We start from the raw sequence: 57,671 nt of genomic DNA, 5'->3' as shown, positions 1-57,671 counted from the left end.
CCATTTCAATGGCTTCTTCCGCCATCGCTTGAACTAACTCTTGGCGCTCCCGGTTCAACTCATCAAGTACTTCCGCTTGTTCCTTCGCTTCCTGTACATCCTCTGACACGAGCAATTTAACCGCTGCTTCTGCTGTTTCTAAACGACCGCCCGCATTAATCCGTGGTCCAATGGCAAAGCCTACATGTCCCGCAGTAATTTCTTTCTCCTGAAGCCCGCACACATCAAGTAAAGCTTGGATGCCTACATTGTGTGTTCGATTCAATCGTTGCAATCCTAAACTAGCTAATACCCTGTTTTCATCCACTAAAGGAACAAGGTCAGCAATCGTTCCTATCGCGGCCAAATCGATGAAATCCATCGGAGGCTCCTTTAACAGAGCTTGGGCCAGCTTAAAAGCAACGCCTACACCGGCCAGCATGTCAAACGGATAGGAACAGCCAGGTTTTTTAGGATTCATTACCGCAAACGCATCAGGTAGAAGCTCAGGTGGTTCATGGTGATCCGTCACGATGATATCAAGCCCCAACTGATTTCCATGCGCTACCTGCTCTACCGCGCTTATGCCAGTATCCACAGTCACGACAAGCCGAAAACCGCTGTCATAAATGTATGACAACGCTGTTTGGTTTAACCCGTATCCTTCTTTAAAACGATTCGGTATATAATAATCAAATGTGGCTCCCAATTTTCGTAACAAATGCACCATTAAAGCAGTGGAGCTAACTCCATCCGCATCATAGTCTCCATATATGCAAATCGGTTCATGGCGCTCAATCGCCTGTTGGATTCGATGCACGCTTTTGTCCATTCCATCCAATAAAAATGGATCATGTAGCTGTTCTGGACTCACATGCAAAAAGTCACGTGCCTTTTGTGACGTATCCATCCCTCTTTGAACGAGCAAACGTGCAAGCAAAGGCGATATCCCACACGCTTGGACAATCTCTGCACTTATTGCTTCGTCATATGGAGTGAGTTGCCATCGCGATTTCGCTTGTAGCATGAGGCAGCCCTCCAATCCTCATCCATTATATAAAGAAATAGAGGGCATGCCAAGCTTTCTTATTAAACGCAAAAAGCGTATGTTTTACGAACATCATGTCATAAATTAGCTTGAATTGTGAAAAAGTCCAATAATAACTGCATTATTCATGCGTCTTAGCAGGCTCCTCATCCCATGACTTTCCTTTTTCATCATATGGATTAATGTGAACAAACACATTTCGAATATCCTGATGTTTCTCCATTAAATTGCGTTTAACCTGTTTTCCGATTCGATGTCCATCCTCTACCGTTATATTCGGATCAACAGAAACCTTAATATCCACGATTTGATAGTGACCAGTTTCTCTGGCCCACAGCTCATCAATTCGCAAGACTCCCTCTACCTCCATAACTGTTTTACGCAAAGGCAAGGTATCTTCCTCGTGCAATACATGATCCATCGTGGAATGAATGGATTCCTTTAAAATATGGTAGGCTGTTTGTAATACAAGGAAGGATACAAAAATCCCTGCAATGGGATCAAGATAAACGGTCCAACTTACCCCTAGCTTCTCCCCAAGAATTGCCCCGCCAACACCAATTAACGCGGCGAAGGAAGAATATACATCAGAACGATGCTCCCAGGCATTCGCAATTAATGATTGGCTATTTAATTTTTTCCCTAGCTGATACTTATATCGAAACATCCATTCTTTTATAATCATGGAGCCTAACGCCGCCCATACAGCTAACATGCCAGGGGGCTCAAGGGGCTCATAGAGTGATTTATATGAGGAATACGCAATTTCAAAGCCCACAATAGCAAGTAGGATAGATACGATAATAGCTGAAATTGACTCTGCTTTTCCGTGCCCATACGGATGGTCTTGATCTGGGGGTGCCTCCGCTGCGCGAAGCCCTATTAAAACAGCTACTGACCCGATTACATCAGATGCAGAATGAACAGCATCAGCTACCATCGCTCGCGAATCAGCTACCCAGCCCACAAGTAATTTGACAAGCGCAAGCAACAGATTACCAACAATACCGACCCATGCAGCAAACTGAGCCTTTGCCAAACGATTTTCCACCTAGTTTCCTCCTCCTTGTATCAGTTGGATGAACCTATTGTATCATTTGCCCATCCACTACTTATTGTATTTTCTTGAGCATAAAAAAACCGCAGGGGATATCCCCCACGGTTTATTCTATCCAATTTAGTTCTCATTAGGAGTAGCTTTTAATCCTTTTTTCTTCATTTCACGTTCTTTCATAGATACCCAAATCTGTGCAGCGATAAAGATGGAAGAATACGTACCACTGATCAGACCAAAGATAAGAGCCAAGGAGAAGTTACGAATGCCTTCGCTACCAAAAATAGCAATCGCAGCAGCCGTAATGAACACGGTCAAAACTGTAAAGATAGAGCGGCGCATACTTTGCCATAAGCTCACGTTGACCATATGCTCTAAATCTTCAATGGTTTTTGTTTTCATTGTCCGCATATTCTCACGGATACGGTCAAAGATAACAATCGTATCATTGATAGAATAACCAACGATCGTTAAAATCGCTGCAATAAACGTTAAGTCAACTTCCAAACGGAACAAGGAGAACAAAGCAATCGGGATAAAAGCATCATGTAAGATGGAGATTACGCAAGCAATCCCGAATAAGAATTGGAATCGAATCGCAATATAGACAACAATCCCTGCAGAAGCAACTAAAACAGCGATAATGGCTTTATTCACTAGCTCATTAGCAATCACGGGGTCAACCGTAGATTCCTGTTTCGTTACCTGATCTCCATATTTTGCTTTAACAGCAGCCTCAATCTCTTTCAGCTTTTCTGGAGTGATCGTTTCTGTAAACGTTGTTGTTGCGAATTCCTTATTATTACCATATTTAGTTACATCTTTAAAGTGAACATCAGGCATTACTTTTGCAATAATTTGTTGAACATCTGCTTCATTAAACTGTTTGTTAATAAATAAATCCAAACGAGTACCTGCTGTAAAGTCAACGCCTTTATTTAGTCCAAACATTAGCATCGAGGCTAAACCTAGAACTAGTAGGATACCTGAAAACCAATAGAATTTGTGTCGGTTTTTAACAATATCAAATTTAACAATATCTTTTTCTTTAGAGTTCACCGATTTCACTCTCCTTTACACCAAACCAGCGCGGCTTCTTAAACGCATTGGAACGAAGAAGCAACCATAGCAAAAAGCGAGAGCCAAACACGTTGGTAATCAAGCTGACAATAAGAGTCATTGCTAGGATAATCGCGAAACCTTGAATGGAGCTCGTCCCAAAGTAGAAGAGCACGACGCACGCAATCAAAGTAGTAACATGTGAATCAATGATTGTAATCAACGAGCGACGTTCACCCGCACGGAAAGAAGACAGAATGGTCTTACCTGTCATGATTTCTTCTCGAATACGTTCATAGGTAATAATGTTAGCATCTACCGCCATACCTACAGCCAAAATAAAGCCGGCAATACCCGGTAGCGTAAGCGTAGCATGCATCCATTGCAACACTACTAAACATACATAAATAAACGCTGTTAACGTGATATTTGCAATTATACCAGGAACACGGTATACAAAAAGCATAAAGAGGAAAATTAGTGCTCCGCCGATATACCCTGCATAAATAGTCTTTTTCAAAGCAAGATCACCAAGGCTTGCTCCTACTGCCGTTACTTGCTTTTCAATTAATTTAGCTGGCAATGAACCTGCATTTAACGTTTCTGCTAATTCACGTGCCTCATCTTTTGTGTATTTACCTGTTATTTGTGCGCTACCACCTGTAATAACACTTTGAATCGTAGGATTTGTTAACAAGTTTTCATCTAAAAAGATAGCAACTGGTTTTCCTAAATTTTTACGTGTTACTTCTGCAAACTTTTCTGCATCGGCAAACTTCAGAGTAACAAGTGGCTCATTTAGCTCACCATAACCAATAGCAGCACCACCAGGCGCTAGGTCTGTTCCACGCATAACGACTTCACCTGTCATGTCACGGAACGTCAATACGGCTGGTTTCCCGATCAACGTACGCAGCTTCTCAGGATCAGTAACCCCTGCCAATTTAACGCGTACGCGGTTAGGATTTTCAATGGTTACCTCTGGCTCAGAAACTCCCCCGATATTAACACGTTTCTCAATCATCTGAGCTGTTGCTGCAAGTAGTTCAGTGTTTGTTTTGTGCTTTGCATCAAGTGGTTCTACTTCATACAAAATCTCAAATCCGCCTCTTAAGTCAAGACCAAGTACGATATTGCCCGCTACTTTTGTGGTAGTAGTGGCCATGAGCGTACCTAAGAGTCCGATCACCAGTAGGAAGAGAACAAATCTACTCCACTTTATCATCTAACATAATGCCCCTTTCCCAATGGATACCAAGCGTTCATACGCAAATATCCCAATTCAAAGAATCAATATGCCCATTATAGACTTGTAGAAAAATGCATGTCAAATTACGCCGTTATTTTTATACATATTAATCATCACATAGTTCATATATTTGCTAATTTTTAAGGAGAGGATATCGTTAACAAGACGATGTAGAGTGGGGCGTTCTTCTCCTTTATAGGCTGATATCACACACTCCCATATCTCTTCAGGAGTAATGTTATCGTAACCCAAAATCAAAAATTCCTCTGCCTTACTTTTGCATAAAATTAACATTTCCTGATATTTGTCAACCTCGATAAAGCTCATCATATTCTCTTTATTCTCCATTTTCTACACCTCTTTACGTGACCTTTGTTGTTATAAAATGTTTCTCCCACACATAAAATCTAGTCATGCCCTAGGTGGCACGTCCATATGGTAATAGTGTAGTAAATAAAGCTTAAGGTAAATGTTAAAGAGAAGGGGCTATCCCTATGAAAAAATCCTTTTTTTACGGTACCATGGTACTCATCGTAGCAGGCGCCATTACTAAGGTTTTTGGTTTCGCCCATCGTATTATTCTTTCCCGCTTAATTGGTTCAGAAGGTATGGGACTGTACCAAATGATCGTCCCACTTCTCTACTTTCTGATTACCATTACTACATTTGGGTTGCCTGTTGCCATCGCTAAACAGGTTGCAGAAGCGGAAGCAGCCAAAGATCGCCAGCAAACAAGAAGATTCCTCTATTTGGCCCTAGCTATTACAACTGGACTGAGTACCCTAGTCACCTTATTGTTAGCTGTTGGTGCTCGTTTTTTTACGGAATTGTTCTTTACGGACTCCCGCACCCATCTGTTATTGCTGACAGCTTTACCTATTCTACCAATCGCTAGTGTCTCGGCTGTCTTGCGCGGTTATTTTCAGGGAAAACAAAATATGGTGCCTACAGCCCTCTCTCAATTGATTGAGCAAATAGTCCGTATTTTGATAGTAATAGGTATGACCTTGACACTCGCCCCTTACGGAATTTTCATTGCTACCATTGGTGCAGTCTGTAGCATTTTATTAGGTGAGCTAGCCGGCCTATTATACATGATATGGAATTATAAAAAGAACAAACGCGAACTAGGCGATCTGTTTAAACGACCCGGCTCACGTCGGGCATTGTTTCAAAAAAGCTCCCCGGCTATCATGCAGCTCTTGCATGTATCGCTGCCTGTCACAATGAGCCGCGTAGTAGGTTCTATTGCTTATGTAATGGAACCAATGCTTGTCCCCTATGCGCTTATATTAGCAGGATATAAAACCATTCAGGCGACCTCCTTATATGGTCAATTTTCTGGAATGGCTGTCCCTCTGTTACTTTTCCCTACTTTTCTTACCTATTCGTTATCCATTTCAATGGTTCCTGCTGTTGCAGAAGCCGCTTTTGAGAAGAACAGCAGGATGGTTCATCGCCGCATTTATCAAGCCATGCGTATTACGCTGGTCATCGGGGCTCCCTGTGCTGTTTTATTATATGTATTTGCAGAGCCTCTCTGTCAACTATTATACAAGCAGGCTGAGGTCGGCCTATTATTAAAGCAATTGGCACCATTCTCTGTATTTTTGTTTTTCCAGGCTCCATTAGCCGCTGCTCTACAGGGTTTGGATCAAGCACATGTTGTATTCCGTAACACCCTGATTGGCACAATCGTCAAGATAGCATCCATGTTTATACTGACATCTCGCCCTGAATTTGGAATTAACGGGGCGATCATTGCGCTGAATTTAAACATTACGTTGGTAACAATGCTCCATTTTGCTAGCCTCGTCAAAGGGATTGGGTTTACTATTCAGGTTGGCGAATTTGTAAAAATTGGTTTTGCTATGCTGGCTATCGGCTATTGTAGCACGTATATGTCTGAGCACTGGTTCAAAGATACTAGCTTACTCCATATGCTAACAATATGCTCTTCTGCTTCTATGCTTCTCTACTTAGTATTACTTGTTAGTATGAAGGTACTGGGAAAACAGGATGTAGCCCGCATTCCTTGGATTGGTCAGCAATTGAGCATGTTCTTCCCCCGCAGATGATTATTTGCGGGGGTATTGTGTTTTATTTACAAACAGCTTCCCTTGCTCATCAATGCTACAAAACATAATCTCGTTCGTATGACGATAACCTTGTTTTTTTAATTCCTGCTTAAGCCAAAATATATTTTTACCGATTTTTTCTACAGCATCCGTCTGTACTTCCCCATCCATAATTAAGGGAATGGGAAAATTCACAGTAACACCTGTTAAGGATTTTTTAGGCTTCTTTTCTTGTAAACCTAAATCTTGCAAGGTAACAGGTGATTTTTCCGGTTTCGTAAATACGCTGACTTTGCCTGTCGTTTCCAATATAGCAAATTCAACATCTGCTAGGTTTTTTACATTTTCTTGTCGTAGGTGAATCAATAGGTCATCTAGGTTAAGTCGATTTTTTTTCAACGCTTCTTCCCTTATCTCACCATTTGCAATCAAAACATCTGCTTCTCCGTTAACGAAGTTCCTGATCTTTTTACTTTTCATAAACAAATAGGCCATTCCTATTTCCAACAGCATGATAAGGATCATGGGCGAAAACATGTGCAGAAGTGGTTTCTCCACCTGATCAATGGCAAGCACCGCCATTTCTGCAAGCATGATCGAAATGACTACATCAAACAAAGACATTTGACCCAGTTCTCTTTTGCCCATCAGCCTCATGATGAGTAGGAGGAAAAAATAACTAAAGAGGGTACGCATAAGTATGGTTAGTAGCTCCACGGTATAAGACCTCCCACATGTTCATCTACCTTATTTAGTAGTGTCCACGGGTCAATCCTACCTTATGCGTCCCTCTCTTTTCCTTTCTGTTATAGCCATTTTTTCTTTTTAAAGACATAGAGCATCCACGATGTCAATAAAATCATTGAACCGAATGCGATGACAAACATGACAGGCTCTGCTTTATCCCCCATCCATTCAAAGGTGTTCATTCCAAAGATCCCTGTGATAAAGGTTAGTGGCAGAATAACAGTAGAGATAATAGTCAGGATACGTACTGTTTCATTACTTCTGCCCGTAATAATCGTGTAATAAGTATCTAGTGCACCGTTTACTAAATCCCGAAATGTTTCTGTTGAGTCTACGATTCGCTCCAAGTGATCCGTTAAGTCCACATAGAAAGGAACATTTTCCTCTGAGATATCGAACGAATACCGACCGTTCACATTGGCAAAAATCCGCTTTTGTGGCAAAATCACGCGGCGTATTAAAATCAAAGTACGCTTTAACGCTAAGAATTCCTCTGTAATTTCTTCAGTTTGATGCTCGTAGATCTCATCCTCTAAATCATCAATACGGACACTTAAGCGATCCATAATTGGAAAGTACTCATCGGTAATCCCGTCAACAATGGCATACAACAAATAATCCGGACCACGATTTAAGAAGGAATTACTGCGATGACATTGAGCTGCAATGCGCCCAATCGTATTCATTGGTGATTTATGAATAGTAACAATGTAGTTCGGACCAAGGAAAACATTAAGCTCTACTGTAGTAATCTCGTTATCGCTTTCCTCATTATAACGCAGCGCGTGAAAAACGAAGAAATAGTAGTCATCATATTTATCCACTTTTGCACGCGGGCTGACGTGCAAACAGTCCTCAATGGCCAATGGGTGAAACTCAAAAATTTTCGCAATGTAATGCAGTTCCTGATTACCTACATCATACAGATCAATCCATAATAAATCCTCAGGAGATTTCAGCCATTGATCCTTGGTTGTTAAATCTACATCGTGGATCATCTTCTGTTCGGAATGATTATAAAAATAGGTTTTTATCATCGGTATCCTCACCCCCGTTTTTTTCCCTTATCCATCATACGAAAATTCGCGGCGATGTTCAATCAAGAGATGAATAAGCCTGTCAAGCCTCTCATATAGATGGTAATAAGAAAATGAATCATAAAGAGAGGATGGGATCGTGTTATGCGCAGTCATTCCGCCTCGGTGATGACGGGATTATTTCTAACGCTTGGACTTGTCTTGCTAGGTTCTATTTTTGCTGCATTACTTCTTTCCTTTACCAGTGTCAAGGAAAGCTCTCTACCTTACTTTAGCTATGTCATTAACATTTGCAGCTTGTTGATTGGCGGCTTTGTAACGGGGCGCAAATGCGGCGCACGCGGCTGGTATTATGGAGGTTTAACCGGTTTAGGCTATTTCTTTCTCGTCTTACTGATCGGTTTCCTAGGCTTTAATGCTCCGCTTAATTTTTCAACCTTATTGTACACTCTCTTTGCCTTTCTTATCGCAGGGATTGGCGGTGTTTTCGGTGTAAATACGACCAATCGGCGAAAATATTAGGCTTATAGATCAAAGGGCATGATCTGTTGACAAGGAAAAAAGCTGTTAGCATATCGCTAACAGCTTTTTTGTGTTTATGATTTATTTCGTATCTTCAGCAGGTGCTTCCAGTTCCTCTTTTTTCGTTTCCGCTACTTCTTTAGTAGGGCTAGAAACTGAAACAGCATTTACTGCACCGCGGTCGAACGTCATGTGTACATTGTGAGAAACCTTTAAAATAAGTGTATCGTCAGTAATGTCTTGGATAGTGCCATGCAGTCCTCCAATTGTTACAACGCGATCCCCTTTTTTCATAGCTGCCAACATTGCATTGCGTTCTTTATTACGTTTTTGTTGAGGGCGAATCAACAAAAAGTAAAAGATCACAAACATAATAATAATCGGCAACAATCCACCTAAACCTTGCATGGTTCATCCTCCTTAGTTCTTAGAAAGATCTATTTTCACCCAATCCATATTGGGCAAAAAACTGGTCTCTGAAATCTTTCAAACGATCTTCACGGATCGCTTGGCGCACTTTCTCCATCAATTTAATGAGGAAGTGCAGATTGTGGTGCGTAGTTAAACGAATGCCAAAGGTCTCTTCAGCTTTGATCAAATGACGAATGTAAGCACGCGTATAATTCTTGCACGTGTAGCAGTCGCAATTAGGGTCAAGTGGAGTAAAATCGCGCGCAAACTTTGCATTGCGTACGACTAACCTTCCTTGGCTCGTCATGCATGTCCCATTTCGAGCTATACGAGTTGGCAACACACAGTCAAACATATCAATTCCACGAAGCGCCCCTTCTATGAGGGCATCTGGAGAACCTACACCCATTAAATAACGAGGTTTGTTATCCGGAAGCAATGGAACTGTGTAATCTAGCACTTCATACATTAACGGGAATGGCTCACCTACACTAAGTCCGCCGATGGCATACCCCGGGAAGTCCATCTGTACAAGGTCACGCGCACTTTGTTCCCGTAAATCCTGATACATACCGCCTTGTACAATCCCGAATAAAGCTTGATCTTCCTTGCGCTCGTGCGCGCGTAAGCAACGCTCTGCCCAACGGGTTGTCCGCTCCATCGATTTTTTTACATAATCGTACTCGGCTGGATACGGGGCACATTCATCAAAAGCCATCATAATATCGGCACCAAGTGCATTTTGAATCTGCATCGCTTCCTCAGGTCCAATAAACAGCTTTTCCCCATTTAAGTGAGAGCGAAAAGATACACCCTCTTCTGTAATCTTACGTAAATTGCTTAAACTAAATACCTGAAATCCACCACTATCTGTTAAAATAGCTCCGTTCCAGTTCATAAATTTATGCAAGCCACCTGCTTCTTTAACGATCTGGTGACCCGGACGCAAGAATAGATGGTACGTATTACTTAAAATAATGTTAGCGCCCATCCCGCTGATTTCTTCAGGGGACATGGTTTTAACTGTGGCTTGAGTCCCAACCGGCATGAATGCTGGGGTTTCAAAAGTACCATGCGGGGTATGAACTCGTCCCAGTCGTGCGCCAGTCTGTTTGCACGTTTTAATTAATTCGTAGCGTACTGCCAAAGTCTCTGCACTCCTCAATAACCAGATGTGAACACCATCTGTTTTATTAGCATGTTTTTCCTACGTCTTATCTATTATAAAAGGTATGATCACGAATCACAAGAAAACGCATAAAAATTCTTTTATTTAATTAACATCGCATCTCCAAAACTAAAGAAACGATACTTGCGGGCAATCGCATCCTGATAAGCACGAAGAACATTTTCACGTCCAGCCAAAGCACTAATTAGCATGACCAGCGTTGATTTAGGTAAATGGAAGTTTGTTAAAAGCCCGTCAATAATCGCAAATTCATAGCCAGGATACATAAAAATATCCGTCCAGCCAGACTGAGCAACTAGCTTGCCACCATGTTCTTTTGCAATAGTCTCCAGTGTTCTACAAGATGTAGTGCCGACAGCAATGACTCGCTTACCTGCCTCTTTTGCACCATTGATCAGATCAGCCATTTCCTGTGTCAATTGATAATGCTCAGCATGCATAACATGCTCTTCAATTACATCTGCTTCCACCGGACGGAAAGTTCCCAATCCCACATGCAAAGTAACATAGGCTAGTTTAATCCCTTTTTGCTGAAGCTTATCCAAATATTCTTGTGTAAAATGCAAACCTGCTGTCGGTGCCGCTGCAGAGCCTAATTCCTTAGAGTAAACAGTCTGATAGCGTTCGCGATCATCTAGTTGTTCATGAATATAAGGCGGCAGGGGCATTGAGCCTAATCGATCTAAAATCTCATAGAAAATTCCCTCGTAGGAGAATCGAACAATTCGTCCTCCTGTTGGTGTAATCTCTTCGCAAACACAGCGAAGCATACCATCACCAAACTCTATCTCAGTTCCTACTTTAAATCGTTTCCCTGGACGTGCTAAGGTTTCCCAACGGTCATCCCCAAGCGACTTAAGTAACAGAATCTCAATTTTAGCCCCTGTCTCGCTTTTTACGCCAATCAAACGGGCGGGCAACACGCGACTGTCATTAACAACCAGCACGTCCCCCGCTTCTAAATACGTAAGTAAGTCCGTAAACTGCTGATGAGTTACTTCACCTGTTTGTTTATCAAGAACAAGCAAGCGAGACCCTGTGCGATCCTCAAGTGGATGCTGGGCAATCAACTCTTCAGGCAGGTCAAAATCAAATAAAGTTACATCCACGTCTCTCTAATCTCCTTTTTTGCAATTCATTGCTGTTGGACAAATCCTTCTAAGACTCAGAAGGCATTGGGAGTTGAAAATGCGTGTAGCATGCTGGTGTCGCAATACGTCCACGCGGTGTTCGCTGAATGAACCCAATTTGTAGCAAATAAGGCTCACAAACATCTTCAATCGTTTGTGATTCTTCCCCAATGGTAGCTGCAATCGTATCTAGTCCTACTGGTCCGCCTGCAAATTTTTCGATGATGGCAAGAAGTAATTTATGATCAATATGATCGAGTCCGCAAGCATCCACCTGAAGTCTGACTAAAGCTTCATGGGCAATTTCTTGGGTAATAATTCCTTCGCCCTGAACCTGAGCGAAATCCCGGACACGTTTTAATAAGCGATTGGCAATACGCGGTGTCCCTCGGGAGCGCCTGGCAATTTCTAGAGCCCCACCTTCTTGCATCCCAATTTGCAGGATGTCTGCTGCACGCGACACAATGAAAGCTAATTCTTCAATTGTATAAAATTCCAAACGATTAACGACCCCAAATCGATCGCGCAACGGAGACGAAAGTAAGCCCGCACGCGTCGTAGCCCCTATTAAGGTAAAGGGCGGCAGGTCAAGTCGGACATTGCGAGCACTCGGCCCTTTTCCTATGATGATGTCTAAAGCAAAATCCTCCATCGCTGGATACAAGACTTCTTCTACACTGCGATTTAGTCTATGTATCTCGTCAATAAACAGCACATCCCCCTCTTGAAGATTCGTAAGGATGGCAGCTAAATCACCTGGTCGTTCAATCGCGGGTCCAGAGGTTGTTTTTAGGTTCACACCTAGTTCATTAGCTATAATCTGGGATAAAGTTGTCTTTCCTAAACCTGGAGGTCCATATAATAATACATGGTCCAACGCCTCTTTTCGCATTTTAGCAGCTTCGATAAAGACCTTTAAATTCTCTTTTACCTGCTTTTGCCCGATGTATTCGGATAAGAAGCGAGGACGCAAACTAAATTCATTAGCATCTTCTTCCCACTGCATATGGGTGGTAATAATCCGATTATCGTCCATCTTCTTTATCCCCTCATAAAGAGCGCAAGCCCCTGTTTAATCAATTGTTCTACACTAGCCCCCGATTTAGCTGATTCCAGCAATGTAGGACGAATCCCTTGTGTTTCGTTGTCTGAATAGCCTAAAGCCATCAACGCCTGCATAGCTTCCTCTAAAGCAGCCATATCGGAATTTCCCTTCACCAATAAAGATTCTGGTGCAGTTGTAACCAGCATAGACGGTGTAAAGCCCTTCAACTTATCTTTCAAGTCTAAGATCATGCGCTGGGCCGTCTTCTTCCCAATCCCAGGAAACTTTGTTAAATAAGTCACATTCTCTTGTTGAACAGCAGAAACAATTTGGTCAGGTGTAGCCCCAGCCAAGATAGCTAATGCGCCTTTTGGTCCGATGCCATTCACATCAAGCAGTCGGCGATATAAATCACGTTCATCTCTGGTTGCAAATCCATATAAATGAATCGCATCCTCACGTACATGGTGATGCGTAAATAATCGGCAAGACTTCCCTTCATCTTTCACAAAATAATAAGGATTAGGACAAAAAATGCGGTAACCAAGCCCACCTGCTTGCACCACAACGTATTCCGTATCTATATATGAGACAATTCCTTCTACAAAATCAATCATTTCTTTGCACCTTCCGATATATCATAATACGTGCGGCTTTGAGCATGTGTAATCGCTACACCTAATGCGTCTGCTACGTCGTCTGGTTTTGGCACTTCTTTTAACTTCAATAACATCCGTACCATTTCTTGAATTTGCTTTTTCTCAGCTCCACCGTAGCCAGTCACTGCCTGCTTGATTTGCATTGGTGTGTATTCAAAAACCGGGATACCTTTTTGCTCCGCAGCCAAAATAATAACACCCCGAGCCTGTCCTACAGTAAAAGCCGTGGTCACATTTCGGTTAAAAAACAATTTTTCTATGCCCATTTCATCAGGCTTATACGTTTCCAAAAGCTCAATGGTAGCATCATACACTTGACGCAATCGTAGCGGCACAGGTGTATGAGCTTCTGTCTGTATGCTACCATACTGTACAGGCTTTAAGGAACTTCCTTCTTTATCGATAAAACCAAACCCGACAATTGCAATCCCCGGGTCAATTCCGACTATCCGCATTCCATTCTCTCCGCTTCTTCCTGTCTTCCTTTAACTGTAACACAAACCAGACAGATTGCGAACATGCATTTCCGTTGAAAGTTTGATAACCCCATCTATAAGCAATCAAGCCCTAGCTTTTTCTATCGTTCCACCCCTAAGCCCATTTCATTGATTCATGACAGAGCACGCAGAAAAAGCCTGCTGAGATATTCTCAACAGACTCCCCCTGCCTCGTTTCATAACGTGGGACGGCCAATTAGTGTTTGTTCATACCAAGCTCATCAGCTAAGTCATGCTGCATATGGGCGTAATCGTCTACTTCGTGCTGCATCTGATTCTCGATACTATTTATTTGTCGATAGTTCAATTTGTTATGACCTTGGTTGAGCTGAACATACAAGCGTTGATGGAACTGGTCTTTGTAGCTTCCTCTAGGCATTGAAGACATACAAGAACTCCTCCTTCACATGGCCGTCCCCTACAGTATGCGATGTTGATGATTGCGGTATGTATCCCGATTTTACCTATTAGCGTTCGATCAGTAATGGATAACAAGCTTAGAATGAAATGGATTTCTGGAAGCATCCTATAACTAAAGTCGATTTCATTTGTCATTTTAAAGGGGGACATGTTATGAAGAAGAAATCCTTTTCTAGTCTCTATTTTCTGCTAATCTGCTTTTGTTTACTATTTTCCCCCACCACTGTTTTCGGAAAACATCATGTGTACGTAAACGAAACAAATAAACTCGTTCCATTTTCCCCGGGTTCCCTGCCTCAAGGGGGCATTACCATCATTGTAAAAACCTCTGTACATGCTGCTTTTCAATCGAAGCTGACAATATCAGGTCAGGAAAAATGGGGACAGCTAATTGAAGCTAGCCCACGTATTTCAAGCTCTGAACCAGAATTTATTCGGGCTATCATCTATACGGAAAAAAATCGTTATCTATATAGTGATGAGCAGCGGTTATTTGAACAAGACTCCTATCGGGAAGTACTAGTAACAAATTCATTGCGTACACATCTTGAAAAATGGGTTTCTTTAACCGAACAAAAGCATTACGGTTTATTATCGCCGTGGAGCGAGGTACAACAAAACTTTAAACGTATGGCTTACGGAACTGTCACAGATATTGAATCAGGTGAACAATTCCGTGTACAGCGTCGAGCTGGTAGTGATCATGCTGACGTACAACCTTTAACCAAGCAGGATACTCTCATTATGAAAAGGATATATCAGGGGAAATGGAGCTGGAAAAGGCGCGCCATATTACTGACCATAAACGGAAAACATTATGCGGCTTCCATGCACGGTATGCCTCACGGTGGTGATGGAATTCCTGGAAATCAATTTAATGGGCATTTTTGTATTCACTTCTTAGGCAGCTCGACTCATAAGCGTCATGAGCCGGATGCTGGCCACCAATTTATGATTCAAAAAGCGGCTGGAACACTCTATTCAGCTCTGCGGGAGGCTAGCCCGCTTCAAATTATTGATTATTATCTCACCTGTCTGCGGGAAGAAGAGCCTCTTGCTTCCTTTTTAGTTGCGGGATCACCAAGCTCTCTGACATCCATGAATGATCCCGTGTATGTTCGTGAACGGTTGCACCCGCTTTTAGATAAGATGACAGCGGAGGAGGAAACTAGCGATATGTTTTCAGTCACCATCCCTGTCAAACTCTCCTATGCTAAGAAAGGGAAAACCTATCAAAGAATCTGTTATTTTACCTTAGTAAGAGGATCACAGTGGGATCGTTGGCGAATCGCCGAAATGGAGCTTGTTGGTGAATAACAAAAAACGGTGATGTAAAAAGGATGTTCCCTAAGCAATCTTGCTGTTCGGAACATCCTTTCTTACCTTTTAACCTGAAATTGTCGTTATACAGAGACCGTTTCTGAGGTCGTCTGAGAAGCGTTTTTAACCGCCTTATCTTTTCGAGCCAAACAAATATTTAATACAATCGCGGTTAACGAGCCTGTAACGATCCCATTTTGCATAATCATCTTTGCCATACCTGGTAGCTGATCAAACATTTGTGGAACCACTGCGGAGCCTAAGCCTACTGCAATACTGCAAGCTGCAATTAAAAGATTTTCATTTTTAGATAGATCGACACTCGATAAAATATTAATACCCGATGCAACTACCATCCCAAACATAGCAATCATAGCCCCGCCTAGTACAGCATCGGGAATAACGGTTGTAAGTGCAGCCAATTTTGGCAGCATTCCCAATGTAACAAGAATTACGCCTGCTCCCATAATGGCTTCTCGACCTTTGATCCCCGTCAATGAAAGAAGCCCTACATTTTGTGAGAAAGCTGTATAGGGGAACGCGTTAAAGACACCACCCATTGTAATAGCAAGGCCTTCTGCACGTAAGCCTTTTACTACTGTTTTGGAGTCAATCTTGGTGTCCGTCACTTTTCCAACTGCAAAATAAACACCGGTAGATTCCACCATACTGATTATATTGACGATTATCATCGTTAGAATTGCCATTATATCAAAGCGCGGCGTACCGAAATAGAATGGTTGTACAATGCTGATCCAGGAGGCAGTCCACACATGTGAGAAGTCAACCATGCCTAAGAAAAAGGCGATCATGGTACCCGTCACAAGTCCAATCAATACGGCAACCGATCGAATAAATCCAGTAAAAAAACGATTAAACAACAGGATTAAAAGCAAGGTTAAAAAAGCTAGAAGTAAATTAGTAGGAGAGCCAAAAGATGCACTGCCTTCCCCACCAGCCGCATTCTTCATCGCGACAGGAATTAAGGATAAACCAATGATGGTAACGACTGAGCCTGTAACCACTGTTGGAAAAAAGCGTAGTAATTTACCAAACAAAGGTGCAAATAAAAATACAAAAATACCAGATACGATAATAGCACCATATGCAGTTGTTAAGCTGTTCCCTGCTGAAAGGGACACGGCAATGATGGGCCCTACTGCTGTAAAAGTACATCCGAGCATTACGGGAAGTCCCGATCCAATGTACCTTCCGCCATAGACTTGAAGCAAGGTCGCAAGCCCGCTGGTGAAGAGGTCTGCCGCGATTAGATATGCCATCTGTTGTGGTGTTAATCCCAATTCTTTACCGATAATAAGCGGAACGATAACAGCCCCTGCATACATCGCTAGAACCTGTTGAAAGCCCAAAGTAAATATCTTTTGCTTGCTTAACATTGCGCTCTATCTCTCCCTTTTTGCCTTACGATTTGCAGGCACCGATTTCCTCGATAAACTCAATACCTGTTTCTGGGGACATCGATTTAATTCGAGCTAACGAATGAATAGCAATCCCTCTTTCCTCAAGCAAGCCTCGGCCTTCCTGAAAGCTTTTTTCGATAACAGCACCTACGCCAACCAATTCGGCACCAGCTTCTTTCACAATGTCGCACAATCCTACTAATGCAGCTCCAGTAGCTAGGAAATCATCTACGATTAGTACGCGCTCACCCGGCTTTAAATAGGCTTTAGCCACACTAATCTGGTATGTTTCTTTACGTGTGAAAGAATGCACAGATGCCGTATATACATCATCCGATTGCGTAATTGCTTTTTTCTTTTTTGCATAAACAAAAGGGACTTGTAGCGCAAAGCCTGTTGCCATTGCAAATTGAATTCCACTCGCCTCGATTGTTAAAACCTTCGTAATGTTTTCTTTAGCAAATCGCTTCGCAAATTCTTCCCCGATCAGCATGGCTAGCTTGGAGTCCACCTGATGATTTAAAAAAGCATCTACCTTTAAAACCGTATCGGACAATACGTTTCCGTCCTGACAAATTCTTTCCTGTAATACCTTCATGAGTAGCCAAAAGCCCCTTTCCACATTTGCAACAAAGTATTTTAAAAAAACAAAAAAACCCAAAAGGACAAGGCACTTGAATAACAATGTTCAAGTGAAACCTGTCCTTCTGGGTTTTTATCCCTTAGGTGTACTTTGTATATAACAAAGCTTGCATCGCTTGGACCAGCCCTCTTGTCAACAAACGGATAACAAAAGCGGAACCCTAGATGCACTTTCACTCGTAGTCAGATGAGATGATCGGTCATCTGGTAGAAACTTATGGGCCATATCCCCAAGAATTATACGAGTCATTTGAAATTGAATAGGTACACTGTATCATACCCACTATTTTTCGACAAGCAGGAAACACATCCCGCTCCCAAACAATATTTTCCCATTATAAATAGGAAGCGATTACATAGTAGAGAATATTTGATCTACCCTTTCTCCTCCTAACATTCAAACAAATCAGTCCAATAAAAAACAACCAGCTTTTCTCATCAATCGAAATGCAATAGAGAAGCTAATTGTTTTTTTATTACTCAATAAATGAGCGGACTTTTGATTACTGAGACTCAATCTGTCGTTGAAATTCGCTAAAAGTAGATAAAATACTGTTATATTCAGCGAGATCATGTACACGGATACCTTTATACAAATGTCCAAGCTCTTCTTTAGAAAGGCTCGCTTTCATACTATCCGTGTTAATTCGATAAAAGGTTTGAATCACTTTCTGATAATCTGGCAACCCTTCAAAGAAGGTTAAAAAACCATCAGGTGATAAACCAAAGTAACCCTTCTCTTTACAAATAGGAGCAAGGTCATTCTCTTCTTTATGTAGCACAATATAATCTGGATGAACCGAAACCAGCTCCCAGCCGGCATACGGTTTCAATATTTGCTCTAAGGTTTGTTCTCTTACTTCTTTTTTCTCCTCATCCGTTACACCGCATACGTATGTACGGGTTAAGACGACCTGTCTTGGCATGGAGAATACAGGGACACTTTCATTCCCTTCCATTTGCGATAACATCCTATTTTTATCTACTTGATTCGTCAGCTTCATTTCAAGACGAGAAACCCAGAATCCCAATACTAAGCCTATTGTTAACACAAGAAACAACATTAGCCATTTCCACTTCAGTTTTGCTGGGCGCAATGATTTGAGCATAGCAGAAAAACCCCTTTAGATGGCGTTTTTCTCCTATTATTCTCCATCTGCAACGAGTTTTATACAATAGTAGATCACCGGATAAATCACGAACGTTTTTAATATGAGTTATATTATATTTCGTTATTATTGTTAGTGTAAGCGTTTTTCATGTCAGTCATTTCCCGTTTTACTCGTAAAATCTTCGTAAATTTTGTGTTGCTCCTCCTGATTTATCTGTCGAAAATGAAAAACTTGTGATATGATCGAACTTGTCCAATTCTCATCATTTTATAATATTTTAAGGGGGCTTTTCACTTGAAAAAGACACATCTACACAGTGTGCTAGCTACCTCCATGGTGCTAAGTATGTTTGCTCTTCCTACAGCTCATGTAGGTGCAGAGGGAGAAAGCATTATTAAATTACGTTTAATGGAAACAACTGATATCCATACAAACGTAGTGAACTATGACTACTATAAGGATGCTCCGACTGACCAATTTGGTCTAGCTAAAACAGCTACCTTGATCAAGAAAGCACGTGCAGAGGTTACAAACAGCGTTTTGTTTGACAATGGTGACTTGATTCAAGGAAATCCGCTTGGCGATTTCATTCATGAAAAAGGATTGAAAGATGGAGATGTTCATCCAATTTACAAAGCGATGAATCTACTTGACTATGAAGTAGGCAACATCGGTAACCATGAATTCAACTTTGGCCTTGATTATCTTCAAGCTTCTCTTAAAGGCGCAAAATTTCCATACGTAAACGCTAACATCTATATCGACGACAAGGATAACAATCCTGACAACGATAAAAACTACTTCACACCTTACCACATCTTTGAAAAGAAAGTAAAAGATGAAACCGGAAAAGAAGTAACAATTAAAATCGGTGCAATCGGATTTGCTCCTCCACAAGTAACTGCTTGGGACAAAGGTCACTTAGAAGGGAAAGTAATCGCTAAGGATATCATTGAAACGGCGAATAAATTCGTTCCTCAAATGAAAAAAGAAGGGGCAGACATCATCGTAGCAATTCCTCATTCTGGATTTGAAAAAGCTCCAGCAAAAGGAAATGACGAAAATGCCGTTTACTATCTAAGTAAAGTAGAAGGCATTGATGCTATCCTGTTTGGTCATGCGCACAAGCTATTCCCAAGCAAAGATTTTGATGGAATTGAAGGCGTTGACACAGCAAAAGGTACGATCAATGGTATTCCATCTGTTATGCCAGGCTTCTGGGGCGATCATCTAGGTGTTATCGACCTAACTCTTAAACAAGTAGATGGAAAATGGCAAGTGGTTGATTCCACAACTGAAGCTCGTCCAGTCTATGATGCTGCTACCAAAAAAGCTCTTGTAGAAGCTGATAAGGATATTCTTAATGCTGTAAAAGAAGACCATGAAAACACTTTAGGCTATGTTCGTGGACCAGTTGGCGAAACAAAAGCCCCAATCAACAGTTTCTTTGCATTAGTTAATGACGATCCATCTGTTCAAATCGTTTCAAACGCACAAAGATGGTGGGCAGAAAAAGCAACGCAAGGAACGGAATATGAAGGTACTCCAATCTTGTCTGCAGCCGCACCATTTAAAGCAGGTGGACGTAACGGTGCTGAATACTATACAGACATTAAGGCTGGAACAATTGCTGTTAAAAACGTTTCAGATCTATATATCTACCCAAATACAATTAAAGCTGTATTAATCGACGGTAGCCAAGTAAAAGAATGGTTAGAGCGTTCCGCTGGACAATTTAACCAAATCGATCCAACCAAAAAAGAAGAGCAAGCATTAGTTAATGATGCCTTCCCAACTTATAACTTTGATACATTGGATGGTGTAGAGTATCAATTCGATCTGACTCAGCCTTCTCGTTATGATATCAAGGGTACTTTGGTTAATGAAAAAGCAAATCGTGTAATTAACCTGCAATATAACGGTAAACCTGTCGATCCTAAGCAAAAATTCATCGTGGTAACAAATAACTATCGTGCTTTCGGTGGCGGTAACTTCCCTGGTATTGATGGTTCTAATGTCATCATCGATTCTCCAGACGAAAACCGCGAAGTGTTAATTAACTACATTAAAGAGCAAAAATCCTTCAATCCAACCGCTGATGGAAACTGGGGTTTTGCACCAATCAAAGGTGACATGAAAGTAACACTAACCTCTTCTCCTAAAGCAAAAGAGGTTGCTGAAAAGCTCGGATACATCAAGTATATTGGTGAGGGAGAAAACGGTTTTGCTAAATATACCATTGACCTTTCTACTACAACTCAAAAAGTAGCTGAATCTGCTGACGCTTCTAAAGAAGACGTGAAAAAAGAAGAACCTAAGAAAGACGACGCTTCTAAAGAAGACGTGAAAAAAGAAGAACCTAAGAAAGACGACGCTTCTAAAGAAGACGTGAAAAAAGAGGAACCTAAGAAAGACGACGCTTCTAAAGAAGACGCGAAAAAAGAGGAACCTAAGAAAGACGACGCTTCTAAAGAAGACGTGAAAAAAGAGGAACCTAAGAAAGACGACGCTTCTAAAGAAGACGTGAAAAAAGAGGAACCTAAGAAAGACGACGCTTCTAAAGAAGACGTGAAAAAAGAGGAACCTAAGAAAGACTTGAATAAACTAGTTGCTGTTCGTACAACGGCTGAGGGCTTAGGTATTCAAGTAGCCTACGACAATAAAACAAGAAGCGTTACTTTGACTAAAGGAGATGCAAAACTTGTTTATGTCCTTGGGGCTTCTGAAGTAATCGCTAATGGTAAAACCTTAGAAACAAATTCCGACATTGTGAAAAACCGTCTATTCCTACCAGTTGGTCTTTTGGAGGAAACATTCGGAGTAACAATTAAATAATTCTATGCAATGAAAAAAGAGAAAGGAAATTCCTTTCTCTTTTTTTTACTAAACCAAAACCGTCCCCTACTCTATACGAATAATTTTATCAAACATGGACTCCATCGCCTCAGTTGCCACTCGGAATGGCCCGTATTGTTTATGTTCCTGAGTAATCTGCCAAATTGCTTCATGAACATATTCGGGATAATCTGTAATTACCCCATCTACCCCCATTTTTAAGAAGGTATAAATGGCATCATAGCTATTGGCAGTCCAGACATAAACAGCTTTATTTAACGATTTTGCTTCCTTCAATACAGACTTGTTCAGCATGTATTCCTCCATTACGAAAAAATCACCTGGCAAGTCTTTTAAGCCTGTTCGATTAGCAAATAATACAAACCCTACCTGTAAATTTGGATTTGCTTTCTTGACGTTGTACACTACTGTATCATGCAAGGACTGGATAACGCATTCCGTTTCAAAGCTATTTTCTTTTATGATACGCAGCAGGTCCGTGATAACCTCCTGTTCCTGCTCGTGTCCATGTAGTTTTACCTCAATATTTAATTTGATTTTGTTTTTCGCATATTTGATGACTTCATCTAATGTACTAATCTTTCCAGTATCTCTTCCTTGACGCAGTGTGACCTCTCTTAACTCCGCTAACGTCATGTCATAAACATGTTTATCTACACCTGCAAGCCGAGCTAAATTAATATCATGTATAACGACAAGCTGCTTGTCTTTCGTCTGTAGAATATCAATCTCAGCATAGTCAGCATGTGCATCAATAGCTCCTTGTATGGCTTCCAGAGTATTTTCTACCCCTTTTTCCGTTGCTCCCCGATGTGCCATCGTTATTGGTTTATGCTCGAAAGCTGGAAACACATACAAAAAGTTAACAACAGCTATAATAATCACACTAATGATAGCCATGTAGCTAATAAGTAATTTGTACTTATGTCTTTTTACAAATGTAGGATGTTTATCTGGACAGACATGAGGATCATCCATTACGTGGATCTCTTCCTCACCAGCTTTACGAATATAAAACCAAGTCATAATAGACAGCATTAATGGTGTTAAAAAGATGGCAAAAATATAAATAAGATGCGTATATACTATCGCCCCTAAAGCAGCCAGATAGCCGTTGCCTGTTGATGTAGAAAGTCGGTACAATAGTTCAGAAACCCCATCTACAGATAAAAACAATAAGAACAGCCCTGCAATGGTAAAAAGAGCTACAACCACAATACGCCCTAGATTTTTTTTTACAATTTCCCCACTTTTTTTAGCCGCTCTCCAAAAGCTTTTCTCCTCAAGAACTATAATTGGTAAAGCAAACATCCAACGAATGTTAATACAAAATACTACGAAAAGTACACCGATGTACAAATAAACGCCATATTCCATTTTAAATAATTCGCCTGTAATAAAATTAGGGATAGCTAATGTCGGAAGTAAGGTGCTACTGACCCCCAGCTTCATCAGAGGACGCAGTAACAATAGATAGAGGGCAAAAACGGGCAACGAAAAAGTAAACAGGGCCTGTAATGGTGATAACGCTTTACGTAGCACAAAGCGTAAATGCACTTTCTGTTCCTTACCTGCGTAATAGATCAATAGGATTAACACGGCAAACTCATAAAATATAATCAGAACAGAAAATATCATCAGCAACACACTGGCTAGAATTCCATACTCCGTGAGAAAAAAGTATAAGAGATCCTTATTTGCTGCATAGGTATAGCCACTCTGTTGGATTAGGTTTTTCAACACTACTGATAAGAAAGGAATCACAATTATGATCGTAAATAGACGATACATAATCTCAAATAATAAGATATTCCAGAAAGAATACTTTAACGTTTTCCACACATATTTGAATAAATTCATCCCGTTTTCTCCTTATAACTCACCATCTTTATCTTTTATGATAAACCCTGTTGATTAGTCGATTCGTTATGAAATCATGTTTATAATTATAGGATAAAATTTATTTCTAAGTAAAGTTTTCCTAGAAATCACAACTGCTTTCATGAAAACTACATGATTTTCTTCCTGTGAAGCTGCCTGCACACATATAGAGCTTGTTTTCATACATGTAGCGATGGATTTTTTGAACAAAAAAGAGCGACCTGTTGTCGCTCCTTTATTAATAATAGCCTTCTTTAAAGAACCTTCTACGTTCACGTTTTAATTTACGTTCCAGTTGCAATAAATGTGTGACACTTTTTATTCGGTAGCCTGGTAGCTTATTATAGATACCTGTAATTTCACGTAAAGGATTATCTGGGTAACGGAGTAAATGATAAATCATTTGAATTTCATCATCAGATAAATGCTTAATCTTGTGATAAGATTCGATTGCCTGATGATAAATACGCTTATCGTAATTATGCAAAAATAGCATACGACTTGCTATCTGAACCAGATCTACAATTTGCATATCAGGAGCTACAGTATCTAAATCAATTAAATAACAACTACCCGATTCCTTAATTAAAAAATTGTGACTAGCTACATCTCGATGAGCTAAGGTGCCGTAATAATGAGCCTGCTCCATTTGCTGATTAATTGGCATTTGATTAACAACCTGTAAGACTTCCTGCCCATCTCTCTTAATCTCTTTCGCCATGCCTTGAATCATTAGCTCAAATCGATTTTGCGGACCGCGCGTAGCAATTCGTTTGGAAATTCGCTGAAATTGTTCCAGTCTCCTCTCCCATTTTTCTAAAATAGGCGGTTTGCTGAATTCCATTTCTGACAAAAAAGGGTAAGTAGGAAAACCCTCTGCAGCTAGGTGAAATCTAGCCAATGCAGTCACTGATTTTTTAATGTCCCCTACATTTGTATAAGTAGCATCTCTACCATTTATTTCTTTCATGACAGTGTAGAATCGGTCTCCAATCGGTTGCACTTTATGACCATAGGAGTTCGCTACGTATTTCACGGTATTATAAAAACCTTGTTCTCGCAGTACGTCAGCTAAATGCGTAACCCATAAGGCCTTCTCTTCTTCCGCATACCCTTTGACAATCCATGCCCCTCGATCGGTGCGAACAGAAAAAACGCTTCGTTGGGGTTTCATCCCTACTATCTTACAGCTAAACGCTTTTTCTAACGCTTTTATAAAGTTGGCATCCATTTAGACTGTTTACCTTCAGAAAGGTGTAAACGAGGATTCTTCATGACCTTTATCCCATTTTGGCCACATCTCTGGACGAGGTACATTAGGATTGGTAGGCATGTGTTGTACGTGATGTCCATACATATCTGAAGATGAATGTGGGTAGGGTTGAACATGCGGGCAATGTTTGGACTGCGGATACTGCTTCATATGCGGATAGGGCTGGGGCATTGAAGGTCCCGGGCAAACAGGTGGATAAGGATTGATCGGTTGATGGAACCCTGACTCTGAGTAAGGATAAGCGGTTTTATGTTCTGGAGTGCAATCATCCTCCACCCATTTATGAGCATGGGAAATACTACTTTCCTGACATGAACTATCTGCTTCTCTAGGTCGATGATGTGGCTGTGGACTCTGCTCCATGCAACTGCTTGTGCTAGAAGGACTCATACTTGTTATGTGATCTGGAGTACATGAACTAGAAGTAGTAGATGAATACTCCGAACATTCTGGTTTACAATCAGGCGGGCGAGGTGCTACGGCTGGCGGATACATTGGAATGACTATTGGTGGTGGACATATCGGCGGTGGACATGGTGGCGGCGGACACATAAGTGGATATGGCATGGGTACTGGAAACGGTCTTAGTATTGGTGGCTGTGGCCGCATTGTTGGACATGGTGGACATGGCGGACATGGCGAACATGTTGGACATGGCGGACATGGCGGACATGTTCGACTTGGTGGGCATGGTGGACATGTTGGGCATGGTGGACATGGCACCGGTTTGGGCATTTCTTTCTTGGGTGGCAGTGGTTTAGGTTGTGGTACTGGTCTTGGTGCTGGTATAGGCATTTCTTTCTTGGGCGGCAATGGTTTAGGTTGTGGTTGTGGTTGTGGTTGCGGTTGCGGTACCGGTCTTGGTGCTGGTCTTGGTACAGGTACTGGTATAGGTATTGGGATTGGAACACGTCGTTTGGGCATTTCTTTCAAAGGTGGAATCTCCCTTTTTGGCATTTCCTTAGGCGGTGCTGGCATTACTGGTGGTGGAGATGGTACAGGCGGTACAGGTGCAACAGGCGGCACAGGTGGCGGCATCATTTCTGGTGACTCCATCATCTCCGGTGATTCATATGCTGGAGGTATTGGCATCTCCTTGCTCGGCATCTGAGGCACAGGTCTTTCTTTCATCGGTCTTTCCATGTGCGGTCGGTGTTCCATTCCCGGTCTTCTAGGTTTACCTGTTGGTATTTTTACTCTCATTCCAGGCATAATTTTATCCGGATTTTTTATTGTTGATTTGTTTAGATTCAATAGTTCTTGAAAGTCGACACCATATTTCTTAGCAATCTTCCACATGGTGTCCCCTTTTTGTACGATATGGATTTTCACTACTGCCTCTCCTCTCATACTTGAGTCCCTACCATGTTATGCGCCTCTAGGCGTTTTGCTCCTGTTCAATTTATCGCATAAAAAAAACAGAGCCATAAATATTTACCGGCTCTGTTCTCCGTTACTTTTAGATTTCTTTCCTTTATTTGTATACTTTTACACCATCTACTTGGACATAACGGCGGAATTCTTCCAGCAATTGTTTTGTCACAGGACCTGGTTTTCCGTCACGAATTACTCGTGCATCTACTTCTGATACTGAGATTACCTCTGCTGCTGTCCCGGTCAGGAATACTTCATCAGCAATATAGACATCATGACGAGTGAAAGGTTCCTCTTTAACCACATAACCTAGTTCTCTAGCGATATCCATAATCGCTTGACGTGTAATGCCATCCAACGCACCTAAGTATGTAGGAGGCGTATAAATGACACCTTTTTTTACAAGAAAAATATTATCGCCTGATCCTTCAGTTACATAGCCCTCGCTATTTAGCATTAACGCTTCACTAACACCAGCCATGCTAGCTTCCATACGCACCATAACGTTGTTTAAATAATTTAGAGATTTAATCTTTGGATTCAATGCATCTGGTTTGTTGCGACGTGTTGGAACTGTCACAATTTTTAATCCTGTCTCATATAATTCTTGCGGAAATAGTCGAAGCTGTTCAACAATAATAACAATATTCGCCCGTTTACAGCTACGAGGATCAAGACCTAAATCCCCATCGCCACGCGAGATTACAAGTCGTATATAGGCATCACGCAGTTCATTTTTTCTAACGGTTTCGACTACTGCATCCATCATTTCTTCTATTTTCATTGGAATAACGAGCATGATGGATAGTGCGGATTCATATAAACGTTCGATATGCTCTTGCAGGCGGAATATATTACCATTATAAACACGAATTCCTTCAAAAATTCCATCGCCATACAAGAAGCCATGATCATAGACAGAAATTTTTGCATTTTCTTTTTCTACAAATTCACCGTTTAAGTAGATCAACTGCTGCGTCATGCTACTTCACCCTTTTTTCTAACGTTTTTGAATAGTATAAATCTATATGCAACATAGCGTCAATTCTTTTCACCTATACCCCTATAGGCGAACACTGGATAGCTACCCAGTAAACGAACCTGACACCCCAATGCCTCTATCTCCGCAAAAGCGCCTGGCATTAACACTGTGTCCATGCCCTGTACGATATCCAATACAAAATAATAGCTACCCAGACCTTTTTTCGTAGGTCGTGATTCGATGCGGGACAAATTCAATTTGCGCCAAGCGAATGCTGCCAATACCTGATACAGTGCCCCTGAATAATCTTCGGGTAATGTGACCAATATGGTTGTTTTATACTTATCAGATACCGGTAAATCTAACTGACTTTTTCCCACCAGCACAAATCTCGTAAAATTGTTAGCATAGTCCTGGATGCTTTCCTGAGCGAGAAAAAGCGGGTATATTTCTGTATTTAATCTCGTTCCAATAGCCGCCCATGGTTGATCTGGTTCTTCACTTACAAGTTTAGCTGCTGACGCCGTACTGTTGGTATATTCAATCTCTACATGTGGCAAGTATTTTTGTAGGAACAAGCGACATTGGGCAATCGCATGCGAATGAGAGAAGACCTTTGTAATCTGCTGGAATAAAAGAGGCTTTGGCCTAACTGCCATTAATAGGTGCTGTGTGATTGGTAGAGCTAATTCTGCTAAAATAGGCAGTTTCTCCCCATGTATTAAGCCATCCATCGTTAAATTAACTGTTCCTTCAATTGAATTCTCAATGGGTACCACACCAAAATCGGCCTGATTCGTATTAACTGCTTCCAGCACATCAAGGATGCTTACATATGGCTGAGTTGTAAGCTCCTCTTGAATAGGCAAATGACGTACTGCCTCCTCTGTAAATGTGCCAGAAGGTCCTAAAAAAGCTAGTGTTCTCCCCATTATACTTCATGCTCCCATCTGATGTTTTTCTATGCATTATGCTGTATATACAGGGCTTGTGTCAATAATTGCCCCATTATCATCAGGAAAGAGAACCATAGTAGAATAGCTTAATTGATTTTTCTGCATTACTTGTTCAATAAATTGTAACAGTCTTTGCTCTGCTTGATCATGTTCGAAAAAGCAAAGAATGGTTGGCCCTGCTCCTGACAAGGCTGCTCCTAAGGCGCCGTAATCCTGTGCTTTTTCCACAATCTCAGATAGGCCTGGAACTAATGCTGTACGATAAGGCTGATGTAGACGATCCTGCATAGCAGTAGCCAATAAATCTAAACGGTCTTGAGCAAACGCAGCAACCAATAAGCTTGCACGTGAAATATTATAAACCGCATCTTCACGGGAATATTGATCAGGCAATGCTTTCCTCGCTTGATGAGTAGACAATTCAAAATCAGGAATGACTACCAGTGTCTTCAATCGCTCAGGAACCGAAAATTTAGCATAAGGAACTTGCTCAGCTTCATTATCTGGTAACGCTGAAATAATTAGACCCCCAAATTGTGAAGCTCCTACATTATCTGGATGTCCCTCCCAACGGCTGGCAAACGTAAAGAGCTGTCCATCTGTAAACGGCTTACCTGCAAGGACATTCGCTGCGATTAGAGCACCTACAACTACCGCTGCACTACTGCCAAGCCCTCTAGTCAGGGGAACCTCAGTCTCTACCTCAATAAATAATTCAGGTATAGGAAGCGAGGCCTTCTCAAATAAGAAGGCCGCCACTTCGTAAAGTAGATTGGTTTTATCTTGAGGCAAGCTAGCAAGCTCTGGTCCCACTAATCGAATCGCAGTTTGCTCGGCAATGCTCATGGTTATGGTTGTATAAAGCTGGAAAGCAAGACCGATTGTATCAAAACCAGCACCCAGATTGGCTGTGCTAGCTGGTACTCTCACTGTTACTTTCTGTATTGACATGCTGACACCTACTTTACTTTTTGATCAGTCCCATGACATCTTCTCTTGTTGCAGGCACTTTCACGGGTTCATTGGCAATGGTCTTAATTGCGATGCTCGGATCTTTTAAGCCGTGCCCAGTCAAGACGCATACGATGCGAGCTCCTTGTGCCAACTGTCCCATCCGGTGTAATTTAATGATACCTGCAAAGGAGGCTGCAGAGGCAGGCTCACAGAAGATGCCCTCTTTTTTAGCCAACAGCTGGTACGCTTCTAAAATCTCCTCGTCTGTGACACTTTCGATGCGACCATTTGACTGCTTCAATGCCTGTAAAGCTCCAGCTTTGCTAGCAGGATTCCCGATACGAATCGCTGTTGCAATTGTTTCAGGCTGTTCTACAGGATGCCCTAAGACAAGTGGGGCTGCTCCTGCTGCTTGAAATCCATACATTTTTGGTAGGGCGGTAATCTTACCTGCTCGATGATATTCTGTAAAGCCCTTCCAATAAGCTGTGATATTACCTGCATTTCCAACTGGAATTGCTAAAATATCAGGAGCTTCTCCTAAACGATCACATATCTCAAAGGATGCTGTTTTTTGCCCTTCAATTCTATATGGATTTACCGAATTAACTAAAGTAATGGGCTCTTCTTGTGTAATTTGTTGGACAATGCGCAATGCTTCATCAAAATTGCCGTTGATTGAAATGACTTCTGCTCCATAAGCAATTGCTTGGGCCAATTTACCCAGGGCAATGTTTCCATCTGGAATTAATACGATACAACGCAGTCCTGCACGAGCTGCATAAGCGGCAGCGGCAGCAGATGTATTACCTGTTGAAGCACACATAATGGTATTGCTTCCCTCTTCCACTGCCTTGGCAACTGCCATCACCATGCCTCGGTCCTTAAAGGAGCCGGTCGGATTTAACCCCTCATATTTAAAGTGAAGCTCTACTCCCCACTCTTCAGATAAGCGAGCTGCATGGACCAATGGAGTATTTCCCTCATGCAGGGTCAAAAGAGGCGTATTTTCTGATACGGGCAAAAATTCTTTATACTGTGCGATAATCCCTAGTCTATCCTTACTCATTATGAACAGCACCTGCTTCCTTATCTGTACCCTCCACCTGATAGTAGCTCTTAATTTCGCTAATCACATCCATGCCCTCTAGCGTTTTTAGTACGGATGCCACATTATATTTGGAGGAAGTATGTGTAACCATTACAATCTCGGATTGACCGCTATCCTGATACGGCTGTTGGATAACCTGATCCAAACTAACATCCTTTTCTGCTAACAGGTTTGTAATTTGAGCAAGTACGCCACGCTTATCTGCAACGATCAGTCGTATGAAGTATTTCGAGAATTTTTTATCATCAGTTTTTAGCTTTTTCTCTTTGTATGGGGCCACTGTTCCACGTCCATTTACACCTAATTTCATATTTTTTACTACGCTAATCAAATCAGAAACCACTGCTGTAGCCGTTGGCATCTCACCAGCTCCAGGTCCATAAAACATCGTTTCTCCCACCGCTTCCCCATGAACATACACCGCGTTAAACACGCCATTCACAGAAGCTAACGGGTGAGACTTATGAACCATTGTAGGCTGTACGCTTACTTCAATCTCATCGTTATCGCGACGTGCAATTCCTAGCAGCTTAACTTCGTAGCCTAATTTTTTCCCGTAAGCAATATCCTCTTTATTAACCTTGCTAATACCTCTTACCTGTACATCTTCCAAATTCATCGGAACACGGAAGCCAAGTGTAGAGAGGATTGCCATCTTTCTAGCGGCATCGAAGCCTTCCACATCGGCAGTCGGATCAGACTCTGCATATCCAAGGGCTTGAGCTTCAGCCAGTACTTCCCGATATTCAGCCCCTTCCTTGCTCATTTTCGTCATAATATAGTTAGTCGTACCATTTACAATCCCCATCATTTTAGTGATTCTGTCCGAGGAAAAGCCTTCTACCAAAGCGCGAAGTATCGGAATTCCCCCAGCAACACTCGCTTCATAAAAAACATCGCATTTTTTTTCTTGGGCTTTATGCAATAGCTCTGCACCATGCAACGCCATTAAATCCTTATTTGCAGTGACTACATTTTTCCCTTTTGCAAGAGCCTTTAGCAGATAATCTTTTGTAGGGTGTATGCCACCAATTACCTCAACAATGACATCAATATCGGGGTCTTCTATTAAATCATCCGCGTTCGTGGTGATTTTCTCCTGATCAATTACGATACTCCGGGCTTTTTCTTTGTCCTGTACCAGAATCTTATGAATCTCAATGCTCAGGCCCGTTTGGTTAAACAGGTCCTCCTGATGAGCGTCCACAATCCGAACTACACCTGTTCCTACCGTTCCAAGTCCCATCAAGCCTACTTTTACCTGCTTTTTCTCCATGCTTACGCCTCCTCGGTTGTCCTCGTTATTAGCCTCTGCCCACGATTAATGCCTTGCGTACTCCTTGTAGCTTTTCAAGCAAATCTAAAAACTCCGTCGTTGGCATATGTAGCTGTGCCATATCTACAGACATTGCTACATTGGCAATCCCTTGCAACGGAATGGTTTGATTGATTGTTAGGACATTCCCGCCTTTTTCTGCTACAAATTGCAATACCCTTGATAAAATACCCGAACGATGCTCCAACGTAAGACTCACGGTCATAATCTTTTCACTCATCATGGCATTGAAAGGGAAAATCGCATCTTTGTATTTATAGAAAGCACTACGACTCAGTCCAACCCGCTCGACCGCTTCATTCACCGTGTCAATTTCGCCTGATTCTAACAATTTTTTTACTTCAATCGTCTTCGCGATCGATTCTGGGAGGATGTCCGCTCGAATTAAATAGAATTTTTCATCTCGTTTACTCATGTGTCCTCCTGAAAAATACAAGTGTTTTCTTATAAAGGACATTATACGCTGACTCTGATACTATGACAACCCCAAAAAGCGGATTACATGAAAGCGACTATCGACGTACACACTAGGCTGTGACAGTAAAACAGGCAAAAACCCTATACTGTCCATGTTTTCCCAATCAAAAAATGTACCATCTTACTCTAATAAAGGAGGTGTAACAAATGGGTGGACGTGGAAAATCTGATAAATCACAAAGACGTAACCACAATGGTGTTGGAAAACCGGGATCGCTGGATCAATTCGGGAAAAAATTAGATGAGAAGCGCATGGCTGTTTCTCCAAATTATCAGATAGACAACGAGCGCGGAGGCTGATTGACGCTCACAAAGCAAAATAAAAAGGCACCTCGTTATGGTAAACGAGGTGCCTTTATTAAGGTTTATGATAACATCGTCTTGTGGTAGGCGATTAGCTCAGCATGCTGAGCAGGATCAACATCTGTGATCGAGAGCGTAACAATTGTGATATTATTATCAAACCGCTTTTCAATTACTTTCGTCATAGCTACTACTTCCGTTTTCGTACGTGGAATTACAAACGAGAGATTAACAAAATCCCCCTTTGCCAAATAACCATCTGTTCCTACATGAAGCTCCTTTTCCGAAAAGCTAAGGAGTACTCCCTCTCCCAGCTCTTCATTCGGTTTAGCTCCCATTCGCTTGTAAGGAACATTAATAATAAAGTCAGGATTCACCAATTGTTGAGCCTGATTTTCTCGATTACCAGACTGGTTATTCGTGAGAGCGGATGCATCTGGCTTGCTTCCCTTTAATTTTGCTAGGATAGCTTGGCGAGTAGCATCATGAGAGCTTTCAACAGAGGAAGAGGTTTGTCCTTTCTGCTGCTTCGATCCCTCAGCTACTGATTCTGTGCGTACAGGGAGTAGCCCCATAATCACAACCGGCCATGCGATCTTCTCTGTATATACCTCGTAGGCTTGATACTCCTGACCTTCATTGAAACGCACATGAAGAATACAACCCAAAAAAGAAGGATTCGCCTGATCTAAAATACAAGAGAGTAGTAAATAATCTCCCTTCTGATACTCTATCATAGCATCCTTTAGAGCAACGGATTCATTTTCACGTGATACATGTACAATGGTTCCGCGTACAAGCTGTCTGTCTTCCCCCATAGTCCCCATCTCACCACACTCACTTTTAACGAAAGTTTACTCTTGGAACTCAAATTCAAATTTACCAATCTGAACGGTATCCCCGTCTTTCGCACCACGTTCACGAAGGGCCTGATCAATTCCCATAGTGCGCATCAAACGTGCAAAACGTTGTATGGAGTCATAGCTGTTCAAGTTAGTCATCTTCGTTAATTTTTCAAGCTTCTCACCACTCACCACAAATACGTCATTCTCTCTTGTAATGACAAATGGAATTTCTTCTGGCTCTGCTTTAAATACAACTCTTTCTTCTACTTCCACTACTTCCTCTACTTCGAAACGCTCTGGGATCGTCTCAAGTAAATCACTAATAGCATACATGAGTTCTTGTACACCCTGACGAGTGGCGCCAGAAATCGGATATATTTTCGCATCTGGACATTTTTCACGGAAAGCCTGTAAATGCACTTCTGCATCCGGCAAATCCATTTTATTAGCCACAATAATTTGTGGTCTGTCTTCCATGCGGGCATTGTAATGTTTAAGTTCTTCGTTAATTTGAAGATAGTCCTCGTATGGATCACGGCCCTCAGTCGCAGCCATATCAATCACATGTACAATCACCCTTGTGCGCTCAACATGACGTAAAAACTGATGACCAAGCCCAACGCCTTCATGAGCACCTTCAATAAGGCCTGGCAAATCAGCCATTACAAAGCTTTTTTCACCTAGGTCTACTACACCTAGATTTGGAGCGATTGTTGTGAAATGATACGCAGCAATCTTAGGCTTTGCTGCTGTAACGGAAGATAGAAGCGTTGATTTTCCTACACTTGGATAACCAACTAAGCCTACGTCCGCAATCAGCTTTAATTCCATACGAATATAGCGTTCTTGACCTGGTTCACCGTTCTCCGCAATCTCTGGAGCCGGATTAGAAGACGTGGCAAAACGAATATTACCTCGTCCGCCGCGGCCACCTTTAGCAATAATTGCACGCTGACCATGTTCAATAAGATCAGCAATCACTTCTTGCGTATCATCATCGTACACGGTAGTACCTGGAGGAACACGAACGATCATATCCTCTGCTCCAGCACCGTGCATTCCTTTCGTTCTTCCGTGTTCACCACGTTTTGCTTTAAAATGTCGTTGGTAACGGAAATCAATAAGCGTACGCAACCCTTCGTCCACGACGAAAACAACGTTCGCTCCCTTACCACCATCTCCACCCGCAGGACCTCCGAGTGCTACATACTTTTCACGACGGAATGAAACTGCTCCATTACCGCCGTCTCCACCTTTTACATAAACTTTTACTTGATCAACAAACACGAAATTGCCACCTCTCTACATTTTGCAAGGAAAGCTCATTTCAGCAATCCAGCCTGTATCGGTATGTATTTGTTCACTTACGAGCTTGGCCATACCCTTGTGATCATGAATAAGCTTTTCCACTTCCCCTGCAACTAATGCAGAGACCTGACCTTCCAAGTCAAAGTTGGCAAATACTTCATTATCCGAGTGAAACAACGTCACCGCTAAGTGAGGATGCTCCACTTGTTCTTTATGCAAGTGATGTTGTAATAGACCGATGCAAGTTGAAATCAAATAAAAAAAGCTATCGCTTTGCATCTCTAGCTTGGTCACATCTACCTGTGTTTTAACCTCTACTTCTACTATTATGTCTCGATTTAACGCATTAAACGTCAAAAAGAAAGCAGACAAACGCGAACAGTTTATGCGAGCAATCATACTTTCACGGTGAGCTTCCTCGGTCACTTTTTGCAGGTAATCCTCTCCATCTTGGTAGCGTCCCAGCTTCAAATAAGCATGGAGAACCTGAAGATGATTGAGCCAATCATGACGATCCTGGTTTACAATTCTCAATAACGTGTCCGCATGATCCGTAATAAACTTTTGTTCGTCCTTCATGTTTTCCCACCTGTCACTATATGGATTCCATCTTTTATTTTAACATAAGTACGAGTAGAGTAAAGGATAGTGAGTAAAAAGAAAAACCCAGCGATTGGCTGGGTTTTAGCTTCTTGTCGTTATTACGCTTCAGCAACAACTGGTTCGATCACAACTTGCTTGCGATCGCGTCCCAGACGTTTGAAACGAACGATTCCGTCAGCTTTCGCGAACAAAGTATCGTCGCCGCCGATGCCTACGTTAGCACCTGGATAAATTTTTGTTCCGCGTTGGCGAACAAGAATGTTACCAGCTTTTACGAATTGGCCGTCGCCACGCTTTGTACCAAGGCGCTTAGCGATGGAGTCACGACCGTTCTTTGTAGAACCTACCCCTTTTTTGGATGCGAAGAATTGCAGGTCCATAGTGAATAGCATGTTCATCATGAGTGAGCACCCCCTTGCCATTTTGAATCTTGTACAGAAATATATGTTCCGTAGTTTTGGGAAATAGCCAGTAGAGCAACCACTGTGCTTTCTGCTAGTAGTTGTTGCTTCTCTTCAAGAGCCGGATCATCCAAAGATGAAAGCCGCCACTTTAAAAATCCGCCCTCTTCTGTGTTCATTTCCACATCCGGCTTCAAACCGAGCAAAAGATGTACCGCATTCAGGTTGCCTAAAATAATAGCCGATACAGCCGAACAAACAATGTCCTCTCCGTATTTGCCAGCATTGGCATGACCTGTCATAGCAATCTCTGCAATGCCCGTCTGAGATCGAATTACCTCGACCTTAACCATTACGCGTTGATCTTTTCGATAACAACTTTAGAGAACGGTTGACGGTGACCTTGCTTACGACGGTAGTTTTTCTTTGCTTTGTACTTATACACGATAACTTTCTCACCTTTACCGTGCTTTTCAACTTTAGCTGTTACAGTTGCACCAGCTACAGTTGGAGTACCCGCAGTTACTTTACCGTCTTTGCTTACGAACAATACTTGATCAAAAGTAACTGTTTCACCTTCGGAAGCAGCTAGTTTTTCGATGAAAAGAGTAGCACCCTCTTCAACTTTGTATTGTTTACCACCTGTTACGATAATTGCGTACATTCTATTGCACCTCCTATACTCAGACTCGCCTTATGCAGGTGTGGCTTTACAAACCATCTTACTAAAACCTGATTCGCGCGGTTACAGTATGCTCAAGGTACAAGCATAGCTGCATAACAATCAGAGAATATCATACCTAGCAGAAAAGGTCAAGAAAAACGTTTAGAGTCAGCCTTTTTCCCAACATGCAAAATCTGATATTCACTTGGGTGCATGGTTTCACGTGAAATAAATTGAACCAAAACGTCCCAATCCTTCGCTAATTGCTCACGTCTTCCCTCAGCTTGAACATACTCATACACATGAGGATGAAAAGCGGCTACAATAGCTTCTGCATCCTGTCCCTGGATCAATGCTTTAGCCTCTCGAATAAAACGCCCAGCTACCTCCTGCTCCGTTAAAATCCTCCCCTTACCACTGCAAGTGATGCATGGCTTGGTTAGAACAGATGCAAGGTTGTTTCTTACCTTTTTCCTTGTCATTTCCAAAAGGCCTAATTGTGTAAAGCCCATGACATAACTATTGGTCACGTCTTTGTCTAATTCTCTCTGCAAGGCTTCCTGTACAATCTGCTGGTTTTTGGCCTGCTTCATATCAATGAAATCAATTATGATAATACCGCCAATATCGCGAAGCCTTAGTTGCCTAGCAATCTCTTGGGCTGCCTCCACATTGGTTGCCGTCACGGTATCCTCTAGCTGCTGACCGCTCTTCCCCGTGAATTTCCCTGTATTAACATCGATTACAGTCATAGCCTCTGTTTGATCAATTACCAAGAAGCCGCCACTTTTGAGCCACACTTGCCTGTACAGAGCTTTTTCAATTTCTTTGTCGACACCATAGGCATCTAACACAGAGGTTTTTCCTTGATAGAATTGAATTTTAGTAAACATGGCTGGATAAATAGCCTTTGCTTGTCCCCTAAGCTCATGATACAGCTCTGCGTCATCCACTACGATTTCCAGCATCTGATCTTCCGAGCGATCTAATAAAATCCGGCTTACTGCATTATCTGCTGACAATAGAAGGGACGGTGTTTTTTTCTTTCCCGTTTCCTGATAGGCCGCCTTCCATTTTGCACGCAGGAAATTAAGCTCTGTCTGCAACTGTTCCACGGAAGCTTCCTCGGCCATCGTTCTTACAATAATCCCTTCTCCCTCAGCTAAGCTATCTGTTGCCCATGTTCTTAGTCGTTCCCGTTTGTCTACGTCTACAATTTTACGTGACAACGAGATTAGCCCTGCAAATGGCAAATAAACCAGCATGCGTCCCGGCAGACTGATTTCAGAGGTAAGTCTTGGAGATTTGCTTCCTATCGCTTCCTTGCTAATTTGGACGATTTTTTCCTCGCCTACTTGTACCAATGTCCGAATATTAGGCTTGGCCGCCCCTCGGTTCTGTACTTTCCAGCCTGGGGGCAATGCCTCGTCAATATATAAAAACGCTTCCTGCTCTTCTCCAATATCTATAAAGGCAGCTTGCATGGCTGGTAAGACTTTTTTTACTCGCCCTCTATAAATATTTCCCACCGCCGCCATTGGTTTGTTCTGTTCCATTGTCAATTCTGCAAGTCGCCCTGCTTCCATGACAGCAATACGTGTTTCTTCTATGTCACGGCTCACGATAATTTGTTGGAGAGCACGTTGTTGTTTTTTGTTCAACTAATCTTCCTCCTGGAGGTCTGTCCTATCCTCTCATTGTAGCGCATTTCTATTCGATTTGAAAAATAACAGAAGTAGCTTTTCAATGATCAAGTCAAAAAGCATCACACGCTACAGTAGGCTGCTGATCCAATCTCGCTGACGCCGCTCCACTAGACAAGCATAAAGTACATTCTCCTCAGGCAGTACGCCACCTTGTTTCCCTGTAATATAAAACAAATGATATTTCCCTTTTTGTAGCTTATGGGTAGCTTCCCAAACAGAGAGAGACGAAGGTACGCGTACAGGCTCTATCGGCTCTAGTCTGGGCGCTCTCTGATATCTTTTATGTAAAAAGCGAATAAACTGATAAGGAAAGCGTTTGTATGCTTGCCCATTGGTAAGAGCCAAATAGATGGCAATAGCAGTTAGATTGACATGAAGCAACCAAATTCCGGCTCCTAGAAGTAAAATAGCTAATCCACAGCTACTGCTAAATGATAAAATCGCCGCTTTCCGATAAGAAATGAACGATGTTAAGACTGCCTGCACAATGCGGCCACCATCTAAGGGCCACATCGGTAATAAATTAAACAAAGCAATCATCATATTGCTTTTCATAAAAAAATGGGCCCAATGCTCCGACCATATACCTACCCACCAAAATAAAAGAGAAAAAAAAATCATAACGATATTCATAAAAGGACCTGCTAATGCTACGACAATCTCGTCTATGGCATCAGATGTTGGAGATTCCTCCATAACCGCGACTCCACCGAAGGGTAACAATTGAATTTCTTTTACTTCCCAGCCAAGTTCACGGGCGGCCGCTATGTGACCAAGCTCATGGATAAGTACAATGATAAACAACGCAATCGTTTCAATAAAATAACCAGCCATTACAGCTAGGCCTATGACCAGCCAAAATAAAAGGTGGATGCGGATACGAATACCGCCTGGCCAAAAATCACTCAAATGAGATCACGTCCAATGGATTAGTAAATCTTCCGTTTTGTTTCATCGCCATAAAAAGGTAACGCGTGTTAACCACTTGATCGACAAAAGGCTTAGCAACCCCAACTGTGTCCTTTTTATTCACCCAGTCATTTACAGATACATTGACTTTTTCAAGGTTTCCATACCAAATCTCTCGATCATTGGTATACTGCATGACCACAGTGGTTCCATAACCAGGTTTTTCCCCAACAAAAGTTACCCAGCCGGTATCCATGTTGACGACCTCTCCTTTGTCTCCTAAGTCAACAACTATTTTGGCGCTTTTCGTATCATATTCCTTCGCTATTTTCCACTCCTTCGGCAAACTCCACTTACTTAGCTGATACGCATTGGCTGGCACACTCTCCTTCTCCTTTTTGTTAAAAAGAACCGGTAGCGCGCTTGACGAGTGACCTGTGACTTGTTCGTACCAAACCGCCACGCCTTCAAAATTAAAATCGCGAGTCATCACTTCTCTTGATAAATCTCGCCATGTATTCGGAACACCAAACGGGCTTTTTAATAGGACATAGGCCACACCAATAACCGCTAGAGAAAGATAGATCTGCCTTTTAAGCTGGAATCCCACCGGTTTGCTCGGGGGAGTCTCGTTGCTGAAATCAGTGTTTTTTACATATTGATCAGGAATAAGCACTCTTTTTATCGGATCGTGTAGTTCATCAATGTGTGGCGGCATACTGTCGCGCGATTGTAAGAGAAGCTGTTCTTTTCTTTCCTGTCTTCTCTCCTTTACCCGTTCTCTTTCATGAAACATGCATCCCACCCCTTTTCAGGCCAAGCTTTACTTGGATTATATGACTTGTCTAGGTGGGATATGACACTGTAAAACAGAGCTGTAATCATTAGCATAAATGAAAAAAAACAGCCCCTCAAAAGAGAGACTGCTTCTTTTTATACGTATTTGATCTTACAGACGATTAACGTTAGCAGCTTGTGGTCCACGGCTACCTTGAACGATTTCAAACTCAACTTTTTGACCTTCTTCAAGAGTTTTGAAACCTTCAGTTTGGATAGCGCTGTAGTGTACGAATACATCTTCTCCGCCTTCAACTTGAATGAAGCCAAAACCTTTTTCTGCGTTAAACCATTTTACAGTACCTTGTTGCATGGAAAAAACCTCCTAGAAATGTTCGCCTTTTCAGACGATTAAAATATCTGTTAACCATCACTTAAAGCTTGTTTCAAGGAAAAAAGCCGTGCCCAACAGAGACTTGATCACATGGTGACGCTATCTCTGAAAAGCACGGCATATCATCCAATCCATCAAATCACTAGGTAAGTAAAATGGTTAACTTACCTTGAATATATCACACATTTATTGGTTTGTCACGATTTTTAACTTAATCGAAACTAAGTTTCTGCTTCCTCATCCCAATATTCAATACTACACCTATTGTTAAGAAATTGGTTAAAAGCGAGCTTCCACCATAACTAATAAATGGTAAAGGCAAACCAGTAATTGGCATTAGTTGAATGGTCATTCCAATATTTTCAAAAATTTGAAACGTAAGCATTCCAACTACACCTGATACCACATAGGCACCGAATGGATCATTACACTCCATCGCAATTCGAATCATTCGATATACTAACACGAAAAACAGGATCATCATAATTCCTGCTCCAATAAACCCTAAACGCTCTCCAATGACCGTAAAAATGAAATCACTCTCACCAACCGGAACCCATAGCAAGCTAGCCTGTGTGGCTGTGTGCAAGCCTTTACCTGTTAACTGCCCCGATCCAATTGCAATAAGCGATTGTAAAAGCTGAAATCCTTGCCCTACTGGATCAAGATAAGGGTTTAACCAAGATTCAATCCGAGCCCATTGATAAGGTTTGATCAATTTAAAAAAGATATCATCTTTATGGTACATATAAACATAGGAAACTAACCCTACTCCAATAGCAGCAATCCCGCTAAACGTAATCATATGCCGTACTCGAATTCCACCAACAATCAGCATGGTTGCTAATATAGCACAAAAGACTAAAGCTGTACCCAAGTCTGGTTGTTTAAAAATCATGAGAAGCGGTACCCCAACGATCAGAAATACAGGCCACCATTCATAAAGATAATAAGGCTTACCTAATTTTTCTTCACGTTTGGACATATAGTGTGCAGCAGCTATTATCGTAAAAATTTTCATAGGTTCGGATGGTTGAAACAGAACGACACCCAGATTATACCAACTAGTGGCGTTGTTAATGGCCTTCGTAAAAAATACGCCGAAAAGCAAAACTAGTCCTATAGCGTAAACTACATATGATAGCTGCCGGAACACCCGATAATCAATAATCAATGTACAAAACAATACGCCAAAACCAATAGCATACCACATAAGCTGTCGGTTCGCTGTCGCCACTCCTGGGGCAGATCCGCTTATACCGAGATAACTAAACAAGCCAAGACCTAGAAGGATCAACAGAATCAACCAATCCAACTGCTTTATATATCGCTTTTCAAAATCCATTTTTTTCCCCCGTGCATGTTAAGGTCTAGTATCTGTAAGTCTTATATTATTCGGAAATGCAAAGAAAAACTTGAAAACCAAACCTTTGGCACTAAGAACCTTCGTTGCACTTTGTAAGATAAAAATTCCATAAGTTCGGATCAGTAAAAAAGAAACAGGAGTATACCCCTGTTCTCTTGTTTCTCGACTAGCATTCCTTATTTTAAGCCAAAAAACTTACGGAACTTATGAAAAACTCCTGGTTTTTCCTGAAGTGGCAGTAAAGGCACTGATTCCCCTAACAAACGTCTTGCTACATTTCGATATGCTAAGGACGCACGGGATTCATGATTCATCACTGCCGGCTCGCCTGCATTTGCTGATTTGATGATATATTCATCATCAGGAATCACACCCAGTAAATCAATGGCAAGTAAATCCAGAATATCCTCTACATCTAACATGTCACCATTCTTAACCATATGGGACCGCACTCTATTAATTACTAATTTAGGCATTCCTACATTTTCACGTTCAAGCAGGCCAATGATACGATCTGCGTCACGTACCGCCGCCTTTTCCGGAGTCGTCACAACAATAGCCTGATCAGCCCCTGCTACAGCGTTGCGGAATCCTTGTTCAATACCTGCTGGACAATCGATAATGACGTAGTCAAAATCACGCTTCAATTGGGTGACGATATCTTCCATTTGATCTGTTGTAAGCGCTGATTTATCCTTGGTCTGCGCTGCTGGTAATAATGACAACGTCTCAAAACGCTTATCTTTAATTAAAGCCTGTTGCAAACGACAACTGCCTTCTGCTACGTCAACCAGGTCATAAATGATCCGATTTTCTAGTCCCATGACCACATCCAGATTGCGTAAGCCGATATCTGTATCTACCATACACACCTTCTGGCCATTGAGAGCCAATGCGGTTCCTATATTAGCAGATGAGGTGGTTTTCCCCACTCCGCCTTTCCCTGAAGTAACAACTATTGCAATACCCACGTATGCTCCCTCTCCTTCATTCCGTACCGTTATGCTTTCTTCTTACCCAAATCTGAGCGTAAGCGATGCAAAAAGTTCATTTTAGCGACTACCATCCGATCCTCTTCCAAATAAGCAAACTCAGTAGTACCGCTATAGTCCGACCATTCATCTCCCGGACGGCTGATTACTTCCGCAATTCTCAGTTGGGTTGGATGTAAGCAAGCGGAGGCGATTACAGCATCTTTGTCGCCATTCGTTCCCGCTTGCGCTACACCACGAAGATTACCTAACACGAAGATACTCCCCGTACTTCTTATCGTACCACCAGGATTAACATCACCCAGTAGCAAAATATCTCCGTCGTATTCTAATACCTGACCGGAACGAACCGTGTTTGTTTGTACAATCAATCCGGGAGCTTTGGCTTCTTTATATACTTCTTCTTTAAGAATCACATCCGAGTCGATCATATGAATAACCAGATTACCCTTCATGCGAATAATCTGCGTTAACTCTTCCTGTTGCTCTGGAGTGCAGTAACGCTTCCCAAGTTTTAATGTAATCCTGATGAGAGGACCACTAAAAAATTGTGGATGGCTGTGCTCAATTTTTTCACGTAAATCATCTAAAAGCTCCGAAAATGAACAGGTATCGTCCATAAAAAAGACAAGTCCATCTTTGGTTCCTTTAATGACTACTTTACTTTTGGCCGTATTCATGGAGATGTTTCACCTCGACCGTTACCATTCGCCATTTATACAACAAACTCCTGCCTCGCTAACAAAAAACTCAGCGAATTAATCTTAGAAAGCCTACTCTGTCGGCGTTACCGTACTGTTAAGTGGATACAAGGCATGATAAGCCTCCAGCAATTCACGCGCGATCCTATCTGAACCATGTCCTCCAGAATGCGGAACCACTACTACAAAGGAAATTTTAGGATTTTCGTAAGGTGCATATCCAAGGATCAAGGAGTTATCAGAAGATGTTCCGCCTGTTTGAGCGGTACCTGTTTTAGCAGCTACACTAAACGGCAAGCCTGCCATCGCTGTCGCAGCAGTACCTCCAGGCTGAGTAACACGGCGCATCCCCTCTTGAACTACCTTGAGGTAGCTTGGATTGATATTAATTTTGTTCAAAACTTGCGGCTCTATGGTTGTAATGACATCTCCTGGCTTCTTAGGATCAATAGAGCCTTTTCGAATTTCTTTAACCATATGCGGTCGAATTCGATATCCGCCATTTGCGATTGTAGAAACGTATTGAGCCAATTGGATAGGAGTAAAGCTATCATACTGTCCAATAAGAGCATCGGCAATACGTCCCATTTCAAATGTTGGAGCTGGCCAGCCTGCCTTTTCACTCGGTAAATCAATACCAGTCTTAACTCCTAGACCGAATTGCTGATTGTAAAAATTAATGATCTTAAAGGATTCACGATAACTATTTCCTTTTCCTATCTCGCGCTCCTTTAATCTCCAGCCCATTGTGTACATGTATGTGTTATTGGATACAGCTATTGCTCGTCTTGCATCAACTTGACCATGTCCACCTAGTTTCCAGTTTCGTTTCTTTACATCCCCAAATTGGAAATAACCAGGGTCAAAAATTGACTCATTGGGTGTAGTTAACTTTTCTTGTAAGGCCATCATAACCGAAATAGGTTTCACTGTAGAAGCCGGTGGATAAACACCCCTAGTGACATTATTAAGCTGTGCTGGAGCAACTACCTTCTCATAATTCTCATTGAATAGCTTTCGATTATAGTGGAGGTTTAAATCGTAATCAGGGTAGTTAGCCATAGCCAAAACTTCACCTGTATTAGGATTCATTACGACCGCAGAGGCAGCGTTCACTGTTCCTTTCGCAGAGCGTCTCATCTCATTGACATTTCGTTTAAGAATTTCCTCCAATTTACTTTGGAAGCGATAATCTAAGGAAAGAACTAGATCATTACCAGGTATTGCTTCGCGAGTTCTTCCTTTTACGACCGTCTCTGCATCCTTGTTTACCTGCACGTCCATAATGCCATCTTTTCCACGTAAATCTTTCTCGTAATATCTTTCTAACCCCTCGACTCCAATACGATCTGTCTTGGAATATCCCATCGCAAGATACTCATTAACCTGACTTGCACTGATTGGGCTGATGTAGCCAAGAATATGTGTGGCAAAAGCGCCATCCTCATCTTGTCTAATTTGCCGTACGGGTTCAACAATTACATTAATTCCAGGTAATTCACTTAAATTTTCATTGATTTTGGCTACTTCAATTTCAGTAGCGTTTTCCTTAATTCGACGAGGAATGAATTTAGGCATACTATAATCTCGCATGCTATTTAAAATGCTAATACGATGCCACTGATACTGACGTTGCTCCGGAGTTAATGGCAATGCAACATCCAAATCAAATCTAGCAGCATATTGGAGTAATTCTGCATCTGTTTTACTGCTTAGCTCCCCAGCAGAAGGCATCTTGCTTAAAAGTGATTTTACATCCTTTTGCAAAGATTCCTTTACCTTGTCTTCAAGAGCAATTGGATACGGTACATTAGCTGAGATGACATATTTTAACAATTGACTGTCATAGGCTGTCTTCGTATCCACGTTCTTGCCGTCTACCTGAATCGTTGCTGGCAATTTTTTTTGTAAAGCTTCACGATCATTTTCATCGAAAGGGGATCTTACTGAGAGTCCCAAGGCAAAGGCTGTTTTTACTAAATCATAGTCCTTTATCCCTTTTAATTGAGCCGAATTTGGAAGAGCATTAATTTTGGGAGTTAGCTGCTGGATGAGCTTTTGAGATTGCTCTGGCTTAAAAGTGATCGGTAATGTGGTCTGCAATTCAGTCGCTTTTTTTATAAGCTCTTTATCAGTCCCAATCTTTTCATCCATTTGCAGCAAGCTCGTCAGTTTTTCGGCTACTGCTTCCTCATTAATTTCCTTTTTTTGCTCGGATGTATAAGTAACCGTAAAAACGGGCTTATTCGAAACCAAAACATTGTGGTTCACGTCTAAGATACGACCACGCGGTGCAGGTATTGGTAATTGTCTAATACTATACTTTTCCAAATCGTGTTGATATTGTTCTCCCTCTACGATTTGCACATAGGCAAGTCGCAAAATAACAGCCGCAAAAAATATAAACACGAAAAAAAATAAAACGTTTAATCTAGTGGCAATATGGGATTTAGGTGGTTGTTGGTTCTCTCCCATGCGAGCTACTCCTCCTTCTGTCAGATCCTACTCATGAGAGCGCTCTTTGTTTTCTTTCACTTGCAAGCAAAGCTTTTTCATCGGCAAATAAACAAAAGCCGCAAACAGCATATTTAGAAGAACTGTCGGAAAAATTTCGTGAGTAAGTGTCCAACGAACATCTACAGGATTGGTCATAAATAAGCGAAACAGCGTATAAGTAAGCCACTCATGCCCAAACAAAACGAGAAGCAGCGTAGTAAACACGACGGCAAAGCTACGATGAAATAGCATCAAGACTAGTCCAGCAAAGTACCCTGCCACCATCATAGATAACGTATACACGCCGATTATATGACCGAAAACAACATCTTGTAACAGTCCAAAGACCAATCCATATAGCAATCCTTCCCGTCTCCCGATAAACAAGGAAATCAGGATAGTTCCCACCAAAGCAAAGCGGGGAATCGTCTCGTAAGACATCCCCCATGCACTCGGAACAAAAACTTGTACTACCGATCCTTCCAATATAAACAGTAATAGCAAAAAGAGGGTCAATTTCGTTCGAGATAACATACTATTTACCCCCTTTTCCCTTCGATTGCTGAGTGGTTCCTTTTTGACTGGAAGAACTCGAATCGCCAGTTGGAGTCTCCACAGACTTACGATCAATAACCAAGACATCAGAAATTAATGTGAAATCAGCATACGGTTTTATATAGGCTGTTTGGGTTAATCCATAGTCTCCTGGCTCTGTTTTGACCACTACACCAATTGGTAGTTTACTAGGAATCATACCGCCTAACCCAGACGTAATTACCGCATCATTCACACTGATCTTTTGATCTAAAGGAATCTTGCGCATAATCAATAATTTTTCAACCGAGTCGTAATCCTCTAAAATTCCGCTTACATACTTCGTAGTAGTTGCTGGCTTCTGTTGGTTATTCGCCTGCGTGGTAGCTGCATTTGATTTATTAGAATTGGCCGTATTTGCTGTATTACTTGTGCCATTCGTCTGTTGGCCATTACCAGTAGTTGAAGGCGGAGTTTGGATTGGCTGAGTGGCCAAAATGTATCCAGAAACATGGTTGCGGTTAGAGCTCTCTCTACTTGTAAGCAATTCAACTGTCGCAGAGAAATTGGAAACATCCTTCACTCTCCCTATCAAACCTTTAGAGGTCATAACAGCCATGTCTTTCTTAACACCTTGTTTGCTACCGCTACCGATAACCAACACATCATTCCATTGACTCGAATTCCTTGCAGCTACTTCTGAATAAATGACATTGTAATCATTTAATTTTTGTTTTGTGCCAAGACTCTCTCTCAGTTGTCCATTCTCATACTTTACAGCTTTTAACTCAGCAGACATCTGCGCGTATTGATCCAAGCTTGCTTTTAATACACGATTTTCTTCGTACACATGATAAGCATCTTGAACATTGTGAACAAACTGCGAAACAGCCTGGGCAGGGCGATAAAATAGGCCCTGCACCACGCTGGTTGTATCTTTCATGAATTTTTCTGGCCATGTCAGGTTCATTCTGTCCTTGGCGGTATAACCCATCACTACCAACAGAACAACTAAGCCAATTAATACAATTATAAGTTTTCGATTACCGAAGAATGACATAGACACGTCACCCGCTTATCGTCTTTTTGCACGAGAAGATGTTATTCCATGTTTAGATTTAAAGAGATGTAAATTCTCAAGCGCTCGCCCTGTTCCAATGGCTACACAGTCAAGTGCATTCTCCGCCACATGAACAGGCATACCTGTTTCACGTGTTAATAAACGCTCAATGTGACGTAATAATGCCCCTCCTCCAGTTAGTACAATTCCACGATCCATGATATCTGCAGCCAACTCCGGAGGACTTTTCTCCAATGTAATTTTCACAGCTTCAACAATTGACATAATCGTTTCAGCCAATGCTTCGGCAATTTCTGTACTTGTAACAGAGATCGTTTTTGGCAAACCTGTCACAAGATCTCGACCACGAATTTCTACCGTTTCTTGTTCATCCGGGGCGATAGCGGAACCAATCTCCATTTTCAACGTCTCAGCGGTACGCTCACCAATCATCAGATTGTAACGACGTTTAATATACTGAATGATTGCCTCATCCATTTCATCACCAGCTACACGAATGGAACGACTAGTAACAATTCCACCCAATGAGATGATAGCTACTTCCGTCGTACCGCCCCCAATGTCCACTACCATGCTACCTGTTGGTTCCCAAACAGGCAAATCAGCACCAATTGCAGCCGCAAATGGCTCTTCAATTGTATATGCTTCTTTTGCTCCTGCTTGCTTCGTTGCATCCTCTACCGCACGTTTTTCAACCGCTGTAATCCCAGATGGCACGCAAACCATTACACTAGGACGACGGCTAAAGAAGCCTTGATTTTTCTGAGCTTGACGAATAAAATAACGCATCATGGTTGCAGTGGTTTCAAAATCAGCAATAACTCCGTCTTTCATCGGACGAACAGCCACGATATTTCCCGGTGTACGACCAATCATGTTTTTGGCTGCATTACCTACAGCCTCAATTGTATTTGTATCAGTGCGGATCGCTACAACAGAAGGCTCGCTCACCACAATTCCTTTTCCTTTAACGTATACGAGGGTATTAGCTGTTCCCAAGTCAATCCCCATATCGCGTGTGAAACTACCAAACATATTGAAAATCTCCTTCCATTTTGTCAAAACGGTCATTTTCCTAGGATGCTTCCGCTGACAGACAGGTATTATTTGTTTTGTGAAAGGGTACGTGTTACATATATCCCTGTTCTTTTAAACTAACGTAATGACCATCTCCAATAATAAGATGATCCAAAAGAGGGATTCCTACTAAATCTCCTGCTTGGAGCAGAATTTTAGTCACATTAATATCCTCTTTGCTTGGAGCAGGATCTCCGCTTGGATGATTATGCAAACAGATTATAGAGGCACAAGAACGCTTAATTGCTTCGCGGTAAATATCCCGTGGATGAACAATAGAAGAATCTAAGCTTCCCACAAAAACTGTTTTCTTCCCAATCACCTGATTTTTCGTATTTAAAAAGAGGCATACAAAATGTTCTTGTACGAGACCAGCCATTTCCGGCATCATAAAATCTGCTACATCTTTTGGCAAGCGGATACTGATACGAATATCTCGAGCTTTAATGGCAGATCTTCGTCCTAACTCCAGCGCTGCCTGTATTTCCACAGCCTTAACGGGGCCAATCCCGTTGATATCTGTCAGCTCTTCATTAGTAGCTGTTGCAAGTTGTTGCAAATCACCAAACACAGCTAATAAGCGCTGCGCTACCCTATGGACTGGATCTTTTTCTGTGCCAGTCCGAAGTAAAATCGCTAAGAGTTCGACATCAGATAAAGCACCAGACCCTTGCCTTAACAAACGTTCGCGCGGACGCTCATATGTAGGGACGTTTTTTAACTTAAAATTGTTACAGTTCATCTCTTATTTTGCCCCTTCCTTCATTCCTGCCAAGCGGCTGTTATCATGGAGAAGCAATCTAAGAGGAACACCTACTTGTTTAACAGGGAAATTCCAAATTGAGTAAGCATCTGGGCCAAGCGATTGAGCGGTAGTCCCACTACCGTAAAATAATCGCCCTCAATTCGTTCTACAATCGTCGATCCAAGGCCCTGTATAGCATAGGAACCTGCTTTATCCATTGGTTCTTTACTGGCGATATATCCACGTATCTCCTGATCTGTCATTGTACGCATTTTAACTCTTGTAGATGAATAATCAAGTGCTGTTTTCCCAGTCGAAACATCAATAATAGCTAGGCCGCTGAATACTTCATGCTCGCGCCCTTGTAATGAAGTGAGCATCCGAAATGCATCCTCTTCATCATGCGGTTTTCCCAATACCTGTCCGTCTAGCACAACAATTGTATCAGAGCCAATAACTAGACCAAATGACAAATTTTTGGCAATTGCATCTGCTTTTCTATGAGATAAGATTTTTACGATTTCTTCTGGCGCAATCTCTTCAGATATCGTCTCATCTACATTGCTCACCTGAACGCGAAAAGGCAAGCCCAAGCATGCCAGCAATTCTTGACGTCGCGGGGAAGAAGAAGCTAATACGATTGGCTGTTCTGGATTCATTTTATCTCCCCCTATCGAATTTTCTTATATATCCAAAAAGCGAGAACAAGCCCTCCGATACTGGCTAGGTTTAGTTTTACCTCAAAATGAAGATTGTACTTCAAAATGTCCAAATCTGCCGCAGGACTCCATGTTAACATCTTACTCTCTCGAAGAAAAGGAATCCAAGGACCTAATATTTGCCCTAATAGACTACCAAACAAGAGACCTGATAACAGGACAATCAATAAAATTACAAATTCTTTCCCCGTCATTCTCTCTACCCTCGTTTTTTCATCGTTGTTTTTTGGAAGAAAGTCGTTATAATCACACCTAAGTGTAGCAAAACTTGACATCAAGAGACAACTACCGAAGCAGTTGATTTTCAGATTTATTTTTATGATCATAACGAAAGAAAGACCTTGTTTGCAAGAAACCTTTTGCAAACAAAGCCATTTTCCTAATTCGTCTCCTTCATCCATGTAGCATAATAATGTAAATATTGCATAATTCCTTTTTGTACCTGCCAAGCATATGGCTCAGCATTGCCCGTTTTTAGTTGGGTCATCGTACTCATTGCCTGATTCATCCCCTGCACCATCCCCGCTATATAGACTTGCTCCTTTTGTGACAAGGCCTGCTGTGTTGCTCTACTATTATCTAAAAAGGCGACATGCATCCTTTTGAGCTTAGCTTCTTGCTCTGCTGTAAGCGGTTGTACTTTTTGCTTATCTGTATTAACCACTTGACTGGATAAAGTAGAAAGCTGTTGAATGATATCTATTCCCGATTTGATAAAAGCATTAACAACCCCTTTATCAGAGGAAGCACCTACTTCTAAAGGGGAGGTAGGGACAATCTGAACTTGTTTCTCTGTAGCTGGTAGCTTCACTTCTTTTACATAGACTTCCATTTGCTTTTGTCTGAAATTATCTGCCAATCCCAAAATGGCATCACGACTTGGCGATACTCCCGTAAATAAATGAAGTCTTCCTTCGATTGGATAAAGAAAATGAGGTAATCCCTTTTCGTCGAGAGAGGCAATAGCGGGCTCGGCTGCTTTTGGGTCAGTAAACACCCCCATTTGAACCATGTAATAGTTTTGTTCTGGAAATTGGACGGTTGCAAGCACGGCATCTGATTTCTGACTAGGAGAGCCAAGTGGCGATCTCGCCTGCTGTGACGCTCCTTCTTTAGACAAGCCCGCTTCTCGTGCATCATTTGATTCATTAGGTTGACGCTCACCATTTACGGGAATAGCTTTTTCATTGAATGTACTCGTCCCTTCAGAAGTAGCAGCAGAATTCTGTGTGGCTTCCGTTGATTTCGGCAGTGTAGCACCCGCCTGTGAGGGATGCACTAGCTGCTCTTGTACGAAGACATTTAAAACAATAAAGCCAAATAACACTCCAAGGATAACGGCACTTATTGTCGTAAGAAATACTCGTAAAATAGGTCGCTTTGACATATGGCTTTGATTTTTTATTAGTTTTTCCCACCATGCCGGCTTCCTTGATTCTTGCTCCCAATCAGAGGGATAAACCTCCTCGTAATATGGGCTCTGATATCCCTCTTCACCCAGCCGACCTTCTACAAACGATTTATTCTGCTCTTCTTTTTCCAATAAGCGCTCAGCTTTAGACAATTCAGCTAGGAACTGTTCCTTACTCGTATGAGTGGGTAGGTTTTGTTCCTCCAGCTTTCCCAATCTACTCATTGCCTCAGCTAATTCCAGCTCTGCCTCCTTCGCTTGCTGCTCGCCATATTCTTGCCTTGTTTCTTTATTGTCATCGCCTACTAGCTCCCGTATTCCCCCATGTACTACCTTAGTATCTGCGGCCTTTTCTGGCTGTGTTTTTTTGTCATGCTTCTGTTCTTTTACCTGCATATTTTGTACAGGTGTATTTGCCCCCATCTTATTTTGGGGCGGGATGACAGGTGATAGTTTTATAGATATTCGATTGGAAGGTTGTCCGCTCATAGTAGGTCCTCCTCGTTCTCTTAACTCTAGTACTACTAGTTTACGAACAGACCTAACAAGTTATGACTGCTCAGGGAAGAAAAAATATAGCATAGACATGCAGCACATCTATCCTGCCTACATACGTAAACAACCAGCCAATTGTCAAACAACAGGCAAATGGTATTCCTTCCTTTCTTATTCGCGGCTGTCGAGCTAATAGAATCGCAAGTGCGATTGTGCTAATCCCGGCTACGAGCAACAGAGAGATTATATAGGTCCTCCCTACAATTAATCCTAATAAGGCTGCTAACTTAATATCTCCTCCTCCCAGTCCTCCTTTCGTAACAATTGCTGTTACATATAAAAGCACAAAAGCCAATAACATAGCTAACATATGCGTTGTAAATGTCTCTTTTTCTAATGGATGAATCACACGTACACATAAAAATGTAAAAGTAGCGGGCAAAACAATAGAATTAGGGATCAGGCGTTTCCTTATATCCAAAAAGCAAATCACTCCTAGTAACCCCCCGCAGATCCAGCAAATTAGTCGTTCGATTTCAGCTTCTTCCCCTAATATAATGGGCCACCCCCACTGTAGCATCATAAACACCTGCCTCGGCTTGTTACTACGAATCCTAGCTCATTAGATAGAGACAAAAAAACTGCCAGACAAATCCGGCAGTTTCCTTTGTTACCACTATCTAGTTTAGTATGACAATAAATGCTTTTATGCTCAGCTTTCCTGTGTTTCTTTAACTTTTTGTTGCAATTGCTCAGCGAACCAATATGCAGATTTCCAAATGTCTCCCGCTCCCATTGTTAAGACGAGATCACCTGGCTGCAATTGCTTCACCAGTTGTTGCTGCACTTCTTCCTTAGTAGGGATGTACTGTGCACGCGGATGACTATTCACTTTAATTTTATCAACTAAAATCTCAGAGGATACCCCTTCGATTTTCTTTTCCCCTGCGGGAGAAAAAATATCCGTAATAATCACTTCGTCCGCTTCTGAAAAAGCTCGGCTAAATTCCTCCATCAAGAAAAACGTGCGAGTATAGCGCTGTGGCTGAAATATTGCAATCACCCGACGCCCACAAGCCTTCGCTCCATTTAATGTTGCCATGATTTCTGTTGGATGATGAGCATAATCATCAACCACTAAAATATCTTGTGCATCCCCAATAATTTGGAAACGACGTTTTGCACCACGGAACGTACTCAAGGCCTGTGAGATCCTTTCAAAGGGAACTCCTGCTTCTAACGCTACAATCATGGCTGCTAAGGAGTTAGCTACATTATGCTTGCCTGGGAAGTGAAGAATTACTTCGCCTAAATGAACATCCTTATGCCATGCCTGATAGGTTGTAGTCAGATCACCGCATACAATCTCCGTAGCATAAAAATCCGCTGACCCACTATATACAGGGTCAATAGAATAGGTAATTACCTTTCGATTAACTGAAGGCATTAATTCACGTACATGATGATCATCCAGACACACAATAGCTGTACCATCTGGTTTGATGTTACCTAGAAAATGAACATAAGCCTTTTTTAGGTTGGCAAAATCTCCATCAAAATGCTCTAAATGATCTGGCTCAATATTAGTTACAATCGCATATGCTGGATGGTATTCCTTAAAGGAGCCGTCACTTTCATCTGCCTCTGCCACTACATAGTCGCTTTTACCAGCTTTTGCATTCGTACCAGCGTTGACTAGTTCACCACCGATAATAAAAGTAGGATCCTCGCCACATGCTTCTAAAATGTGAGCTGTCATAGAAGTTGTAGTGGTTTTACCATGAGCACCAGCTACAGCTACACCTGTTCTTTCATTTAGAATCTTTGCAAGCATCTGTGAACGATGCAGCAGCGGAATCCCCTTTTCCAGGGCCGCTGCAACTTCAGGATTTTCTTTCGATATACTAGTGGAATAAACGACGATATCTGCCCCATCAATATGAGAAGCATCATGACCGATAATCACTTGTGCTCCTTTTTCCTGTAGCTTTCGGGCAAGATCGTTCATCGCTACATCCGATCCTGTTACTTTATATCCTAAATCAACTAATACGCGTGCAATTCCACTCATACCATAACCGCCGATTCCGACGAAGTGGACATGTTGCAATGGTTCCACTTTATTCACCTACCTGTTCTACGGGGATTAAAAAGATTGAGCGTACCAAAGAGATGAAGTAAAGTGATCCGCAAATCAGCAACGTCTCATCGCTCTTCGTCTCGTCGCTCAGCCATTCACGCAACGTGATTTCCCAATTATCAACACGTTCCAGTTGTTCTTGATTAAAGCCACCCATCAAAAAAGCATCCTCTAAGGTATCTACAGAGGCGGCTCTTGGAAAATCAAAGCTCGTGAGATACACGTTGGCAAATTCGAGCGGCGCCTCTTTAAGAACCCGAGCCATTTGAGGCAACGGTTTATCCTCAAGAGCAGAGAACATTAAATGAACTCGCTTTGTATCGCTTGCCAGCTCAGTTAAACTGTCGACTAGCATCGTGATACCTTCCGTGTTATGTGCTCCATCTATCATACATAACGGTTTTCGTGAGACAATCTCCAAGCGCCCTGGCCATGTAGCTTGCGCCAAACCCTTCTTCCTATCTTCTTCCTCCACAAAAAAAGCATAGAATTCTCTCATGAGATCTAGAACCATCAAGGCCACGCCCGCGTTTTGTACCTGATGTTTGCCTAGTAACCCCAATTGATATGTGGAAGAGTTGAGACGAAATAAACTACCATATTCGATATGCTGGGCTCCTCTTGAAGCTTCTGTAAAGAGAGGCTTGGAATAAAATTCGTTACCTAGCCTATAAAGCCTGCTGTTTTTTTGTTTGGTAATCCGAGAAATAACATCAAGTGCCTCTTCGTGCAGATGTCCTACTACAACAGGCACTCCTGATTTAATTATGCCGGCTTTTTCCAAAGCAATCTCACCAATCGTTGAGCCTAGAACATTGGTATGATCAAGACCAACATTGGTAATGACACTTATGATGGGATGGACAACATTCGTTGAATCCAAACGTCCACCAAGCCCCGTTTCCCAAATCACAATCGCAGGTCTGACCACTCTGCCAAAATAACAGATCGCCAGTAAAGTAATAACCTCAAACTCAGTAGGACAGCCATACTCCGTTTCACGTTCACAGCGCCCCACCAACGGCTTTATTTCATCCACAAGACGAACAAGGTCGTCCTGTGGAATGAGTTGGTTATTAAATCGAATACGTTCGCGAAAATCAGTGATATATGGGGAAGTAAAGGTTCCAACACTAATTCCCGCTTCCAGCATTACGTGTGTCAAAAAAGTGCACGTAGAGCCTTTTCCATTGGTACCTGCCACATGAACAAATAACAAATTTCGTTCAGGATGCCCTAACTCCTCTAGCATCCAATTCATGCGCTCTAAACCAGGTTTAAGTCCAAAACGTAACAGGCTGTGAAGCCAATCCAATGCTTCATCATAAGTAAGAATATGATCTGCCTTCATTTACCGTATGACCCCAATCGTTTAGTTATGACAAGAATGAAGCAGACAAGCTTAGGATTCTAGATCAGCTAAACGAGCGATGACCTTTTCACGCTTGTTCGCGTAGTCTGCCATTTTAGCTTTTTCTTCCTCAATAACATTTGCGGGAGCTTTTGCCATAAAGCCTGGGTTGTTCAGCTTTTTCTCGATGCGTTCTACTTCTTTATTTAGTGTATCAATTTCCTTCTCCAAACGCTTGCGCTCCTGTTCCAAGTCAAGTAACCCTGCAAGCGGTAAAAATAACTCTGCACCAGTAACAACAGCGGACATTGCTTTTTCTGGCGCTTCCAAATCAGTACCAATTACTAGTTTTTCAGGGTTGCAGAAACGTACCAAGAACTCTTCTCCACGTTGTAGACTTTGAAGAGATTGTTGATCGTTAGCCTTGATTACTAGTTCAATTTTTTTAGACATTGGCACGTTTACTTCTGCACGGATGTTACGCACGCTGCGGATAATATCCATAAGCAAGCTCATTTCAGCTTCAGCATCGTTAAAAGTTAACTCGCCTTTTGCCTGCGGCCAAGCAGCAATTGTGATGCTTTCACCCTGATGCGGTAGGGCTTGCCAGATTTCTTCCGTGATGAAAGGCATGAATGGGTGTAGCAAACGCAACGTCTGATCTAGCACATATACAAGCACTGATTGAGTTGCTTTTTTCGCTTGTTCATCTGTACCGTACAATGGCAATTTAGCCATCTCAATGTACCAGTCGCACAAATCATCCCAGATGAAATTGTATAGCAGACGGCCTGCTTCTCCAAAATCAAACGCATCCATCAATCGAGTAACATCTGTGATGGTTCCTTGAAGACGAGTTAAAATCCATTTATCAGGTGCAGATAATTCTTTGGTTAAATCGATATCTTCATACGTAAAGTCTTGTAGATTCATCAAAGCAAAACGTGAAGCATTCCAGATCTTGTTTGCAAAATTGCGGTTCGCTTCTACCTTTTCCCAATAAAAACGTTGGTCATTACCCGGGGAATTACCCGTTGCCAATGTGAAACGCAAGGCATCCGCACCGTACTTCTCGATTACTTCCATCGGGTCAACCCCGTTACCAAGCGACTTAGACATCTTACGCCCTTCAGAATCGCGGATAATTCCGTGGATTAACACGTGCTCAAATGGCTTCTCACCAGTAAATTCCAAACCGCTGAAAATCATACGTGCTACCCAGAAGAAAATGATGTCGTAGCCTGTTACAAGTACGTTAGTTGGATAGAAGTATTTCATGTCTTCCGTTTCATCTGGCCAACCTAATGTAGAGAATGGCCACAACGCAGAGCTGAACCACGTATCTAAGACGTCATTATCCTGAGAAAGGTTGCTGGAGTTACATTTGCAGCATTCTGTGACATCAACTCGGGATACATGCAACTCGCCACAATCCTGACAATACCAAGCAGGAATACGGTGGCCCCACCATAATTGTCGGGAAATGCACCAATCACGAATATTTTCGATCCAGCGCAGGTACGTGTTTTTAAAACGTTCAGGAACAAATGTAACACTGTCTTCGGAAGCAGCATTTTTTAGCGCTTCGTCTGCAAGAGGCTGCATGTTAACAAACCATTGTGTCGATAGATATGGCTCTACTACCGCGTCACTTCGTTCACTATGTCCAACCTGATGAATATGCTCCTCGATTTTAAACATAACGCCTTGATCTTGTAAGTCTTTAATAATTTGCTTGCGACAAGCGAAACGATCAAGCCCTTTATAGGAAGCAGCATTTTCATTCATTACCCCTGATTCATCCATGACAATGATTTGTTCCAAATTATGACGTTGACCCAGCTCAAAGTCATTTGGATCGTGTGCAGGCGTGATTTTAACCGCACCAGAACCAAATTCAGGGTCTACATAATCGTCCGCAACAATCGGAATTTCGCGACCTGTAATCGGCAGAACAACCATTTTGCCAACTAAATCTTTATAACGTTCATCCTCTGGGTGAACGGCTACTGCGGTATCGCCTAGCATCGTTTCAGGACGAGTTGTAGCCACTTCAATAAAGCCGCTTCCATCAGCTAATGGATAACGCATGTGGTGCAGCGCGCCTTTTACTTCTTTATAAATAACCTCGATATCAGACAAGGCTGTACGAGCGGCTGGGTCCCAGTTAATGATGCGCTTACCTCGGTAGATCAAACCTTTGTCATAGAGGCGAACAAACACTTCACGAACGGCACGTGATAAGCCCTCGTCCATCGTAAAACGCTCGCGTGAGTAATCTAGAGCAAGCCCAAGTTTTTCCCATTGTTCACGAATATGATTAGCATAGACATGCTTCCATTCCCAAACTTTTTCTACAAATTTTTCACGACCCAAATCATGACGGCTTAAGCCCTCTTCACGCAGGTTTGCTTCTACCTTCGTTTGAGTTGCGATACCCGCATGATCCATTCCTGGTAGAAACAGCGTACTGTATCCCTGCATACGCTTAGCACGTGTAATAATATCTTGTAGCGTTGTATCCAATGCATGACCCAAATGTAGCTTACCCGTTACATTTGGAGGTGGGATTACAATCGTATAAGGAGCTTTCTTTGGATCGCGCTCCGCTTTAAAAAATTCTTGTTCCATCCAGTAGGGATACCATTTGGCCTCCGCTGCCTTTGGATCATAGTTTTTTGGTAGTTGTGAATCAAGAGATGCTTGTTCGTTTGCCATAAACCTATTCCTCCTTATAATTGCACATCATTACATGGGCAAATAAAAAAACTCCTCATCATCAAAGGACGAAAAGGAGTTTGTTTCGCGGTACCACCTTTGTTAACGCGCGTTAT

General features: G+C 42.0%; 57 protein-coding genes, 1 pseudogene, 1 riboswitch and 2 other annotated features (2 of these 61 cut by a window edge). Of the genes and pseudogenes, 6 read left to right on the top strand and 52 right to left on the bottom strand.

Annotated elements, in window-relative coordinates:
* The 5 genes from recJ to O0550_RS02775 all read right to left on the bottom strand — a co-directional run.
* A protein-coding gene (gene recJ, locus O0550_RS02795; protein ID WP_258425591.1) for a single-stranded-DNA-specific exonuclease RecJ crosses the window boundary here: on the bottom strand, window positions 1-1,006 show its beginning. It extends 1,352 nt beyond the left edge of the window; 1,006 of the gene's 2,358 nt are visible here — the first part of the coding sequence; it begins with the start codon at window positions 1,004-1,006; its stop codon lies beyond the left edge, outside the window.
* A 142-nt stretch (window positions 1,007-1,148) separates the two neighbouring features.
* Window positions 1,149-2,078 carry a cation diffusion facilitator family transporter gene (locus tag O0550_RS02790; protein WP_258425590.1) on the bottom strand — a complete coding sequence of 310 codons (930 nt, stop codon included), beginning with the start codon at window positions 2,076-2,078 and terminating at the stop codon, window positions 1,149-1,151.
* A 126-nt stretch (window positions 2,079-2,204) separates the two neighbouring features.
* Window positions 2,205-3,140, bottom strand: a complete 936-nt coding sequence (gene secF / locus O0550_RS02785; RefSeq protein WP_083208722.1) for a protein translocase subunit SecF — start codon at window positions 3,138-3,140, stop codon at window positions 2,205-2,207.
* Window positions 3,130-4,365, bottom strand: a complete 1,236-nt coding sequence (gene secD, locus O0550_RS02780) for a protein translocase subunit SecD (protein ID WP_003338343.1) — start codon at window positions 4,363-4,365, stop codon at window positions 3,130-3,132. Before secD ends, secF begins: the two co-directional genes overlap by 11 nt.
* Before the next feature lie 102 nt (window positions 4,366-4,467).
* On the bottom strand, window positions 4,468-4,737 hold the full coding sequence (locus O0550_RS02775) for a post-transcriptional regulator (protein ID WP_258425589.1): 270 nt from the start codon (window positions 4,735-4,737) through the stop codon (window positions 4,468-4,470).
* Window positions 4,738-4,883: 146 nt separating this feature from the next.
* On the opposite strand from O0550_RS02775, the gene spoVB reads away from it, so the two are divergent.
* Window positions 4,884-6,467, top strand: a complete 1,584-nt coding sequence (spoVB, locus tag O0550_RS02770) for a stage V sporulation protein B (protein ID WP_101667682.1) — start codon at window positions 4,884-4,886, stop codon at window positions 6,465-6,467.
* Here the strand turns inward: spoVB and O0550_RS02765 are convergent, their stop codons facing one another.
* Window positions 6,468-7,184, bottom strand: a complete 717-nt coding sequence (locus O0550_RS02765) for a DUF421 domain-containing protein (RefSeq protein ID WP_258425588.1) — start codon at window positions 7,182-7,184, stop codon at window positions 6,468-6,470.
* An 89-nt stretch (window positions 7,185-7,273) separates the two neighbouring features.
* Window positions 7,274-8,251 carry a magnesium/cobalt transporter CorA gene (gene corA, locus O0550_RS02760; protein ID WP_003338347.1) on the bottom strand — a complete coding sequence of 326 codons (978 nt, stop codon included), beginning with the start codon at window positions 8,249-8,251 and terminating at the stop codon, window positions 7,274-7,276.
* Window positions 8,252-8,395: 144 nt separating this feature from the next.
* On the opposite strand from corA, the gene O0550_RS02755 reads away from it, so the two are divergent.
* A complete protein-coding gene (locus tag O0550_RS02755) occupies window positions 8,396-8,773 on the top strand; it encodes a TIGR04086 family membrane protein (RefSeq protein WP_003338348.1) in 378 nt (125 codons plus the stop codon).
* Window positions 8,774-8,854: 81 nt separating this feature from the next.
* On the opposite strand, the gene yajC is transcribed toward O0550_RS02755, so the two are convergent.
* The 7 genes from yajC to O0550_RS02720 form a co-directional block, all read right to left on the bottom strand.
* On the bottom strand, window positions 8,855-9,181 hold the full coding sequence (gene yajC, locus O0550_RS02750) for a preprotein translocase subunit YajC (protein ID WP_003345325.1): 327 nt from the start codon (window positions 9,179-9,181) through the stop codon (window positions 8,855-8,857).
* Window positions 9,182-9,200: 19 nt separating this feature from the next.
* Window positions 9,201-10,331, bottom strand: coding sequence for a tRNA guanosine(34) transglycosylase Tgt (gene tgt / locus O0550_RS02745; RefSeq protein WP_003338351.1), 1,131 nt, complete (start codon window positions 10,329-10,331; stop codon window positions 9,201-9,203).
* A gap of 122 nt (window positions 10,332-10,453) precedes the next feature.
* Window positions 10,454-11,482: a tRNA preQ1(34) S-adenosylmethionine ribosyltransferase-isomerase QueA gene (queA, locus tag O0550_RS02740; RefSeq protein ID WP_003345323.1), complete on the bottom strand. Its 1,029-nt coding sequence runs from the start codon at window positions 11,480-11,482 to the stop codon at window positions 10,454-10,456.
* Between the two features lie 49 nt (window positions 11,483-11,531).
* Window positions 11,532-12,539, bottom strand: a complete 1,008-nt coding sequence (gene ruvB / locus O0550_RS02735; protein WP_003338353.1) for a Holliday junction branch migration DNA helicase RuvB — start codon at window positions 12,537-12,539, stop codon at window positions 11,532-11,534.
* A 5-nt stretch (window positions 12,540-12,544) separates the two neighbouring features.
* Window positions 12,545-13,165 (bottom strand): Holliday junction branch migration protein RuvA, encoded by a 621-nt coding sequence (gene ruvA, locus O0550_RS02730; protein ID WP_003338354.1) that lies wholly within the window; start codon window positions 13,163-13,165, stop codon window positions 12,545-12,547.
* On the bottom strand, window positions 13,162-13,662 hold the full coding sequence (ruvC, locus tag O0550_RS02725) for a crossover junction endodeoxyribonuclease RuvC (protein WP_003345320.1): 501 nt from the start codon (window positions 13,660-13,662) through the stop codon (window positions 13,162-13,164). Before ruvC ends, ruvA begins: the two co-directional genes overlap by 4 nt.
* 238 nt (window positions 13,663-13,900) lie before the next feature.
* Entirely contained in the window at window positions 13,901-14,092 is a 192-nt protein-coding gene (locus tag O0550_RS02720) for a hypothetical protein (RefSeq protein WP_022585784.1), read from the bottom strand.
* A gap of 185 nt (window positions 14,093-14,277) precedes the next feature.
* Between O0550_RS02720 and O0550_RS02715 the strand changes: the two genes are divergently transcribed.
* Window positions 14,278-15,441 (top strand): hypothetical protein, encoded by a 1,164-nt coding sequence (locus O0550_RS02715; RefSeq protein ID WP_003338357.1) that lies wholly within the window; start codon window positions 14,278-14,280, stop codon window positions 15,439-15,441.
* An 86-nt stretch (window positions 15,442-15,527) separates the two neighbouring features.
* On the opposite strand, the gene O0550_RS02710 is transcribed toward O0550_RS02715, so the two are convergent.
* The 3 genes from O0550_RS02710 to O0550_RS02700 form a co-directional block, all read right to left on the bottom strand.
* Window positions 15,528-16,841, bottom strand: coding sequence for a nucleobase:cation symporter-2 family protein (locus O0550_RS02710; protein WP_022585786.1), 1,314 nt, complete (start codon window positions 16,839-16,841; stop codon window positions 15,528-15,530).
* 25 nt (window positions 16,842-16,866) lie between these two features.
* Window positions 16,867-17,463: a xanthine phosphoribosyltransferase gene (locus O0550_RS02705; RefSeq protein WP_003345316.1), complete on the bottom strand. Its 597-nt coding sequence runs from the start codon at window positions 17,461-17,463 to the stop codon at window positions 16,867-16,869.
* Window positions 17,464-17,667: 204 nt separating this feature from the next.
* A riboswitch (purine riboswitch) is annotated at window positions 17,668-17,772 on the bottom strand.
* A 238-nt stretch (window positions 17,773-18,010) separates the two neighbouring features.
* On the bottom strand, window positions 18,011-18,616 hold the full coding sequence (locus tag O0550_RS02700) for a BofC C-terminal domain-containing protein (RefSeq protein ID WP_003338360.1): 606 nt from the start codon (window positions 18,614-18,616) through the stop codon (window positions 18,011-18,013).
* Between the two features lie 297 nt (window positions 18,617-18,913).
* Between O0550_RS02700 and O0550_RS02695 the strand changes: the two genes are divergently transcribed.
* A complete protein-coding gene (locus O0550_RS02695; RefSeq protein WP_258425587.1) occupies window positions 18,914-21,454 on the top strand; it encodes a bifunctional 2',3'-cyclic-nucleotide 2'-phosphodiesterase/3'-nucleotidase in 2,541 nt (846 codons plus the stop codon).
* A gap of 66 nt (window positions 21,455-21,520) precedes the next feature.
* Here O0550_RS02695 and O0550_RS02690 read toward each other — a convergent pair whose 3' ends face one another.
* The 3 genes from O0550_RS02690 to O0550_RS02680 form a co-directional block, all read right to left on the bottom strand.
* Window positions 21,521-23,335 (bottom strand): glycerophosphodiester phosphodiesterase, encoded by a 1,815-nt coding sequence (locus tag O0550_RS02690; protein ID WP_003338363.1) that lies wholly within the window; start codon window positions 23,333-23,335, stop codon window positions 21,521-21,523.
* A gap of 259 nt (window positions 23,336-23,594) precedes the next feature.
* Complete coding sequence (locus tag O0550_RS02685) at window positions 23,595-24,587, bottom strand: phosphotransferase (protein WP_003346136.1); 993 nt, start codon at window positions 24,585-24,587, stop codon at window positions 23,595-23,597.
* 15 nt (window positions 24,588-24,602) lie between these two features.
* Window positions 24,603-24,992, bottom strand: coding sequence for a hypothetical protein (locus tag O0550_RS02680; RefSeq protein WP_003346139.1), 390 nt, complete (start codon window positions 24,990-24,992; stop codon window positions 24,603-24,605).
* A gap of 136 nt (window positions 24,993-25,128) precedes the next feature.
* On the opposite strand from O0550_RS02680, the gene O0550_RS02675 reads away from it, so the two are divergent.
* Window positions 25,129-25,740, top strand: a complete 612-nt coding sequence (locus O0550_RS02675; protein ID WP_258425600.1) for a hypothetical protein — start codon at window positions 25,129-25,131, stop codon at window positions 25,738-25,740.
* A gap of 83 nt (window positions 25,741-25,823) precedes the next feature.
* On the opposite strand, the pseudogene safA reads toward O0550_RS02675, so the two are convergent.
* The 7 genes and pseudogenes from safA to O0550_RS02640 all read right to left on the bottom strand — a co-directional run.
* Window positions 25,824-25,979, bottom strand: a pseudogene (gene safA, locus O0550_RS02670) (SafA/ExsA family spore coat assembly protein); the annotation flags it as partial.
* Window positions 25,980-26,103: 124 nt separating this feature from the next.
* Complete coding sequence (ilvE, locus tag O0550_RS02665) at window positions 26,104-26,985, bottom strand: branched-chain-amino-acid transaminase (RefSeq protein WP_003338366.1); 882 nt, start codon at window positions 26,983-26,985, stop codon at window positions 26,104-26,106.
* A gap of 59 nt (window positions 26,986-27,044) precedes the next feature.
* The gene (gene pheA, locus O0550_RS02660) at window positions 27,045-27,917 is read right to left on the bottom strand and encodes a prephenate dehydratase (RefSeq protein ID WP_003338367.1); all 873 of its coding nucleotides are present in this window, start codon (window positions 27,915-27,917) and stop codon (window positions 27,045-27,047) included.
* A 36-nt stretch (window positions 27,918-27,953) separates the two neighbouring features.
* On the bottom strand, window positions 27,954-28,892 hold the full coding sequence (thrB, locus tag O0550_RS02655) for a homoserine kinase (RefSeq protein ID WP_258425586.1): 939 nt from the start codon (window positions 28,890-28,892) through the stop codon (window positions 27,954-27,956).
* A gap of 13 nt (window positions 28,893-28,905) precedes the next feature.
* Window positions 28,906-29,964, bottom strand: coding sequence for a threonine synthase (gene thrC / locus O0550_RS02650; protein WP_121473666.1), 1,059 nt, complete (start codon window positions 29,962-29,964; stop codon window positions 28,906-28,908).
* Window positions 29,957-31,282: a homoserine dehydrogenase gene (locus O0550_RS02645; RefSeq protein WP_003346145.1), complete on the bottom strand. Its 1,326-nt coding sequence runs from the start codon at window positions 31,280-31,282 to the stop codon at window positions 29,957-29,959. The genes thrC and O0550_RS02645 overlap by 8 nt, the downstream gene beginning before the upstream one ends.
* Before the next feature lie 28 nt (window positions 31,283-31,310).
* The gene (locus tag O0550_RS02640) at window positions 31,311-31,757 is read right to left on the bottom strand and encodes an ACT domain-containing protein (RefSeq protein WP_003338373.1); all 447 of its coding nucleotides are present in this window, start codon (window positions 31,755-31,757) and stop codon (window positions 31,311-31,313) included.
* 209 nt (window positions 31,758-31,966) lie between these two features.
* Between O0550_RS02640 and O0550_RS02635 the strand changes: the two genes are divergently transcribed.
* A complete protein-coding gene (locus O0550_RS02635) occupies window positions 31,967-32,119 on the top strand; it encodes a hypothetical protein (protein ID WP_003338374.1) in 153 nt (50 codons plus the stop codon).
* A gap of 65 nt (window positions 32,120-32,184) precedes the next feature.
* Here O0550_RS02635 and O0550_RS02630 read toward each other — a convergent pair whose 3' ends face one another.
* From O0550_RS02630 to O0550_RS02510, 25 genes are all read right to left on the bottom strand, one after another.
* Entirely contained in the window at window positions 32,185-32,940 is a 756-nt protein-coding gene (locus tag O0550_RS02630; protein WP_258425585.1) for a PilZ domain-containing protein, read from the bottom strand.
* A gap of 36 nt (window positions 32,941-32,976) precedes the next feature.
* Window positions 32,977-34,254 carry a GTPase ObgE gene (obgE, locus tag O0550_RS02625; RefSeq protein ID WP_003346151.1) on the bottom strand — a complete coding sequence of 426 codons (1,278 nt, stop codon included), beginning with the start codon at window positions 34,252-34,254 and terminating at the stop codon, window positions 32,977-32,979.
* 15 nt (window positions 34,255-34,269) lie between these two features.
* Window positions 34,270-34,854 (bottom strand): Spo0B domain-containing protein, encoded by a 585-nt coding sequence (locus O0550_RS02620; protein WP_003338377.1) that lies wholly within the window; start codon window positions 34,852-34,854, stop codon window positions 34,270-34,272.
* A 122-nt stretch (window positions 34,855-34,976) separates the two neighbouring features.
* Window positions 34,977-35,270, bottom strand: a complete 294-nt coding sequence (gene rpmA, locus O0550_RS02615) for a 50S ribosomal protein L27 (protein WP_026315215.1) — start codon at window positions 35,268-35,270, stop codon at window positions 34,977-34,979.
* Window positions 35,271-35,275: 5 nt separating this feature from the next.
* Window positions 35,276-35,632 (bottom strand): ribosomal-processing cysteine protease Prp, encoded by a 357-nt coding sequence (locus O0550_RS02610; protein WP_022585795.1) that lies wholly within the window; start codon window positions 35,630-35,632, stop codon window positions 35,276-35,278.
* Window positions 35,632-35,943 (bottom strand): 50S ribosomal protein L21, encoded by a 312-nt coding sequence (gene rplU / locus O0550_RS02605; RefSeq protein WP_003338381.1) that lies wholly within the window; start codon window positions 35,941-35,943, stop codon window positions 35,632-35,634. Before rplU ends, O0550_RS02610 begins: the two co-directional genes overlap by 1 nt.
* Window positions 35,944-35,954: 11 nt before the next feature.
* Window positions 35,955-36,036: a sequence feature (ribosomal protein L21 leader region), on the bottom strand.
* 56 nt (window positions 36,037-36,092) lie between these two features.
* Window positions 36,093-37,604 (bottom strand): Rne/Rng family ribonuclease, encoded by a 1,512-nt coding sequence (locus O0550_RS02600; RefSeq protein WP_258425584.1) that lies wholly within the window; start codon window positions 37,602-37,604, stop codon window positions 36,093-36,095.
* Between the two features lie 111 nt (window positions 37,605-37,715).
* Entirely contained in the window at window positions 37,716-38,558 is an 843-nt protein-coding gene (locus O0550_RS02595) for a M50 family metallopeptidase (RefSeq protein WP_258425583.1), read from the bottom strand.
* Complete coding sequence (locus O0550_RS02590; RefSeq protein ID WP_003346024.1) at window positions 38,551-39,354, bottom strand: M23 family metallopeptidase; 804 nt, start codon at window positions 39,352-39,354, stop codon at window positions 38,551-38,553. Before O0550_RS02590 ends, O0550_RS02595 begins: the two co-directional genes overlap by 8 nt.
* A gap of 153 nt (window positions 39,355-39,507) precedes the next feature.
* Window positions 39,508-39,708 carry a cold-shock protein gene (locus O0550_RS02585; protein WP_003338386.1) on the bottom strand — a complete coding sequence of 67 codons (201 nt, stop codon included), beginning with the start codon at window positions 39,706-39,708 and terminating at the stop codon, window positions 39,508-39,510.
* A 232-nt stretch (window positions 39,709-39,940) separates the two neighbouring features.
* The gene (rodA, locus tag O0550_RS02580) at window positions 39,941-41,074 is read right to left on the bottom strand and encodes a rod shape-determining protein RodA (RefSeq protein ID WP_003338387.1); all 1,134 of its coding nucleotides are present in this window, start codon (window positions 41,072-41,074) and stop codon (window positions 39,941-39,943) included.
* A 197-nt stretch (window positions 41,075-41,271) separates the two neighbouring features.
* Entirely contained in the window at window positions 41,272-42,066 is a 795-nt protein-coding gene (gene minD / locus O0550_RS02575; protein WP_003338388.1) for a septum site-determining protein MinD, read from the bottom strand.
* 29 nt (window positions 42,067-42,095) lie between these two features.
* Window positions 42,096-42,767: a septum site-determining protein MinC gene (minC, locus tag O0550_RS02570; RefSeq protein WP_022585800.1), complete on the bottom strand. Its 672-nt coding sequence runs from the start codon at window positions 42,765-42,767 to the stop codon at window positions 42,096-42,098.
* A 93-nt stretch (window positions 42,768-42,860) separates the two neighbouring features.
* Window positions 42,861-45,263: a penicillin-binding transpeptidase domain-containing protein gene (locus O0550_RS02565; RefSeq protein ID WP_003338391.1), complete on the bottom strand. Its 2,403-nt coding sequence runs from the start codon at window positions 45,261-45,263 to the stop codon at window positions 42,861-42,863.
* Window positions 45,264-45,290: 27 nt separating this feature from the next.
* Window positions 45,291-45,818 (bottom strand): rod shape-determining protein MreD, encoded by a 528-nt coding sequence (gene mreD, locus O0550_RS02560; protein WP_003338392.1) that lies wholly within the window; start codon window positions 45,816-45,818, stop codon window positions 45,291-45,293.
* A 1-nt stretch (window position 45,819) separates the two neighbouring features.
* Window positions 45,820-46,878, bottom strand: a complete 1,059-nt coding sequence (mreC, locus tag O0550_RS02555) for a rod shape-determining protein MreC (protein WP_003346022.1) — start codon at window positions 46,876-46,878, stop codon at window positions 45,820-45,822.
* Window positions 46,879-46,893: 15 nt separating this feature from the next.
* A complete protein-coding gene (locus O0550_RS02550) occupies window positions 46,894-47,934 on the bottom strand; it encodes a rod shape-determining protein (protein ID WP_003338394.1) in 1,041 nt (346 codons plus the stop codon).
* Between the two features lie 94 nt (window positions 47,935-48,028).
* Window positions 48,029-48,718, bottom strand: a complete 690-nt coding sequence (radC, locus tag O0550_RS02545; RefSeq protein WP_003338395.1) for a RadC family protein — start codon at window positions 48,716-48,718, stop codon at window positions 48,029-48,031.
* 71 nt (window positions 48,719-48,789) lie between these two features.
* Window positions 48,790-49,380 (bottom strand): Maf family protein, encoded by a 591-nt coding sequence (locus O0550_RS02540; protein ID WP_258425582.1) that lies wholly within the window; start codon window positions 49,378-49,380, stop codon window positions 48,790-48,792.
* A gap of 11 nt (window positions 49,381-49,391) precedes the next feature.
* On the bottom strand, window positions 49,392-49,634 hold the full coding sequence (locus tag O0550_RS02535) for a DUF4321 domain-containing protein (protein WP_003338397.1): 243 nt from the start codon (window positions 49,632-49,634) through the stop codon (window positions 49,392-49,394).
* A gap of 185 nt (window positions 49,635-49,819) precedes the next feature.
* Entirely contained in the window at window positions 49,820-51,340 is a 1,521-nt protein-coding gene (locus O0550_RS02530; RefSeq protein ID WP_258425581.1) for a sporulation protein, read from the bottom strand.
* Between the two features lie 70 nt (window positions 51,341-51,410).
* Complete coding sequence (locus O0550_RS02525) at window positions 51,411-51,929, bottom strand: prepilin peptidase (RefSeq protein ID WP_031309502.1); 519 nt, start codon at window positions 51,927-51,929, stop codon at window positions 51,411-51,413.
* 129 nt (window positions 51,930-52,058) lie between these two features.
* Complete coding sequence (gene murC, locus O0550_RS02520; protein WP_101667669.1) at window positions 52,059-53,465, bottom strand: UDP-N-acetylmuramate--L-alanine ligase; 1,407 nt, start codon at window positions 53,463-53,465, stop codon at window positions 52,059-52,061.
* 1 nt (window position 53,466) lies between these two features.
* Entirely contained in the window at window positions 53,467-54,837 is a 1,371-nt protein-coding gene (locus tag O0550_RS02515; protein WP_022585807.1) for a bifunctional folylpolyglutamate synthase/dihydrofolate synthase, read from the bottom strand.
* Window positions 54,838-54,888: 51 nt separating this feature from the next.
* Window positions 54,889-57,555, bottom strand: coding sequence for a valine--tRNA ligase (locus O0550_RS02510; protein WP_258425580.1), 2,667 nt, complete (start codon window positions 57,553-57,555; stop codon window positions 54,889-54,891).
* A 61-nt stretch (window positions 57,556-57,616) separates the two neighbouring features.
* Window positions 57,617-57,671 (bottom strand) — a binding site (T-box leader); it runs 225 nt beyond the window's last position.

The sequence above is a fragment of the Brevibacillus halotolerans genome (assembly GCF_026891775.1).
Lineage (GTDB): Bacteria > Bacillota > Bacilli > Brevibacillales > Brevibacillaceae > Brevibacillus_B > Brevibacillus_B halotolerans.
The sequence above is the reverse complement of the archived record's forward strand: the minus strand, read 5'-3'. Positions and strand labels throughout refer to the sequence as shown.

Coding starts and splice junctions, on each gene's coding strand:
- O0550_RS02720 (WP_022585784.1), bottom strand. CDS start 14,092: ATGTCTTCAATGCCTAGAGGAAGCTACAAAGACCAGTTCCATCAACGC.
- O0550_RS02775 (WP_258425589.1), bottom strand. CDS start 4,737: ATGGAGAATAAAGAGAATATGATGAGCTTTATCGAGGTTGACAAATAT.
- O0550_RS02705 (WP_003345316.1), bottom strand. CDS start 17,463: ATGAAGGTATTACAGGAAAGAATTTGTCAGGACGGAAACGTATTGTCC.
- O0550_RS02620 (WP_003338377.1), bottom strand. CDS start 34,854: ATGAAGGACGAACAAAAGTTTATTACGGATCATGCGGACACGTTATTG.
- ruvA (WP_003338354.1), bottom strand. CDS start 13,165: ATGATTGATTTTGTAGAAGGAATTGTCTCATATATAGATACGGAATAC.
- O0550_RS02685 (WP_003346136.1), bottom strand. CDS start 24,587: ATGGATGCCAACTTTATAAAAGCGTTAGAAAAAGCGTTTAGCTGTAAG.
- O0550_RS02530 (WP_258425581.1), bottom strand. CDS start 51,340: ATGAGCGGACAACCTTCCAATCGAATATCTATAAAACTATCACCTGTC.
- mreD (WP_003338392.1), bottom strand. CDS start 45,818: ATGTTATCTCGAACGAAATTGACCCTCTTTTTGCTATTACTGTTTATA.
- O0550_RS02610 (WP_022585795.1), bottom strand. CDS start 35,632: ATGGTTAAGGTCGAGGTAATTCGATCTCAGACGGGCATTGCAGAGATT.
- secD (WP_003338343.1), bottom strand. CDS start 4,365: ATGATAAAGTGGAGTAGATTTGTTCTCTTCCTACTGGTGATCGGACTC.
- O0550_RS02510 (WP_258425580.1), bottom strand. CDS start 57,555: ATGGCAAACGAACAAGCATCTCTTGATTCACAACTACCAAAAAACTAT.
- rpmA (WP_026315215.1), bottom strand. CDS start 35,270: ATGCTATTCACTATGGACCTGCAATTCTTCGCATCCAAAAAAGGGGTA.
- pheA (WP_003338367.1), bottom strand. CDS start 27,917: ATGGGGAGAACACTAGCTTTTTTAGGACCTTCTGGCACATTTACAGAG.
- yajC (WP_003345325.1), bottom strand. CDS start 9,181: ATGCAAGGTTTAGGTGGATTGTTGCCGATTATTATTATGTTTGTGATC.
- O0550_RS02640 (WP_003338373.1), bottom strand. CDS start 31,757: ATGAGTAAACGAGATGAAAAATTCTATTTAATTCGAGCGGACATCCTC.
- thrB (WP_258425586.1), bottom strand. CDS start 28,892: ATGTCAATACAGAAAGTAACAGTGAGAGTACCAGCTAGCACAGCCAAT.
- O0550_RS02525 (WP_031309502.1), bottom strand. CDS start 51,929: ATGATGCTACAGTGGGGGTGGCCCATTATATTAGGGGAAGAAGCTGAA.
- O0550_RS02540 (WP_258425582.1), bottom strand. CDS start 49,380: ATGAATCCAGAACAGCCAATCGTATTAGCTTCTTCTTCCCCGCGACGT.
- O0550_RS02755 (WP_003338348.1), top strand. CDS start 8,396: ATGCGCAGTCATTCCGCCTCGGTGATGACGGGATTATTTCTAACGCTT.
- O0550_RS02630 (WP_258425585.1), bottom strand. CDS start 32,940: ATGGGGGAAGACAGACAGCTTGTACGCGGAACCATTGTACATGTATCA.
- rplU (WP_003338381.1), bottom strand. CDS start 35,943: ATGTACGCAATTATCGTAACAGGTGGTAAACAATACAAAGTTGAAGAG.
- O0550_RS02515 (WP_022585807.1), bottom strand. CDS start 54,837: ATGAAGGCAGATCATATTCTTACTTATGATGAAGCATTGGATTGGCTT.
- O0550_RS02590 (WP_003346024.1), bottom strand. CDS start 39,354: ATGTTTCATGAAAGAGAACGGGTAAAGGAGAGAAGACAGGAAAGAAAA.
- O0550_RS02565 (WP_003338391.1), bottom strand. CDS start 45,263: ATGGGAGAGAACCAACAACCACCTAAATCCCATATTGCCACTAGATTA.
- ruvC (WP_003345320.1), bottom strand. CDS start 13,662: ATGCGGATAGTCGGAATTGACCCGGGGATTGCAATTGTCGGGTTTGGT.
- ruvB (WP_003338353.1), bottom strand. CDS start 12,539: ATGGACGATAATCGGATTATTACCACCCATATGCAGTGGGAAGAAGAT.
- O0550_RS02635 (WP_003338374.1), top strand. CDS start 31,967: ATGGGTGGACGTGGAAAATCTGATAAATCACAAAGACGTAACCACAAT.
- thrC (WP_121473666.1), bottom strand. CDS start 29,964: ATGAGTAAGGATAGACTAGGGATTATCGCACAGTATAAAGAATTTTTG.
- radC (WP_003338395.1), bottom strand. CDS start 48,718: ATGAACTGTAACAATTTTAAGTTAAAAAACGTCCCTACATATGAGCGT.
- O0550_RS02715 (WP_003338357.1), top strand. CDS start 14,278: ATGAAGAAGAAATCCTTTTCTAGTCTCTATTTTCTGCTAATCTGCTTT.
- corA (WP_003338347.1), bottom strand. CDS start 8,251: ATGATAAAAACCTATTTTTATAATCATTCCGAACAGAAGATGATCCAC.
- O0550_RS02690 (WP_003338363.1), bottom strand. CDS start 23,335: ATGAATTTATTCAAATATGTGTGGAAAACGTTAAAGTATTCTTTCTGG.
- O0550_RS02550 (WP_003338394.1), bottom strand. CDS start 47,934: ATGTTTGGTAGTTTCACACGCGATATGGGGATTGACTTGGGAACAGCT.
- O0550_RS02710 (WP_022585786.1), bottom strand. CDS start 16,841: ATGTTAAGCAAGCAAAAGATATTTACTTTGGGCTTTCAACAGGTTCTA.
- ilvE (WP_003338366.1), bottom strand. CDS start 26,985: ATGACGCAGCAGTTGATCTACTTAAACGGTGAATTTGTAGAAAAAGAA.
- O0550_RS02645 (WP_003346145.1), bottom strand. CDS start 31,282: ATGGAGAAAAAGCAGGTAAAAGTAGGCTTGATGGGACTTGGAACGGTA.
- O0550_RS02535 (WP_003338397.1), bottom strand. CDS start 49,634: ATGACGGGGAAAGAATTTGTAATTTTATTGATTGTCCTGTTATCAGGT.
- O0550_RS02585 (WP_003338386.1), bottom strand. CDS start 39,708: ATGCAACAAGGTACTGTAAAATGGTTTAACGCAGAAAAAGGTTTTGGC.
- rodA (WP_003338387.1), bottom strand. CDS start 41,074: ATGGATTTTGAAAAGCGATATATAAAGCAGTTGGATTGGTTGATTCTG.
- O0550_RS02680 (WP_003346139.1), bottom strand. CDS start 24,992: ATGGAGCAGAGTCCACAGCCACATCATCGACCTAGAGAAGCAGATAGT.
- O0550_RS02675 (WP_258425600.1), top strand. CDS start 25,129: ATGACTATTGGTGGTGGACATATCGGCGGTGGACATGGTGGCGGCGGA.
- minC (WP_022585800.1), bottom strand. CDS start 42,767: ATGAATACGGCCAAAAGTAAAGTAGTCATTAAAGGAACCAAAGATGGA.
- O0550_RS02700 (WP_003338360.1), bottom strand. CDS start 18,616: ATGCTCAAATCATTGCGCCCAGCAAAACTGAAGTGGAAATGGCTAATG.
- spoVB (WP_101667682.1), top strand. CDS start 4,884: ATGAAAAAATCCTTTTTTTACGGTACCATGGTACTCATCGTAGCAGGC.
- mreC (WP_003346022.1), bottom strand. CDS start 46,878: ATGTCATTCTTCGGTAATCGAAAACTTATAATTGTATTAATTGGCTTA.